We start from the raw sequence: 57,671 nt of genomic DNA on the forward strand, positions 1-57,671 counted from the left end.
CCCCCCGGTGGTTAAAAAATATTTTAAGAGGCCTTCTTAACACCTACTGTCCACCATAACGCATAATTCTTTCCCACATCAGCTTTTGAAAGGAGGTTTTGCTAAATGCCAACACCACCAAAACCATATATCGTATTAGCAAATGAAAAGAAATCACATAGAACAAAAAAAGAATTAAGTCAGCGAAAGCAAGGCGAAGATGCACTTACAACAGGCGTTGCTATGAAAGCAAGACCAGAAGTAAAAAGTAATCCTGTTGCAAATAAAGAATTCAAAAGAATTAATGATTTACTTAAAAAAATTAATAAAAACGACGCCATTTATGAGCCAGTTTTAAATAGATATTGTATGTTACAAGCAGAATGCAATGATCTTGAAGAAAAGCGGAATAAACTATTTGAAATAACATTAATGTTACAAGAGAAGTTTGATGAAACAATTGATAACGCACCAGAAGATAAGCAAGCTAATCTAGTTAGACAGTTTGGAAAAGATATGGCTTCGTTTATTGCAACCATGATAGAGTGCGATAAGCAAATACAAACGAAAAGGAAAATGCTCCTCGATATTGAAAAAGAGAATATAATGACAGTTGCATCTGCACTTAGAAGCATTTCAAAGAAAACGGAAAGCAAAACCAACGCTTTGTTAAAAGCTTTAGGCGGTGATTAGTTGATACAAGAAAGCAGAGCATATAAATACTGTGAATTTGCATTAATTCCTGATAATAGAAAAGTTCCAAAGTATGTAAAAAAGCAATGTGAATCATGGAAGAATATAGCTGATGGCACTGATGATGAAGCGTTTATTGATGAGAAATCTTATACTAAAGTAATTAACATATTAAAACTAATGATACATCCGGATTTAAATGTGCCAATGGATGCAGGCTTATCAAACCATGCTATGTTACTCATAATAGCAACATTTTGTACGAAGCTAAAGAATGATAAAGGATTAGATATACGTTATTACATAACCGTACTGGAAGAGATAGCAAGGAAAAATTTTAAAACATTTGATTCTGCAGTAATTTTTATTTTGTTAATGTTAACTGAACCTAGATTTTCCAGGTTCTTTTCAGTTGCACCAGATTTAAAATTATCCAAAGAGCTACAACTTGCAATTAGAAAGATAATAAAATCAAGTCCTCTTTTATGTGATGAATTAGAACCTGTATTTAAGACGCTAAGAAGCGAAATTCGTTGCTTACTTACAGAAAGCGAATACACACCCTTAGCATATTCAGAAGATAAAATGGACGGTAAACTTGCTAATGCATTTTTAGCAGATGAAGCTGGAGCGATGGATAGTTATCCTGTAGAGTCAATGCGATCATCACAGATAACGCTACTAAACAAGCTAGGTATCATTATCAGTACTCAGTATCCGAACGACAATAATGTAATGATTGATGAAATCGATAAGGCAAAGAAAACACTAGATGGATTAAGAGAAAACAAGCGAATGTTTTCTTTACTTTTTGAGCCTGACGATGATTTGCTTGCTAATGATCAGTGGCAAACAAATGACTTAGTAATCTATCAAAGCAATCCTGTTGCAGTAGAAAATGAGCATATCTTCGAAGCAATTAAGGACATGCGAGAAGATGCCATCCTATATGAGAATAAAAGAGAAAATTATCTTTGCAAGCATAATAATATTAAATATAAAGGCCTAGGAGTAGAAGGATATGTTGATGTTACAAAAGTAAGAGAATGCAAGAGGGGATCAGATGATAATTGGTGGAGAGGTCGGAGAGTATGGTTAGGATTGGACTTATCTATGTCAGATGATAATGTATGCGTTGATATGAAAACTTATGAAGGTGATACAGTAGAAGAATCTGAACTCTACTCTAAGACATTTGGTTTTATACCTGCGGATAAGATAGATTATAAATCTAAGAGAGAAGGCGTTGACTATAAGAAATTGATACGAGAAGGTAGTTGTTTTGCATGTGGTGATGAAGTTATATCATATACAGCTATAGAAGATTTCATACTTTCATTAGAAGATAAATATGGAGTTGTAATAGTTCAGTTAGGTTATGATAGATGGAATGCATTATCAACTATTCAAAAATTGGAGAATAGAGGTATTGAGTGTGTAGAAATAAAACAACATTCAAGTGTATTACATTCTCCTACTAAGTTACTAAAAGAGAAGATATTAAGTAAAAAATATCAATATGATGAGAATTTAATGCTAGAAATTAATTTTCAAAATGCAAGATGTACAGAGGATACAAATAAGAACAAATATGTTAACAAGAAGAAATCTGTAGGAAAAGTTGACCAGGTTGTTGGCAATATAAACTCTACATACTTAATAGAACAAGAATTATTAAATGGTCAAAATGACTTTGTATTTCAAACAGGCTAGGAGGTGAGAAGTTGAGATTTTTCAAGAAGAAAGAAAAAAGAGCAGAAGAAGTATCATTCGAAGATGCCTTATTGCGGTCATTATTGGCAAAGACGGAAATGACAAAGGACAAAGCAATTCAAATACCTACAGTATCAGGTGCTATTAGCCTGATAGGAGATATAATTGCATCTACGCCAATTAAACTATACCAAGAAAGTGTAGTTAATAGCGAGAAAGAAACTAAAGAAATAGATGACTATAGGGTTACATTGCTAAATGAATCAACAGGTGATACATTGAATGCTAGTGAGATGTGGAGGGCAGTAACTAGAGACTATTTTCTAGGAAAAGGTGCTTATATCTATATCAACAAAGAGCAAGGGAAAGTAAAAAGTATTCACTATGTTGATGAAAAAAATATTGCAATACAGGAAAATACAGACCCAATATTTAAAGATTTTAATATATCAGTGCAAGGAACATCTTACAATCCTTATAACTTTATAAAAATACTGAGAAATACCATAAATGGTGCAAGTGGAGAAAGTATTGTATCGGAAAACGACTTGATATTATCAGTAGCATATAACGCTTTGAGATTTGAAGATGCACTTGTGAGAAAAGGTGGAAACAAAAAAGGATATCTTACTAGCGAAAAGAAAGTAACAAAAGAAACAATTGATGATTTAAAAGATTCATTTAGAAACCAGTATTCGAATAATGCTGAAAATGTAATTATACTTAATGAAGGATTGCAGTTCAAGGAATCATCGAATACTGCAGTTGAAATGCAGTTAAACGAAGGGAAGACTTCAAATGCTGCTGAGATATGTAAGATATTTCACATGTCACCTAATCTACTTAACGGTTCAAGTGTAACAATAAAACCAGAGGAAGAAATACAAAAATTTGTTAAACTTGCAGTTCTTCCTTTCATGAAGATAATCGAATCGGCTTTAAATGAGGACTTACTCCTAGAAAAGGAGAAGAAGTCCTTTTATTATGCTTTTGATACGAAAGAACTGCTGAGAGGTAGTGCAAAAGACCGATTTGAAACTTATAAAACAGCTATTGATAGCAAAGTTATGACAATCGATGAAGCAAGGTATCAAGAGGATATGAAACCTCTAGGGCTTGATTTTATCAATTTGGGATTGGGTGCAGTACTCTATAACACTAAAACGCAAGAGGTATTTATTGCGAATACAGGTACATCGGTAGACATGCAGAATTTGAAAGGCGGTGATAATATTGAGAATAGAAATACGAAATGACAGCGTTGTTATTGACGGATATGTAAATGCTGTAGAGCGTCTTAGTAACCCTGTAATAACACCACATGGTAAAGTTGTTGAAGTAATCGAACAAAGAGCATTTGAGAGAGCTTTAGAAAGAGCAGAAAATGTTGATTTGTTACTCAATCATGATAAAAATAGAAACCTAGGTTCTACACAAAAAGGAAACATTGAATTATGGGAAGATAACATCGGATTGCGGGCAGTTTGCACGATTACAGATATTGACGTAATGCAAAATGCAAAGGATGGTAAGCTAAAAGGCTGGTCATTTGGAATGTATGTTAATGATGATGATATAGAAAATAGATCAGAAGGTTTGCCAATTAGGCGTATTAAGGACCTAGACTTATTTGAAGTATCAATCATTGATAATAGAATGAATCCTTGCTATACAGCGACTTCTATTGAAACAAGAGCAGATGGTGACAAGGTGATTGAGCAACGAGCTTATGAAAATAAGGCTGTTACTGAAAATTTAATCGAAGCAAACAAAGAACCTATTGATTATTCAGAATTCGAAAACAGAATCCAATGTTTAAAAAGCCGATAAAAAGTCGGCTTATTTTTATATAAAGAAAGGAAAAAATATATGAACAGAGTAAGAAAAATTGCGGAGTTTAGAGCAACACTTAAAGGCCTTGAGGAACAGAGGGCAGAACTAGAAGAAGAATTAAAGAGTATTTTAGACGGAGCAAAAGCTGAAACAAGAGCGATTTCAGATGATGAGCAGACAAAGTTTAATGAAATTGAAAGTAAAATTAATGCAATCGATGCCACAATTGCAGCAGAAGAGAGAGCGAGAAATATCGGAACTAAAAAAACAGTAAAAAACCAAGAAGAGACACAAGAAGATGCTGAAATTAGATCATTTGCTAACTATGTAAGAGGTCAAGCTGGAATAATTATGGAAAGTCGTGCAGGAGAGCAAAATCTTACCATGGGGAACAATGGAGCAATTATTCCTGTAACAATCGCAAACCGTATTATCAAAGCGGTAAAAGATATTTGTCCTATCTATGCAAAAGCTACCATCTATCATGTTAAAGGAACATTAAAAGTACCTGCTTGGGGTAAGGCAAACACTACGCATGATATTAATGTTGGATACCAACAAGAATTTGTTGATATTACAGCTGACTCAGGAGCATTTTCAAGTGTTGATTTAACAGGTTATTTAGCTGGTGCATTAACACTTATTGGTAAGTCTGTTATCAACAATGGAGATGTAGATGTTGTTAACTTTATTGTATCTCAAATGGCAGAAGAAATCGCAGCTTTCCTTGAAAAGGAATTATTAATCGGTACTTCTGGAAAAGCCACAGGAGCATTATCTACAACTACAAAATTAAGCACTATGGCTGCAACCGTTATTACAGCTGATGAATTAATCGAACTACAGGCGAAGATTAAGCAAGTCTACCAGAGCAATGCATGTTGGATCATGAACCCAACAACATTTACAGCTATCAAGAAGTTAAAGGATTCGAATGATAGATATTTATTACAGGATGACTACACAAGTGAGTTTCCGTATCGCTTGCTTGGTAAGCCTGTGTATTTATCTGATAATATGCCAACTATTTCAGCAGGAGCAAAATCAGTATTATATGGAGATCTTTCCGGTTTATCCGTGAACATGAGAGAAGATGTGCAGATTCAAATATTATTAGAAAAGTATGCTACACAACATGCAATTGGAGTAGTTTCTTGGTTCGAGTTTGATTCCAAGGTGACAGATAATCAAAAGCTTGCCGTTTTAGAGCAAAAAGCATCATAGGAGGCATTCTATGAAAATAAGAGCGTTGGTTAGTTTTTCCGGTGTTCTTAGCATGAGAAAAGGTCAAGAGATGGAGTACAATAACGAAATTGTACTCCAAGATCTTTTACAAGCCAGATACATCGATGAAGTTGAAACTCCAACAAAAGGAGTGAAAAAAAATGAAGGTAAGCGAGGTTCAAGTAAGTAATATTGCAGAGTATTTAAGGTTTGACGATGAAGATTACAACACATCGGATATTCAAGTATTTATTGACGCTGCCAAAGCTTATATTAGATCATATACCGGGCTTGATGACGAAAGTATTGATACACATGAGGATATTACTATTGCTTTATACGTGCTATGCCAAGACATGCACAACAATCGGTCAATGTATGTAGAGAAAAGCAACGTAAACAAGGTAGTTGATACCATACTTGGAATGTATTGTATTAATCTATTGTAGGTGATGATATGAATGTTAATCCAGGAGAGTTAAATAAGCGTATCGAAATAAGAACTTTCAATAAAAAAACAGAAGAAAGTATCCTTGTAAGAAAGTGCTGGGCGAAAATCACAAACATATCTGGGAAAGAGATTATAAGAAATAATATTGATATCGAAAATATAGAGACAAGATTCCTTGTAAGGTACTCTAAAACTCCAATTACCAAGGATATGGAAATACACTTTAGGAATATGATTTTTGATATTCAATATAGTAATGAGTATGGATACAGCAAAGAGTATATAGAGATTCTGGCAACGTTTAAGGATTGGAGTACAAAATGAAAGCAGAGTTAAATTATAATAATTGTTTTTTCGAAATCTCTGAACTGATAGGGAAGATTCCGGACAGTATTGCTGTTAACGAGGAAGAAGCTTTAATTGAAATGGCCGTAGTAGTAAAAAGAAATGTGGAAAGCAGATTGAACCGATCAAGTCTTGATGATAGCGCAAAAAATTACGATGGTTCAAAACCATACAAGCATATGAAAGATGATGTTAAATTCACCGTATCACGTGATAGAAATGGTGGTTTATATGCAAAAATACAAGGTGGCAAAAATACTGGATACAAGTGGAAGTTTTTGAATGATGGTACTGTCAGAAATGGTATGATTCATACTCGAGCGACACACTTCATTGATCATTCGTTAAGTGATTCAGAACATGATATTGGAAGCATTGTTGATCGTACTATTAGTAAATCGATCTAGGAGAGCATATGGAAGAAAAATTAATTAATCTGATAAAAAGTACATTAGAAATTGAATGTGACAGTGTATTTGATAAATTACCAGTACCATGTACTCTCGTAGATATTTATAGCATATCGCCAGGACTTAATGGTGATGGTTCAAGCGTAATTGATGAATTCAAAGTACAGGTTGATTTATATTACAAAGCTAAAAATCCACTTGATGAAGCATCTAAAAAATTGTACCAAGCACTCAAACATGAAAAATATTACTCGTTGCCATACATGGAGAAATATTTTGACAAAGAAGCGAAATTATATAGAGCTACTTTCAGTTTTCATATAATAGAAAGAGAGGAATAAATAATGAAAAAAGTTAACTTGCAATTCTTTGCAGGAACGCCAAGTAAAAGGGCATACAGGATAAACATTAAAAACCCAGTATTCACTTTATTAACTTCGGATGATGATACGGCTTGCGTTTATGGAAAAGTCGATAGCCTTGGCGAAGCTATGGAAATTCAGATAACACCGACATTAGCAACTGGAACTTTATATGGTAACGGGGCAAAGGTTGATGATAGTGCTAAAATAACCGGAATTGATATGCAATTTGGTGCCACTAAAATACCAATTGAGCATAGAGCAACAATGCTTGGGAATACATATGCCGATGGTATATTAGTAGAAAATAAGGCAGATCAATCGGTATACATTGCATTTGGGTATGAAGTAGAACAGACGAATGGGAAAAGGGAATGTGTTTGGCTGCTAAAAGGAAAGGCTCAACCAATTTCAAGTACATCTCAGCAATCGGAAAGTAATATCAATTATTCAACCGACAGTATTAAAATATCTTTTATACCTCGTGCATTCGATGGTGCTATCCGTGCATTTGGCGATACTGCAAATGAAGCATTTACAGAGGAAAAAGCCGATACTTTTTTTAGTGCTGCACCTACTACTTTTGTAGTAAAATAGGAGGTTTAAATGAAAAAAACATATGCAGTAAAACCGAAAACAGAAATCGAATTACAATTTGAAGATGGGAAAAGTATCAACGTAACATTTGATGCAGCCGCAATACAACATTTAGTAGCTGATTTTGATGGAGGTTTAAGCGAAGCTTTAGAATCTGAATATACAGAGTTGTGCGCACGGATTATTTATGCCGGTAGCATGGAACATGAGTCTGACATGAGTATTGAGAAAGCAAAACAGATTGTATCAAATCTGGATTTAGAAACGCTTACTTCAATAATTGAAGACTTCACTGATAGCCTAGGAAAAGAAAAGAAAGCAGAAATAAAAGAGTTTCAAAAAAAAAGTATGACGGAGTTTATGGTCAAGAAATCGACATAGACTTCGACATACTTTTTTATTTGTATTGTATTAAACTTGGGCGCTCATCAGATGAATTCTGGCATGCGCCCCTTTCACAAATATATACGATGATAGAAATTTATAATGATGAAAAGCAAATGGAAGCTGCAATTTATAACAATTATGAGTACAAGTCTAAGTATTTTAGCACTAATAACACTAATAGCTCTAGTGATAATCAAAGCATAACAAGCATGAAAGATATAGCGGGGTGGGTATAGTTGAGTAACAATTATAAAAAGGTAATAACATTACAATTCGACTACTCACAGATGTCGAATAGTGTTACTGAGATAGATCGAAAGATGAAACTCTTAGATAGTGAGTTTAAATTATCTCAGGAGCAAATGAAATCATATGCAGATGAGACAACAAAAGCTGAATTAGAAGTACAGAGATTAAGCGAAAAAATCGCTTTGCAGACACAAAAAGTTAATTTAAATAAAACAGCTCTTGATAATGCAGGAAAGAGCAATGAATTAACTGAAAAACAACTTGATAGTGTTCGAAAGAAGTATATAGATAGCGAAAAGTCACTTTCAGTAATGAATAATGCGCTTGAAGAAGCTAAAAAGAAATTAGAAAATTCAGCAAAAAGCACAGAAGGTTATTCCGATAAACTAAGTTTACTTGATAGTAACATGAAGCTAATTGATAGTGAACTAAAGTTAAACGCTGAAAGGCTAAACGGTAGTGACGATGAGAGTAAGAAACTCACAACAACTATTGATGCGCTAACAAAAAAGATAGAGTTACAAGCCCAGAAATTAGATATAACGAGAAATGCATATGAAAAAGCAAGCATTAGTGGAAGTGCTACCGAAAATCAGCTTAATGAATTAAAGCAACAATATCTTGAAAATGAAGTACAACTTGTTAAGCTAAATAATACTTTGTCAGACACAAAGAAAAGATTAGAAGATTTAAAAAGCCCATCAGGTGATCTGAATGACAAGTTGAAGAAAAGTGGTGAAAGTGCAGCCGATATGGCTGGTAAGCTTTACATTTTGAAAGAAGCTTTAAGCCGTGTAAAAGAGGGACTTAGTGCTTATATTGATTTTGATATTTCCATGGCAAAAGTTAAAACAATTGCAGATACAACGGTTGTATCTTTTAGAGATTTAAAGCAAGGTGTTTACGATATTGCGAAACAAACAGGTCAAAGCGCAGTAAGTATTGCTGAGGCATTAAATCAATGTATCTCGTCCAATGTCGAAACGAAAGATGCGTTAAATGTAACAAGTGCTGCCGCTAAACTGGCAAAAGCAGGTTTTACAGATACGGCTACTGCAGTAGATGTTTTAACAACAATTATGAACTCTTATGGTATATCTGCCGAACATGTTACTTTAATATCTGACAAACTTATTGAAACACAGGATAAAGGTAAAACAACAGTTGGTGCTCTAGGAGAGAGTTTTGGTAAAGTTGCCGGATTAGCACAACAGGCAGGTATATCGTTAGATGAAGTGCTTGCTTCCGTAGCTACACTAACACTTACTAATGGAAGTGCAAGCGAATCATTAACATCTTTAAAGGCTGCCATAAGTAATATAATTAAGCCAACTGCTGAGGCGAAAGAAGTTGCCGATAAATTGCACATACAATTCAATGCAACTGCTCTATCAAGTATGGGTCTTTCTAAGTTTTTAGAAATGGTTAATCAAAGATGTAGAGGTAATACCGAAACAATGGCCAAACTATTTGGATCCACACAAGCATTAAATTCAATGTTGCTACTAACTGGAAGTGGAGCTGAAAGTTTTGCAGAAAACTTGCAGAGTATAGGAGACTCTGGTGGAAAAACAGAAGCAAATTTAAAGAACCTTGATAGTACAGGAGATAGGTTTAAAAAAGGGTTAGAAAATATGAAAACCAAGTTGGTTGAATTAGGAGATACATTAAGCCCTTTTTTAGAAGTGCTTAGTAAGGTATTTACTGTATTATCAAATATACCTGGACCTGTATATGTGATAATAGCAGTTATAAGTATATTATCATTAGTAATTAGCAATATAACAAAGTTAAAATTAATTTGGTCGTCGGTTACTTCTGGGCTAAGTTTGGCTATGGGGTTATTCTCAACGACGTCAGCAGCAACAACAGCAAATCTTATACCATTTTTATTAGTACTTGCAGCAATTGTTGCTGTTATCGGACTAGTAATTAGCGGTATTAGATCAGTTAGTAGTGCCATGAAAGAAGCCTCTATGTCAACGCAAGGACTTGTTAATTCTGCAGGAAACGCAACAGAAGCGTTACAAGGTGCATCTCAAAAAAGTGGTTTAATTAAAAATAACGCATCTGGTACGCTGAATTATAGCGGTGGAAAAACGGTAGTCGGTGAAGAAGGTCCAGAGGTTGTTGAATTTCCTACTGGAAGTCGAATTTACAACGCTAGAGAAAGCAGATCCATGATGTCAGGAGATAGTTATTATATCAGTTTAGAAGTGAAAGCAAATGAAATCCAAGAGGTACAGGACATTATAAATTTAGTCAAGGGCCGGCGCATGGCTACAAGGAGGGTATAATGTATACTAAAACACTACGATGCTATGAGGATACATATATAAGTATAGCTGACAATTCAAATCATTCTACAGCTACTAAGCTTAAAACAGATAACTGGCCAGCCGACCAGAAGAACCCTACTCGATATGCTGCGGTATTACAATTTGCCATACCTAATGAAATAAGATTTAAGAAAATAAATAGCGTGAAACTAAGCGTAACAATTAAGTCAGATATAGGATCTGGTTTTGGTGCTGTGTACTATCGAGCATACGCAGCTAGTTCAAGTATTGCAGAATTAACATTTAATAACTATGCGAGCCGAGGAAGTGTAAGCTCACCTATTTTAGATAAGCAGACAGTTAGTTTAAATCCTGGAGAAAGTTATACGAAAGAAAGAGACATTACAGAATTATTTATGAATAACGTTGTTAACAACCTATTTTCTGTAATGGTAAATGTTCCAAATCCTAACATAGATGATTTATATATACTATCGAATGAAAATTCTAGTAGCTATCCGTTGCTTACTATCGAATATGAGGATGTATTACCAGTTACACCAACACTTCTATATCCGGTTGATGTTTATGCAGATTCTGATAGAGAGTTAACGTTTAGATGGTCATTTAATACTTTAACCCTATCAAAACAAAAGGGTTATGTTCTTCAATGGAGAAAATCAGGAGAAAGTAACTGGTATACATTAAGTAGCGAAACAACTAACAGAATGATATATGCTACACCAGCAAATACATTTCCTACAGGTCAGATTGAATGGAGATTACAGACAATTGATGAAATAGACCAAGTAAGTGGATTTTCCGTAGCTCAATTTGTTATCAAAGGAAAGCCTAGTTTACCTGTAATAACATCTATAAAAAATGACGCATTAACAGTTATTGAATGGACCGCATCGGATCAAGTTGGTTATGAAGCAGAAATTAAAAAAGATGGAGAAATCATCTATAAATCTGCTAAATCAACACAAGAAACAAACTTAAAACCTAACTTGTTTTTACTTGATGGAAGTTACGAACTACGCCTAAGAACCATCAATAGCTACAGCCTATGGAGTAACTTCGCTAGTAGAATATTTACGATTAATACTACAAAGCCAAATAAGCCAAGCATATCAGTTTCTATCAATGGTGACATAGTAAATATAAACACTGAATTTGATACTAATACAGCTTATCTATATCGCATTGATCCAGAAGAAATAATTCTAATTGCTAAATTAACAGATAAAAAGTATATCGACACAGCAATTAGATGTAATGAACATAGTAAATACTTTGTCAGATCATACAACGGTGGATTTACGGATTCGAATCAAGCAGTAGCCTTAGCATTAACAAGTGGATTTATCGTTAGTGATAAATATGATATCGTAAGAGTTGACTTATCCGAAGAAAGGTTTATTCCTTTTTCGGAAGAACTTTCGAAAGAATTTGATTTAGTAGAGTATAGTGGGCGTATTGATCCAGTCGTAGAGGATGGAGAGCATGAGAGACAAGTTATTACACGTAATGCATTTGTTAATGAAGAGCAGTATGCAAAGCTACGAAGAATGTTCTATAAATCTACAGTAGTTCTTTACCGAGACAACAGAGGCATTAAGTTATGGTGTAAGATTACAAGGCTAAACCGCACGAATGCTACGCTTGATATGGGCTACAACATAGACATTTCATTTACAAAAGTGTTTTATAATGAAGGAGTTGAGGTAAATGAATAGCCTTGCAACTGAGAAATACACTCATGAAGAAGTTAAAAGTATGCTACTTGGAAATCGTAAGATTAGTTTTAAATATGAGCTGATCGATAAGAATAATAACTACCTTGGGTTAGTATCTGCCCAAGGTAGTATTTCTTATGACACACGCATGAGCCTTATGCGAACTGGATCATTTATAATCAATGAAATATCAGATATCAATTCAATTGATGAGCGACTTAAGATTCATTTTAATTTACACCTAGAGAATGAAGTAATAACATTTCCTCTAGGAGTACTTTTAATTAGTTCTCCTGCTCGTGCACACAACGGAAGGTCCATAAGTAAAAAGTGTGATTTGTACGATCAATCTGTAATAGTGCGTGAAGATAAATTTGATGTACGACATTGTGTAAAAACCGGAAATACATATACCGGAGCTGTGGAAAATATTTTAACCTCTGCAGGAATAATCAGTTATGATATTGCCCCTTCAGATAAAGTACTTTTGTCGGATGTAGAATTCGAAATTGGAACCAGTAAGCTCGATGCAATTAATAGTTTGTTAATCAGCATTAATTATAGCAAATTGCATTTTAATGAAATTGGTATAGCCACAGCATTACCATATAAATTACCGGTTCTACGAGACATTGAAGATACTTATGAAACCGACCATAATAGCATAATTAAGACAGGAGTTGAACAAGGACTAGATGTTTTTAATGTACCAAATAAAATTGTTAGATATCTTGAAAATCCTGACAGAGGGTTGCTGATAAGTAATTATGAGAATAACGATCCTACAAGTATATTAAGCATACCAAACAGGGGAAGAAAGATTGTAGATATTGCGAGTGTATCTGATATAGCAGATCAAGCTTCTCTTGATGCTCTTGTTTATAAGTTGGCATCTAATTCAGTCGCATATGAAACTCTAAGATTTAAGACAGGATTAATGCCACACCACGGGCACGAAGCATGTCTACAAATTAAAAATAAAGATATAGACGTGCAAGCAAAGTATATTGAAGAAGCATGGAGTATGGACTTAAGTCCAGGTGGTGATATGATTCATTATTGCAAGAAGGTGGTGCCAATCTAATGTACGATACAGCTAATGATTATATTTTGGATGATGAGCAGAAAAAAGATAATGAAAAAGAACGGTGTTTTCGCCTAGCTACAGTCACCTCACTTTTTGAAGATGGATATTACAAGATAACATTCTACGGAGAGAGTACCGAAAGCGAGAAAAAATACAAGAGACTTGATATGTCTAACCCTTCAGTAAATGACACGATATTGCTCGCTCATATCAATGATAACTATATTATACTTGATAAAATTTCTGGTACGGTACCAATTGCAGGAGATGGATATTTAACTGAGGTTCAAGCAAACGAATTATTTGCTAATAAAGAACATAAGCATACGGAGTATGCGCCTACAACACATAGTCATTCTGCGTTAAAGCCGTCTGCGGCATCTAATTTAACTCTTTATTTAGACACAGGTGCACTAAGACCAAGCTCATCAGGAGCATTTGATATTGGTACACCTAACTATACATTTGGGTATGTTTATTCTAAAGATGTATACGCAAATGGAAACCATCTCAACCATGATAAAATCTATCTAGCTGGGAGAGAAAATTCTTCTTATGTGAAAATATATGGAAGTAATATTTTTGCTCCATCAGGTAATGGCTCAATGGATTCGGGTAGTATAAATAATAGATGGAATACAGTGTGGGCGCAAAACTCTACAATAAGCACATCTGATAAAAAAGAAAAGCATGATATAGAAATTTTAGATGATAGGTATATAAAATTCTTGACGTTACTTAAACCAAAGCGATATAAGTTCAACAATGGCGAAAGCGATAGATACCATACTGGACTTATTGCACAAGACGTTGAACGTGAATTAAAAAAGTGTGGAATATCATCACAAGAGTTTGCTGGATTTATTAAGTTTGAGCAGAAGAATGGATATGGGTATGGGTTAAGATACGAGGAGTTTATAGGTCTATTAATCGAGGATAGAAATCGTAATGTTAAAATTATTGATAAGCTAGTGAAAAAAGATAAAAGCAATAAAAAGTTAATAACTGACATGAAAAAGACTTTAGATATGTTAGTTAAAAAAGTAGAAAAGTTAGAATGGAGGAAGGCGAGTGAATAAACCTTATAACATAGAACTAAGTACTGAACGAAATCAGCCGGTCGAGACTAATATAAAATTATGTCAAGGTGATAACAATATCACTTTTAATATTAATATCAGAGATTTTGATTTAACTGGGAATACGGTAAGAATAGTATTTTCACAATCAAGTGGTTTAAGCGTAGAAAATAATGCGATAGTAAACAGTGATAAAAAATCATGCACATATAATATAATTGGTAACGAGCTTCAATCTCCCGGCAAAGTAATAGCAGACTTAAAAATATATGATGCTAACAACAAGCGTTTATCCTCAGCTTGTTTTATTTTTTATGTTGATATAGATTCATTAAATGATGGATCTTTTCCTCCAAGTAACTATTCAGGAAGCCTAGAAAAAGCATTGGCAGAGTGTGACTCCGCTACACAAGCAGCACTTGATGCGGTTCAGAAGGTTGTCAACATTGCGAATAATGATGCTGTTACGGTAGAGGGGTTTGCGTGGGATGCAAGACGTGGTAAAGCAATAAGGGATGATGTTAATACGTTAAATGAATCTTTAGTTACCAAAAATATCACAATAACTGCTACAAACAACTTTACGCATGCCGGACTGTGTATTAAGAAATTAGGTAGATGTGTGTATTATTATGTAATAACTGTAGGTAATACAGTACCTATCGAAACACTAGTTACGGTTGGTACATTTGATACTGCTCATGCTCCTATATCTTTTGCATCGAGCTTGGGCGCAAAAGATAGTACAAGTCAATTAATACATGTGTTAGCATATTCAGACGGAACTATTAAAATAGGTAATTATTCAGGAGCTTCTTTAGTGGCTGGATCAACTATTTTTGGTACTCTCATATGGGATACTAATTAAATCATTATTTAACAAACTAAGAAGGGAGTTTATATGTGGATATCAAGAAAGAAATTTAAACAACTAGAAAAGAAAGTTGCCGACCTTGAAAAGAAAGTTCAAAGTCAGCAACAAACTATAGCAATAAAGCTTGATGGAAAAGAAATAGCTAAGAGTTTAGCCACTCATCGTAGAGCCCTGTAAGTAGATTCTACCATAATATAACAAAATAAACCATGAAGGGAGAAAAAACATGGAACAAATCAGACTAAAAGATGGTACCGTCCATAATATCTTGACTGCAGCACCAAATTTTATCAGTATGGAAATATCGCCTGATGAATTTGCAAGTACATACAGTACTTTGACAGAAGATAATTTATCAATGTATCAAATTCTAACGGAAGATGGCAGTGTATGTGGAATTTACACAAACAAATATGTATTTGAAGCAACTATTCGAGATGGAATCGCTACATTTGTGCTTAGTGATGTGGATACTACATCTAAAAGAATTAAAGATCTAGAGGAAAGTAACGCTATGCTTACAGAGTGTATCCTCGAAATGAGCCAGGTAGTATATGCGGATTAGAGCATTTATACTTAGTTTACTATTAGGGAAAGGAGGTCTTGATATGATGGCAATGTTATGGGCACAACAGATTATGCTAAGCAAGAAAACCTATGAGCTTGTACCAGCATTACTAAAAGCATCTGTAAAAGAAATTTTAGTTGATAGCGGTTGCGAAGAATTAGTAACAGATTAATAATTAATGTATACATAGAGCACTCACAGTAGTGCTCTTTTTGTATGCAGAAAGAGGGATGATGGAAGTATTAAATAAAATAAAAGCAATAATTGTTTCAATTGCGAGTGGTTTCATGAGCCTACTTGGAATCTTAGCCATTCCTGTATTAATCATGGTTGGTTGTAATGTTATTGATTATGCTACAGGAGTTATAGCAGCAAAATATCGCAATCAAAAAGTAGATAGCTACAAGGGATTTAGAGGAATTTTAAAGAAAGTATGCATGTGGCTTTTAGTCGTGGTTGGTGCAATCGTTGACTGGTTATTACAGTACGCAAGCTCAACTATTGGGATTACATTACCATTTACATTTTTAATTGCATGCATTGTGGCGATATGGATTATATGCAACGAGTTACTAAGTATTTTAGAGAATATTACTGATATTGGAACACCTTTACCATTATTTTTAAAGAATGTTGTTAAGTACATCAAAAAACAAACAGAAGGTAAAGCCAACTTCGATATGGATAAGGAAGGTGATACAAATGAGTAGTTACAGAAAGTTAATGACAGATCAACAGGTAAAAGAAAAAGTTTTAGATATCGTAAATAATTTTAATACTTGCTACCTCTACGGTGGAGCTGGACAACTTATCACCGATGCAGTAATCGACCAAAAGGCTAAACAGTTTCCTTCGTGGTACACGCAAGCACGTATTAGTGAGCGTAAAAAGTTAGTAGGCAAGCAATACTATGGCTTTGACTGTTCAAACCTCTTAAAATCTATTTTATGGGGTTGGAGTAATGGGAAACAAGGAGTTTACAACTCCAACACTGTACCAGACACTAATGCCAATGGGCTTATTAACTTATGTGAAAATGTCAGCACTGATATGACTGATATCAAGCCAATGGAGTTAATTTGGTTTTCTGGCCATGTCGGACTTTACCTCGGCAATGGTGAATGTATTGAATGCGCTCCAACTCTAAATGCAGTAAAAATCACAAAGTTATCATATCAGGGTAAGTGGTGTAAGCATGGTAAACTCCCATGGATTACATACACAGAGCAAGAAAAACGTCAACTTAAGCTTATTACTCCTTATATGCGCGGAACAGACGTGAAGCAGTTACAAGCTCTTATCGATGTTACTACAGATGGTATATATGGACCTGCAACGGATAAGAAAGTAAAAGAGATACTTTCGGCATTAGGAATGTAATAAAATAGCCCCTATGCTATATGCTAGGGGCTATTACTAAATGGTTATTACTTTATCTTTAGTTATATTAAACATTGATATTGCTTTTTCTTCTGAAAGAATATTTGCTGTATCAAATATTAATTGTTTATGTTCATCTTTATCTATAAAATTAAATATTAATAATTGTTTCTTCGTTGTTACATCAACAGTTTTAGAATTTTTAGCCATTAAAGCTCCGGCAGTACCAAATACTGAAGTACTTGCGATAACACCTTTAGTATTTGGTATAGCTTGCTTCTGGATATCTATATCTTTTTTTAACTCTATCTTAGTCAACTTACTTTTGTCTAATACATACTCTGTATGATCAGCAACAAATATGTATTTATCATCCGAAATAAAACATTTACATTCCATATGATTTGAAATAGGTAAACCACTAACATGTATTAAATTAGTTCTCAATTTACAATTATATTTCTTTATAAGACTTTCTAAGTATTTCTTATTTTCTGCACTTTGCTCAGCTAGTCGAATTATCAAAACAACAAAAATTAATCCTAAAAATATCGATAGTATAGTCATTGATATAATTTCTAAATTATCCATAAATCAATCTCCTTATGTAATCTATATAGTATAATATTACCATTATAGACAATATTAAGCAATAATTATTAAAACAAAAAATCCCGGCTATATTAACCAGGACTAAAATTATTTATGTTTCTGACTTAGCAAAAACATTTTATATTCTTCTATTTTCAATAAATCAGATTCAGAGAATTGATAGCTTGTATTGTCTAATCCAAGCAGATAATTAACCGAAACATCTAATGCATCAGCTATAGTAAATAGCTGGGTTAGATTAATTTCTCTTTTTCCGCTTTCTATCTCCGAATAAGATGACTGAGCAAGGCTTAAGGCTTTGGCAACCTCATGTTGCTTCATATTTTTTCGCATCCGCGCAATAAACATTCGGTTTCCAAACTCAACATAGTCAAACATATTTTACACCTCAAATGTATATTAACATTCAAACTAAATATGGACAATATTGTTAGAGAAAGTATCTGTATAACAGAATAAATATCGATATAACAAATAATATGATATTATTAACGAAACAATTCACTGAATTATTTTAAAATATGTACAAAATATAGTAGATAATGAAAATAATACCACAAGACAATAATTTCCGAATATGGTAAAATTTTTATATTCCATACTATTTCATTTATAAGAAAACACAAATTAAAATTAGACGAAAGGAGTTGAAAAATACGAACAAGTGTTCTATAATATTAACAAGATGATCATAGTAAATCAAAATACGAATGAGAGGGGCATAACGTTGGGAATTGAAGCTGTTGATATATTAGACATACAATGCGAAAAAGCAGTTACATGCGAAGAATATTTTTTATTGCAAAGAGAATGTGCAGAAGCTATAAAAGAAAAAAATATTAACAAGTATAGTGATTTAGTTGGTAGACAACTTGTTTTAACAGAAAGAAAATGTTACATACAGGGGTTTTTGGATGCTCTTAAGAAGATTAACCAGAAAGATAATTAAAGAACATTGTACACAAAGTGTTCACTATATGGTGAAAAGTATTGAAAAATAATGATGAATAATTCATGATAACAATACGCAATACAAATTACAATATCCATTGGTATTACAACGATTTTCAAGATACATTATATATCTAAAAGATAACCTATAATAATAGGAAGTAACTGATTTATTAAACCGCAGGTCGTGGGTTCAAATCCTACTGCCCCTGTTACAAAGCTAGAAAAATCAAGGGTTTCAGTAATCTGATTCCCTTGATTTTTTCTATTTTCCCACGGATTTCCCACCGAACAAAATCTCTTCAAATTTCTACAGTTTGCTTCCTTGATTCCTTTGCGGTGTGAGTATAGACTTCCATTGTAGTAGCAAACAATGCCCAACCTTTACTGAACTTCCTTCATGGCAACACCTGCTTGAAGGAGCATTGTTGCATGAGTATGCCTTAACATATGCATATGAAAATTATACTACATACAACATTGGATTGAGAGCTTTTGTTATATTTTTGTAGCACAGGGGCTGTATTTTCTATTTAATTATACTTTCTGTTCTTAAATCAGTAACATTATAAAGAATCTCATTTTTTGATTTATATTTAAAACGAATATTTTTGCTTTTATACTCTTTTCCTATTTCTATTTCTTGGGGTGGCGTCAAATTTATCGACTTAGCTGAATACAGTCCTTTTTCATACATAATTTCTAAGTATTCACCCTCAATTACGTAGATATCAAAAACCTCATTGAGCGTTTTTTTTGATATCCATTCATCCATAACACTTATACCAACACATATTGTTATTTCTAATGGATTGGACAATGTATACGATAAATTGCTTTCTGAGGATACTATATTAAAAGTTATGGTTGTTGTACCTTTGCTAAGAGGACTGATATAAACGGTTGTAGTATTATCTCTATTTTCTCCTAATTCGATTTCAACATGACTCGAAGAATTAATAGAATAGCTTAGAAATTCATTTTTTTTTGGATTTTTCATAGTAATTTGTATTTCTTGAAATTCATCCATAGGGCAGTATATTAATGTTGAACTTGCATTAAGTCTACTTTTTACGTATATTTTGCATTGTAACTTAATGCTGCCACTCCCAGAGCCAACTGTTGCGGTTATAGTACAACTTCCTTGATCCTTAGCTGTGACTTTACCGTTTTTGGTAACAGAAGCAACATTCGAATCACTGGATCTCCACATCACTTTTTTCGTAGATCCAATTACTTTTAGTTGATATGTAGAATCGATGTATAACGTCTTTTTATTTACATTAAGCTTAACTTGTTCAGCTCCCTGAACGTATACATTATTAGTCATGAAAATTGAAATTAACATTATGGTTAGTAAAATAGATATTGTTTTTTTCATGCTCACCCTCCTAATATAATAATAAGGATATTATCACACAAAATATTCCATAATTCAACTTCAGTTTTATTAGTGATTAATCATAACCAAGTATTTTAGAATAAATGACTTAGCGTTGACAATCCGTATACCATGTGATACACTAAGCCCAAAATTGAATCAGTAATTGACTTATTCTTTACTGCCGAGTAAAGAACTTAAGCGTCAGGTTTTATATCGTTAGGCCATAGAAGATATAAAACTCTGGCGCTTTTTATTTTTGTATGGAGGTAAATATGAAAAATACGGAATGTTTGAAGAATTTTTTTAAATACTCATCGTTAAACGTCCTTGGTATGATAGGGCTGTCCTGTTATATCTTAGCGGACACTTTCTTTGTTTCGAAAGGGCTTGGGGCGAATGGTCTGGCTGCACTCAATCTTGCAATTCCAATCTATAGCTTCATTCATGGAAGTGGCTTAATGCTTGGTATGGGAGGCGCTACGGGGTATTCTATTAAGAGTATCCAAAATGAAACGGATAGCGCAAATCGTATATTTACGAATACTGTTTTTTTGGCACTTGGTTTTGCTGTTATTTTCTTTGTACTTGGACTTTTTTACTCCGATAGGATAGTAATGCTATTGGGTGCGGAGGGAGAAGTTTTACATATGAGTAAAACCTATTTACAAGTAATACTATTGTTTGCTCCCATGTTTTTATTGAATAATGTTCTTTTATGTTTTGTACGAAATGATGGTTCTCCGCAACTCTCCATGATTGCAATGTTAGGTGGGAGCTTATCAAACATAGTACTTGATTATGTTTTTATGTTTCCACTTGAAATGGGGATCTTCGGTGCTGTTCTCGCTACTGGTCTTGCGCCGGTAATTAGTATACTGATTCTCTCTCCATTCTTTTTTCGAAAGAAGAATTGTTTTCATTTAACGAAGTGTAACCTCTCAATAAAGCTTATTAGAAGCATTGTTTCAAGTGGAATCCCATCGCTTATTACAGAGGTATCCTCCGGTATTGTTATGATTGTTTTTAATATAATTATACTGAGATTGCAAGGGAATGTAGGAATTGCTGCCTATGGCATTATTGCCAATCTTTCACTAGTGGTAATTTCGATATATACAGGTATCGCTCAAGGTATCCAGCCGATAATAAGTAGTAACTATGGAGCTCGTAATCGTGAAAATGTACAGGCAATTTTACGATATGCTCTGATTTCCATGTTGATTGTTTCAGGAATTGTTTATGTAACTGTATTTTTAAGAGCCCCGCAAATTGCAAGTATTTTTAATAGTGAGAAGAATGAGCTTTTGCAAAGCATTGCTATAAAAGGTTTGAAAATTTACTTCACTGCATGTGTTTTTGCTGGATTTAACATCATTATTTCTGTATATTTTACATCGACTGATTATGCACGCCCGGCACATATCATATCAATTTTGCGTGGGTTTTTAATTATCATTCCAATGGCCTTTTTGCTATCCTCGCTTGGCGGAATACTGGGTGTTTGGTTCGTGTTCCCAACAACTGAACTGATTGTAGCGAGCATCGGAATTATGCTGTATCACGTTACCAGAAAGAAAACGATCCCCAAGGGTTTATCAACAGAATAATGAATTGTTATCATTCAATTCATTATTATTTATCGCGATAAACAACTTATAATTATACATAATATTGATAAATGTTAAAATATATTTATTGACTAACTATTCATGTAAGGATATGATAGAGAAAGCTAGATTTTTTAGGAGGTAGAGGAATGCTAGAATTATTACTACCCAAAGACTACCACTCCGCTCTAGATATTAAGGATACGCAGGGAGCAATCAAGCATGTCAAGGACCATTTTGAAAGACAGCTTGCAAAACAGTTAAATCTAACACGTGTCTCTGCACCTTTATTTGTTCGTCCGGAAACTGGATTGAATGATAATCTAAATGGAGTAGAAAGACCGGTAAGTTTTGGAGTTAAAGAGCAGGATGATGCAATAGTGGAGATCGTTCACTCTTTGGCAAAATGGAAGAGGATGGCGTTAAAGAAGTACGGCTTTGCTTATGGAGAAGGCCTTTATACGGATATGAATGCAATTCGTCGTGACGAGGATACAGATAATATACATTCTATTTTTGTTGATCAGTGGGATTGGGAAAAAATACTTCTACATGACGAAAGAAATGTAGAAACCTTAAAATCGGTTGTCCGTAGTGTATATCAGGCATTAAGAGATACAGAACATTATATCTCTGATAAATATGAATACATTGGAAAGATTCTGCCGAAAGAAATTGCATTTGTTACAACGCAGGAATTAGAGAATATGTATCCAAATGATACACCAAAAGAAAGAGAGTACAAGATTGCAAAGCTAAAAGGTGCGGTATTTATTATGCAGATTGGCGGCGCTCTTGCAAGCGGTGAAAGACACGATGGAAGAGCACCTGACTATGATGATTGGTCTTTAAACGGCGATATTATTGTATATTATCCTGTTCTTGATATAGCACTTGAATTGTCATCGATGGGTATTCGTGTAGATGAGGTGTCATTAGCAAACCAATTAAAAATTGCTGACTGTATGGACCGTTCCGAACTCCCATTTCAAAAGGCTGTTTTAAATCGTGAACTTCCATATACCGTAGGTGGTGGTATTGGACAAAGTAGAATATGTATGTTCTTCTTACGTAAGGCCCACATAGGGGAAGTCCAATCCTCGTTCTGGAAGGAAGAGGATATAGAGAAATTAAGTAATAATGGAATAACATTACTGTAATGCCACGTAGTGGAAAAGAGGTTATGAGCAAGTAGCGTAAGCGGTTGCGAATATCTGCTTTAAATAAGAAGGTAGTGTGAAACATGGTGGTAGGAAAAGGTATCTTGATTTGGTTTGTAAAAGCCATTTCAAGGTACCTTTTTATGTCACTAATACTATTTTATGTCACAAATACTATTTTATTTTGCAAGTTGTTAAAGAAGAATCTTTTTGCTACAGCCATTTTTTTCTCTTGATCCATAGCAATAAGTCATTTCCGTAAAGACAGAATATGTAAAGAATGTTCTTATTTTCTCTCATCTTAGAAAAATTGTTATAACCTGAAGGAATATGAATAAAAAGGGGTTAAATACCATTAAATGTGAAATTCTAACCAATATATGTAATTTATCAATAAATAAAATACTAAAATACCGAAAACATAGGATTAATTTAACCTCTTCCTAAAAAGAGTAGATAGTTTGTATTATTTCCTATATAATATAAATAAAAGTTATATCTAACAGGTAAATAAAGTCTCAAACTAATACATATGATTAGGTTTGATGCTGAATTTACTGTTTTTTATTGATAGATATTTGCTATGTGTCTACTTTATTAAGTAGTCTTTATAGCATATGTGGTTACAACTTATTTGGTGGAAATGAATCATAATGGATAACATAGTAGGGAATCAAAATATAAGAATAAATCGATATGATTCATTTTTTATGTTGGTACCTGATTGGGCTTGCAGTTACTAAAGAAATAAAGAATCTATCAAATTATTAATAATTAAGGAGCATTTGTGGGAAAATTATAAGGTCAACGTAATTTATCTATCTATGCTCCCTTAAGAGCAAACAATAACTTCCAAATAAATATTATTTTAATCCAAGTAATGTTGTGATTCTTTTTGTACCTTAATTCAATGAGGATGAGGGGACAAGTCTCTAGGAGAAAAATCATGGTATAAAACATTCAAGAAATTAAGAAGATTTCAGAACTAAAATTCCCGAGTGATACCTTGATTATTCAATAAAAATGAAGATAGGAGTCGGTTGTTCCGTGTGGAAAAAACGATTTTGAAGGAGGTCGATATTCTAGTAATTAATATCTAAACTGACATAAAATATGGTCAAGTAAGCTGTTAAGTTTTCGTTAAGGAAAGAAAAAAGGATTGATTTTGTAGTAGAAAAGAGTATTATGAATACGGTTTTCTTACTTTCCAGTATATACCTAGGAATTGGTTAAGCTTCCATAAAAAGGATAATGAATTATAAAAAATAATTTTGTCCTATTGTGGTGGGTGTTATGGAAGTGTGTGAAAGTTGAAATAAATTGAGATTTAGGAGGTGTGGCATGGAGCAGATACTTAGTTTAATGGTAGAAGTTGAAGAAAAAGCATCGAACATTTTAAAACTAGCTGAAGACGAAAAGCAACGAATCTATCAAAAGAGCAGAGTAGACCTTGAACAGTATGATAATGAGCTGAATAAAGAAGTAGAGGAAAAGGTAGAACATCTGCGAAAGAAAAATGAAAGTGAAGTGGAAGCCGCCAGAGCAAACATGATGCAGGAGTATGAACAAAATCTCGAAAAACTTAATCAGGAATTTAGTGACAAACAAGATGATTTAGTGAAGCAAATTATGAAACAATTGATAGGAGAGTGATCGCGTGTCAGGTAAATTACTATCGTACAGTGGTATCACTACAAAATCAAAGGCAATGGAGAGTAAACTCATCAAAGGCGATGATTATAGAAAACTTTCCGAGATGACTTCAGTCAATGAATTTGTCCTATATTTTAAATCTCATGATGCATATCAGCCATTCTTTGCGGCACTAAGTGAAAATGCTGTGCACAGAGGGCAGATAGAGATGGTATTAAAAAACTCGTTGTATGACAGTTTTGCAAAATTATATCGGTTTGCCGATAAAAAACAAAGAGAAATATTAAAGCTAGTATTTTTCCATTACGAAGTGTCAATGCTAAAAAGTTGTTTGCAAAAGCTGTATAGTCCAGAAATTAAATTAAATCTAGGAGTATATCGAGAGATTTTTAAAGAACATTCCTCTTTACGGTTGGTAGAATTAGAAAATGCAAAAAATTTGGAAGAGTTTACAAACATTCTTCGGGGTACAGAATACTTCCCCCTATTTATGCGAATGTTGAATTCCAACCATAAAACCTTGTTTGATCTAGAGATGCAGTTGGATGTTTACTATTATAAGGCATTATGGAAGCGTAAGAATAAAGTATTAAAAGGGAAAGAACAAGAAACCCTCACTAGGGCTATCGGTACAAGAATCGACGTTGCGAATATCATGATGATCTACCGTAGTAAAAAATACTACGCGGTAGAACCAGCAGATATCTTAGCGGTTATCATTCCGATTTCCTATAAGTTAAATCAGCATGATTTAATGAATATGATTAATGCTAGTTCAATTACGGAATTTACGAATCTTTTACAAGCTTCAAAATATCGAATTGATAAGGAAAATCTAACTCAGGATGATATGGAGAGAGCTTATTTTGAAGCTATTTTGTATGCATATCAATTTAGTAAGGTTAAGTATCCAGTTAGCATTGCGCCAATCTTAAATTATCTATACCTAAAAGAATTAGAGATTGATAATTTGACCACTGTACTCGAGTGTATCCGTTACGGATTGGAATCTGATCATATTTTAGAATTGATTATTAAACTTTAGTTTTATGTAGTGTGAAAATAAAAGCAATTTTCACACTAAATTAACCACATGGAGGTGAATTACGGTGATTGAGAAAATGAAGTTTTTACGCATTACGGGTCCTAAGGAGGACATTAACCGTGTAATTACTCAGTATTTAAGTAAATATGAGTTACACGTTGAAAATGCTCTATCAGAACTGAGCGATATACACAATCTTACTCCTTACGTGGACACGAATACGTATAGAGAAAGCTTATTAAAAGCTGAAGATACCATGAAACAACTTCGTCCTGAAATAAAGCCTTCGGGACGCGAAATCACCTATAAAGAGGCTGAGGATTTATTAGAAAAAATGCATCTGATGCTAGATGATCTAGACGTGCAAAAGAAAGAAATCAAAGAGAAGTTAGAAACCATTGCTGAAAGACAGGATGAAATCAAACCTTATCTTTCCTTCGATCTTGAGCTTTCTAAAGTAAATAGTTTTCAATTTATACGATGTCAATTTGGCCGTATTGCAATTGATTACTATGAGAAGTTAACAAAATATATCTATGAAGATATGAACACAATCTTTATAGAATGTAAATCCGATAAAAATTATGTTTATGGTGCTTATTTTGTACCAACGATTCATGCAACAAAGGTAGACGCTATTTTATCTTCCCTGCATTTTGAAGATATGGATTTCCCAGAAGGGTATTCCGATACCTTAAATGACATCAACCAGGGCTTAAAGCAAGAACGCCGTTCTTTGTTAAAACAACAGGATGAATTATTACTCACGATGAAGGACGTACTTAAAAAGCATGCAGCAGATTTTGTTGCAGCCTATGAGAAGTTAAAAGAATATTGTGATAACCAACAAATTAGAAAACTTGCTGCTTGTACTAGGCAGAAAGAAGAGGTTTATTATATTCTTTGCGGATGGATGTCTGAAAAGGATACGGAATTATTCCTTAGGGAGATAGGAGGGGATCATGAGGTGACTTGTTTCGTGGATGACCATGCCAGTAGTACTACCTCAAAACCCCCCACGAAACTCAAAAATCCAAGAATTTTTAAGCCATTTGAAACATTCATAAAGATGTATGGCTTACCATCATACAAAGAAATTGACCCTACCATATTTGTAGCATTAACTTACTCTATTATGTTTGGTATGATGTTCGGTGATGTTGGTCAAGGCTTATGTCTTGTAGTTGGTGGCTTTATATTATATAAAGTTAAAAAGTTAAATCTTGCAGCAATATTATCCTGTGCCGGAATATTTTCCACTATATTTGGTTTCTTATATGGTAGTGTATTTGGATTTGAAGAATGGATTGAACCTATTTGGACGAATCCAATGAAAGATCCAATGACTGTATTAATTACAGCAGTTGGATTTGGAGTATTCCTTATTTTCATAGCAATGATATTTAATATAATAAATGGTATTCGAGAAAAAAATATTGAAAAGATATTTTTTGATACCAATGGTATTGCAGGATTCGTATTCTATGGTTCTGTGGTAGGAATCGTTGTATTACTATTTACAGGCCACACTTTACCAGGAGTTTTTCTATTGTTTATAACAATTGTAATTCCTTTAATGCTTATTTTTATAAAAGAGCCACTTACAAGACTTATTGAAAAGAAGACTGATTTGATTCCTGGTAGTAAAGGTATGTTTTTCCTTGAGACCTTCTTTGAGATGTTTGAAGTTATACTTAGCTATATAACCAATACAGTATCCTTCGTGCGTGTTGGTGCTTTTGCACTAAGTCATGCAGGTATGATGTCAGTTGTATTAATGCTTGCACATGCGGAAGGATCACATCCAAATATATTAGTTATTATTCTGGGTAATTTATTGGTTGCTGGCCTAGAAGGATTGATTGTAGGTATTCAGGTATTGCGACTGGAATATTATGAAATGTTCAGCCGCTTCTATTCAGGAACAGGAAAAGAGTTCAAAGCAAGACGTGGTGGCGAATAAGCCAATAAACTCGTAAAAAAAGGAGTGTTAGTGTATGTATACAAATTATATTATAGCAGGTGTTTTAGTATTAAATTTCTTTTTACCAATTGGATATATGTTGTTTAAAAAACAGAAACAGCAAAAAACAACAAAATGGGTTTTAGGTTCTCAAATTTTTGTATTTTTTGCAACAGTAGTTGTAGGTTCTTTACTTATGTTTCATAGCGCTTCCAGTACAGTTGCAATGGCAGCAGCAACAGAAGCGGCAGCAGGTGCTGCTCCAGTAGCTAATGATGGCTTACGTTTTATTGCAGCAGCATTATCAACAGGTATGTCAACAATCGGTGCTGGTATTGCCGTAGCTAGTGCAGCTAGTGCAGCTCTTGGTGCATTAAGTGAAGATTCCAAGATTATGGGTAAAGCATTAATCTTCGTTGCTCTTGCAGAAGGTGTTGCTCTTTATGGTATGTTAATTTCCTTCATGATTTTAAATGCTTAGACTTGGTAACAGCAAGGCCCAATAAAGAGGTGGAATAAATGAAAATGTTTCTTATCAGTGATAATGTGGATACCTATACTGGTATGCGTTTGGCTGGGGTAGAAGGCGTTGTAATTCACTCGAAAGACCATCTGGAGGAGCAGTTAAAAGCGGCAGTTGCAGATAAGTCTATTGGAATCATTTTAATAACAGAGAAACTTGAACAAGAATTTCCTGATATTATAAATGATGTTAAGCTACATCGCCGTTTGCCATTAATTGTCGAGATCCCAGACCGCCATGGTACAGGTAGAAATCCTAACTTTATCACGGACTATGTAAGTCAGGCAATTGGATTAAAATTATAAGGAGGTTAGTCTGTTATGAACATCAAAGAAAAAGCAGAACACTTCTATAACATGGCAGTTGACAATGCTACTGCTCAGAATACAGCTATGGTAGAAGATTATAGGCTACTCCTTGAAAAGGAATTGGAGCAGCATAAAAAAGATGTGAGAAGAAAGGCAGATAATTATCTTAAAGAAGAGATGGAACGCTTAGTGCGTGAAAAAAATACTGCCCTTGCTTTAAAAACATTAGAGATTCGTCATTTATTTAAAGACAGAAGCACAGTAATAACAGAAGACCTATTTTCAAAGGTAAAAATAAGTCTTTTCGAGTTTATGAAAACAAAAGAATATGTGGAACTGTTGAAAAAACAAATCAAGGAAGCGAAGGACTTTGCCAAAGATCATTCCGTTACAGTATATCTAAACAGTACGGATGCAGATAAGGCTGCCATGTTAAGAGAGGAATCTAATATCACGATTGAAATCAGTACAACAGACTTCTGGGGTGGAACCAGAGCTGTAATACCAGATAAAAACGTGGTAATTAATGAATCCTTCTTAAGTAAGTGGGAAGAGGCGAAGGAGAGCTTTGCTCTGAAGGGAGGCAGCTTCCATGAGTGAAATAGCAAAAATTACAGGAATTAATGGTCCTGTTGTTTATGTAAAAGGGAAACAGCCATTTCGTATTGCTGAAATGGTGTTAGTAGGAAAACAAAATCTAGTTGGTGAAGTTATCAGTCTAGAAAAAGGAATGACAACGATTCAGGTTTTCGAAGAGACTACGGGATTACGTCCGGGAGATGAGGTTACTTCAACAGGAAGCGCAATTTCCGTAACGTTAGCCCCAGGTATCATTAGTAATATCTTTGATGGTATTGAGCGTCCTTTAAGCGAGGTTGCAAAGCAGTCTGGAGCGTTTATTTCGAGAGGTGTTAATATTCCTTCCCTTGATGAAAAGAGATTGTTTAAGACACATATTACAGTAGCTCCTGGGGAGCTTGTGTATGGGGGAAAAATAATCGCTGAAGTACCAGAAACTCCTGCGATTACTCATAAAGTAATGGTGCCTCCGAACGTGGAAGGTAAAGTAATCTCTGTTGTATCCGATGGCGAATACACCATAAAAGATACTATCGTTGTAATTAAGGATAGAGATGGAAAAGAAATAAATCTTACGATGACACAGAAGTGGCCAATTCGTATTCCAAGACCAATTGGAAAGAGATTTCCAGCTAGTATGCCTTTAGTAACGGGTCAAAGAATTCTAGATTCCTTGTTCCCATTAGCAAAAGGTGGTACAGCAGCAATTCCTGGAGGATTTGGTACTGGTAAAACAATGACTCAGCATCAGCTAGCTAAATGGTCTGATGCGGATATTATCGTATACATCGGTTGTGGTGAACGTGGTAACGAGATGACAGAGGTACTAGAGGACTTCTCTAAGTTAGTGGACCCTAGATCAGGAAAACTTCTTTTAGACCGTACGGTACTGATTGCCAATACTTCGAACATGCCAGTTGCAGCACGTGAGGCTAGTATTTATACTGGTATAACATTAGCGGAGTATTACCGTGATATGGGTTATCATGTAGCGATTATGGCTGACTCAACTTCACGTTGGGCAGAGGCTCTTCGTGAGTTATCAGGTCGTTTGGAAGAAATGCCTGCTGAGGAAGGTTTCCCTGCTTATTTGGCATCCAGATTATCTTCTTTCTATGAAAGAGCTGGTTATGTAGAAAACTTAAATGGTTCAGAAGGTAGTGTATCCATTATAGGTGCTGTATCTCCTCAGGGTGGTGATTTCTCGGAGCCAGTAACTCAGAATACAAAACGATTTGTTCGTTGCTTCTTTGCTCTTGATAAATCTCTTGCTTATGCAAGACATTTCCCAGCAATTCAATGGTTAACGAGTTATAGTGAGTATTTGACAGATCTAACACCATGGTATGCGAAAAATGTCGGAAGTAATTTCATGGATTACCGTAATGAAGTCTTACGTATCTTAACAGAGGAAAGTAAGTTAAATGAAATCGTTAAGTTAATTGGTAGTGATGTACTTCCGGATGATCAGAAATTAACCTTAGAAATCGCTAGAGTTATCCGACTTGGATTTATCCAGCAAAATGCATATCATGCGTCCGATACGTATGTACCTTTGGCGAAACAGATGAAGATGATGGAAGTAATCCTTTACCTTTATGAAAAGGCTAAGTCATTGGTTGAGATGAATATGCCGATGTCATTGTTAAGAGAGAATCCAATCTTTGACCATGTCATCTCAATGAAATACGATGTAGGAAATGAAGAACTCGCAAAATTTGACACTTATAAAACTGAGATTGATAAATTCTATCAGCATTTTATAGAGACAAACGCATAAAGGAGGGGTAGAGATGTCAGTTGAATATATTGGCTTAAGTGAGATCAATGGACCATTGGTTGTACTTGAAGGAGTAAATGACGCCTCCTATGAAGAAATTGTAGAAATTACGATAGATGAGCGTACAAAAAAAATTGGACGTATTGTTGAGAGTTATGAAGATAAAGCTGTAATTCAGGTTTTCGAAGGTACAGAAGATATGGCTCTTAATAATACAAGAACCAAACTTACCGGTCGTCCAATGGAGCTTGCTTTGTCAGAGGATATTCTCGGTCGTGTATTTAACGGAGTAGGAGAACCGATAGACGGACTTGGCAGCATCATTCCAGAGATGAGACGTAATGTAAATGGAGAGCCCCTAAATCCATGTCAGAGAGAATATCCAAGAAACTACATTCGTACTGGTATTTCCGCTATCGATGGATTAACCACCTTAATTCGTGGTCAGAAACTTCCGATATTTTCTGGAAATGGTTTACCACACGATGAGCTAGCAGCTCAGATTGTTACACAGGCTTCTCTTGGTGATGATAGTGACGAACAATTCGTTATTGTTTTTGCAGCAATGGGTGTAAAATATGACGTTGCTGATTTCTTCCGCCGTACCTTTGAGGAAAGCGGTGCTAATTCCCATGTTGTTATGTACTTAAACTTAGCAAGTGATCCAGTTATTGAACGTTTGATTACTCCAAAGGTTGCATTAACAGCAGCAGAATATTTAGCTTATGAAAAGGGAATGCATGTACTTGTAATTTTAACCGACATGACCTCATTTGCAGAGGCACTTCGTGAAGTATCTTCTGCAAAAGGCGAAATTCCAAGCCGTAAAGGATATCCAGGTTATTTATATAGTGAATTTGCAACCATTTATGAAAGAGCGGGTATTGTTAAGGGGTGTAAGGGTTCTGTAACCCAGGTACCAATTTTAACAATGCCAAATGACGATATTACACATCCTATACCAGACTTAACTGGATATATTACAGAAGGTCAGATTGTTCTTGAGCGTTCTTTATACCAAAAGAACATCTATCCTCCGATTAATGTACTACCGTCGCTTTCTCGTCTGATGAAGGATGGTATTGGTGAAGGTTTTACAAGAGAAGACCATCAGGATGTAGCAAATCAGTTGTTCTCTTGTTATGCTCATGTTGGAGAAGCAAGAGCGCTTGCAAGCGTTATTGGTGAGGATGAATTATCAGATCTCGATAAAAAATATCTTGCCTTTGGTAAAGCGTTTGAACAAGAGTTTGTTACTCAGACAAAAGAAGATAACCGTTCCATTGAAGATACATTAAACATTGGATGGAGATTGCTTGCAATTCTGCCAAAAGAGGAGTTAGACCGTATTGATACGAAGATATTAGCAAAGTATTACGGAAAGAAAGCAAGGGAGTGAGCATATGGATCAAAATTCATTTCCAACCAAGGGTAATTATATTCTTGCAAAAAACTCCTTAGCATTGTCAAAACAAGGCTATGAGCTAATGGATAAGAAACGTAATATTCTTATCCGTGAGCTGTTGGAGCTTATCAATTCCTCGAAGAATATTCAAAAGGAACTGGATGCAACGTTTTCCGCTGCATATTTGGCCCTACAAGAAGCCAACATAGAGATGGGAATCCATCATGTGGATGCGTTAAGCCATGCAATTCCAATCGAGGATTCGATTAAAATTAAAACTAGAAGTATTATGGGAACTGAGATACCGTTAGTCGATTATGATAGAAATAAGGATAATGTACCTAGTTATGCATTTTATGATACTAGACTTTCTCTGGATGAGGCGTGTAGGCACTTTAACGAAGTGAAAGAACTAACGCTCCGTCTTTCTATGGTGGAGAATGCTGCCTATCGATTGGCAACGAGTATTAAGAAGACCCAGAAAAGAGCGAACGCTTTAAAGAATATTACGATTCCTTATTACACCGGACTTACGAGGGAAATTGCAAATGCCCTCGAGGAGAAGGAAAGAGAGGAATTTACAAGATTAAAGGTAATAAAACGAGCAAAGCTTACAAAGAAACAAAAGGCTTCATAAAAATAAGTCTAGTCAAGATTTTCTTAAGAAAAACTTGATTAGACTTATTTTTCATGAAAAAGGTTAAATTCCTGAAGTATACTGAAGTAAAGGTTCGCGATGCGTTTACTTACTTAGTGAAATGCTGTATAAGGAAACGTACTATTAGGTAAAATGATATACATAGATCGAATATTATTTGTGGAATGAATATATTTTTCCTTTATTAAGGGGAAGAAAATCAGGGATTCCTATTTTAGGTATTGAATTCTCGGTATGAATGTACGATAATTTAGAGAGGCTTTGTATAAGTGCTGTGAATATAATAATAAGTGAGAAAAAACTTCATATAGTTTGATAAATAAGTTTAAAAAACACGGATGAATTTTCTTCTCTCTCAATATATAAGAAGTTCTTCGTAGGAGGTAGAATATGAAAATAGGCAGAAACGATATGTGCTGGTGTAATAGTGGCAAAAAGTATAAAGGTTGTCATATGGAAATGGATGAGCGAATTGCAGAATATGCTAGAAGAGGAGCGATGGTTCCATCCAGAGATATGATTAAGACTCCAGAACAAATAGAAGGTATGAGAAAGGCAGGACATATTAATACTCTTGTACTTGATTATGTAGAACCTTTTGTAAAGGCAGGAGTGTCTACGGAGGAATTAAATAGACTGGTAGAAGAAGAAACTAGAAGATTAGGTGGAATTCCAGCATGCTTAAATTATCATGGTTATCCAAAAAGTGTATGCACTTCAATTAATGAAGTTGTGTGTCATGGTATTCCAGATCCAAATAGAATCCTGATAGAAGGCGATATTATCAATGTGGATTGTACAACAATCGTAGATGGATACTATGGTGACGCTTCCCGTATGTACTGTATTGGAAATGTCGGAGAAGAGAAGGAGAGACTTGTTAAGGTTACAAAAGAATGTTTGGAACTAGGCCTTTCCGAAGCAAAACCATGGGGATTTCTCGGGAATATCGGGTATGTAATTCATCAATATGCAAAAAAGAACGGTTATACAGTGGTTAGAAATATTGGTGGTCATGGTATTGGAACAGAATTTCATGAAGAGCCATGGGTAAGTCATATTGGAAAAAGAAATACAGATATATTGCTAGTTCCAGGAATGACCTTTACGATTGAACCTATGATAAATATGGGGAAGGAAGGGGTAACAGAAGATCAATTCGATGGCTGGACCATTCGTACGGAAGACGGGAAACCTTCCGCTCAGTTTGAGTATACCATCTTAATTACTGAACAGGGAGCAGAGATATTGTCCAGATAAATGAAAGAGTTGCCATGGGATACATGTAGTATCCCATGGCAACTCTTTCATCTATCTTCATTCTAAAAAACAAAGATGTATATTTAGGTACAATAATAATTGATTAACCAAAGAAAGAGAATGCAAGGAATATTGAAGCAGTTAAGGAAGCTATTAATGATACAACAGTAATCTGTGTATTAATGGATGGTCCGGCAGTATCCTTAAATGGATCACCAACAGTATCACCCACGACAGCTGCTTTATGGGCTATAGAATTCTTACCGCCATGATTTCCTGCTTCCACATATTTCTTTGTGTTATCCCACAACCCACCGGAGTTTGACATAAACAATGCAAAGATCAGACCACTGACAATATTTCCTGTGATAAATCCGCCGATAGCATAGACACCGCCAATAAGGCCTACCAACAGTGTTGCTATGATTGTCATAAGGCCGGCAGGAATCAGTTCTCTAATAGCACCTTTGGTTGCAATTTCAATACACTTATCATATTCTGGGGTAACACCCTCACGGCCTTCCTTTAGACCATCAATTTCTTCAAATTGACGATGTATTTCAGATACCATGCGCTGAGCATTACGATTAACTCCAAGCATCAACATAGAAGAGAATAGCGCCGGAATAGCAGCACCAACTAACAATCCAAAGAAAACAAGAGGGTTAATAACATCGAATCCTTCGATTAGCGGTTTTCCAAGTTTGACAGCAGCTACATTCACTTCACTGATAAAAGCTCCAAGAAGCGAGATAACGGTAAGACCTGCAGCACCGATTGCAAAACCTTTTGTTACTGCTTTTACAGTATTGCCTGCACTATCTAAGGAATCCGTAATTTCTAATGCTTCTTCTCCTAAATCTCCCATTTCAACTAAACCACGGGCATTATCAACGATTGGTCCATAGGCATCGTTTGAAATAATCATACCGACAATTGATAACATACCAACGGCAGCCATAGAGATACCAAACATCGCATATCCGTCTCCTAAAGGTTCACATATCTTATAGGCAGCTACTGCCGAGATACCAATACCAACCATAGACGGAAGTGTACTCATAAGGCCATAGGAGATACCGGATAAAATAGTGAAGGCAGGACCGGATTCACTTGCCTTTGCAACTTGATGGACTGGTTTTCTTCGATCATCTGTAAAGTAGTCACTTGCGATACCGATAACAACTCCGACAATAAGGCCTATGGTACTTGCAAACCAAATTTCCCATTTAAAATTAAAAATATAGGTTGCAAGTGCAGTAAGAACTCCGAATATTACAGTTGTAACATATGTATTACTATTAAGGGCTCTTGTAGGGTTACCCTTTTTGTCCATCTTTGCTGTGAGTACACCGATGATGGAAGCGAATAAACCGATGGAAGCATAACAAAAGACCATGCTGGCATTTAAATGTCCGCCGGATGCTTTATCAAGAGCGGAAGCCATAACTAGAGCAGCGGCCATTGAGGCAACATTGGAATCAAATAGATCCGCGCCCATTCCAGCTACATCGCCGACATTATCACCGACATTGTCAGCGATAACTGCTGGATTTCTAGGATCATCTTCTGGAATTCCAAGTTCAACTTTCCCTACTAAATCTGCACTTATGTCTGCGGTTTTAGTAAAGATGCCACCACCTGCTTTGGCAAACAAGGCCAAGGAACTGGCACCAAAGGAAAATCCCAGCAAAGCTGTGGTATTGTCCGTCAATAACAATACTAAAGTAACGCCAAGAAGACTTGCACCAACAACCGCCATGCCCATTACGGCACCGCCACGAAAGCCGGACATAAAGGAGGGCTTAATTCCTTTGGTGCTTGCTTCGGCAGATTTTATATTAGCAATTGTTGCGATACTAATACCAACGTAACCGGCGATTCCTGAAAAAACAGTACCGAATACATAAGAGACAGCCATTAACAAATTGGATAACACATTTCCTTCCCAAATTGGCGATGGCAGAAAAAGAAAGATAATAATTGCAGCAACTGCGCAAAAACGAGATAAGGTTTTATACTCCTTACGTAAAAATGTAAAAGCCCCTTTTCGTATCAATTGACCAATAGCAGCTATTTTTTGATTGGAGGAGGGCTGCCCCTTTACCCAACGGTAAAGAAAAAAAGCAGCTCCGAAAGCTATTGCCGCAGTAATAATTGATACGATTTGAAAAAACAGTACATCAAAATCCACTAGACACATCTCCTTTTTCGTAATATTTTATACTTCATTTGCGAATCTTTTTGCATTACCGATAAGATATTGACAATGCATTACTTCATTCGTGTTTTTATAAAATATGTGGAACGGAAGTGATTCGAGCAGGACTTGGCAAGGGTTCTACATATCTATTCCATCCTAATGTATATAAGTCCAATATACTACAAAAATCGCTAGCACAATGCACAAAAAAGGAGGATTGTATTATTGGGTTTTACCTAGTATACCTCGGTAATATGCATAAATATTTATTCTAAATTGGTATAAAATGTCAATATACAAGGAAAAATATTTTTATGACTATAAATGGAATTAATGTTAACAATATGAAAGAAGCTACGAAAACCGTTTAGAAAAAATTTAGTTGAAAAACAATTGCAATGAAGGTATACTTGTACTACAGTACGTAGTACGGAAAAATTAAGATAAAATGTTGAATGTGAAGTCATTTCAATATTTAAAGTAAAAACATGTGCAGAATAGAGAGTGAAAGATAAATCTTTCGCTTATGAAGTCTGTGCCTGCGTAGCCTTAGCAAAAACTTCGGATGCGCAAAAAGATTCACAGGAATGAGGAGAAAAATGTACAAATTAATCTGTAAGGATGGAAATGCGAAGCGTGGTGAGTTTTCAACGGTACATGGGAAGATACAAACCCCAGTATTTATGAATGTCGGTACGGCAGCAGCCATTAAAGGTGCAGTATCCACAATGGATTTGCAGGAAATTAAAACACAAGTTGAACTAAGTAACACCTACCATCTTCATGTAAGACCAGGAGATGAAGTTATAAAGAAATTAGGTGGTCTTCATAAATTTATGGTATGGGATAAACCTATATTAACAGACTCAGGTGGATTCCAGGTATTTTCCTTGTCTGGCCTTAGAAAGATAAAAGAAGAAGGAGTATACTTTAACTCTCATGTGGATGGCCGTAAGATTTTTATGGGACCTGAAGAGAGTATGAGAATACAGTCTAATCTGGCATCTACTATTGCCATGGCGTTTGACGAATGCCCACCGCATCCAGCAACTAGAGAATATATGGAGGATTCGGTTGCTAGAACCACACGTTGGTTATTAAGATGTAAGAATGAGATGAATCGATTGAATACTCTTGAGGATACGATTAACAAACATCAGATGTTATTTGGTATCAATCAAGGTGGGACCTATACAGATATTCGTATTGAGCATGCGAAGAGAATTTCAGAGCTTGATTTGGATGGCTATGCTTTAGGTGGACTTGCCGTTGGTGAATCTCATAGTGAGATGTACCGGATTATTGAAGAAACAGTACCTTATCTTCCAGAGGCTAAACCTACTTACTTGATGGGTGTAGGAACTCCTGCGAATATATTAGAAGCGGTAGAGCGTGGAGTAGATTTCTTTGACTGTGTATATCCGGCACGAAATGGTAGACATGGTCATGCGTATACAAACCATGGGAAAATGAATCTTCTCAATGCAAAGTATGAGCTAGACGATCGTCCAATTGAAGAAGGATGTGCTTGTCCAGTTTGTAAGACTTATAGCCGTGGTTATATCCGCCATTTATTAAAGGCAAAAGAAATGCTTGGGTTACGCTTTTTAGTAACACATAACCTATACTTTTATAACAAGATGATGGAAGAGATTAGGGAAGCAATAGAAAATCAAAATTTCGCAAGCTATAAAAAGAAAAAATTAGAAGGATTTGCTGCAGAACAGGGAAATTAGTAAAATCAGCAGCATTGAATTATAACGAGAATCTATAGGAGGATTACTATGAATCAATTAGTATTTTTAGCAGACGCTGGAGCAACGGGAGGAGCTATGTCATGGACTTGGATGATAGGATATATTATTATCATCGGTGGCTTGTTTTACTTTATGGCAATTCGTCCACAAAAGAAACAGCAGAAGCAGATGAATGCATTAATTTCTTCTCTTGAAATTGGTGACAGTGTGTTAACAACCAGTGGTTTCTACGGCGTTGTTATTGATGTTATGGATGATGTTATTATTGTAGAATTCGGTAACAACAAGAACTGTAGAATACCTATGAAGAAATCAGCAGTTGTTGAAGTTGAGAAACCAGGTTCAGAAGAGAATAAATAATTCATACAAAATCGCAGTTGAGTAAGAATATCAATTGTAGGAATAAAAAAGGCTCTGCATCAAGTGTTTGGGCGAGGTTCCATTGAAACTCGTCAAGATACTAGGTGCAGAGCTTTATTCATTACTAGAAATGTTTGAGGAGTGTACTTTTTCTTGTTTGTTCTATAATGTTAAGGTATGTGAATAAAGCAGTTCATAGTCGCAATAGTTATTATCGGAAAATTGGTTACTTTTTATTTAGATAACTCTTTAGCTTCGTTACAAGCTGATAAGGAATTTTCAAATTGCCCATACCACTACCAAGCTCAATACGAGGTTTATTGCTACCATGAAAATCACTTCCACCAGTCATCAAAAGTTCATATTTATTTACATAACGTCTTATAATTCCTTCATCGAAACCTGTATTCGTGGAATATATAGTTTCTAGCCCAACAAGTCCATAGCTTTTTAGTTCCGAAATAAGAACATCCAATTCCTCTAACGATAGATGATATAACAAAGGATGTGCTAAGACAGGAATTCCACCTGCTTGCAATACTAATGAAATAGCATCTTTTGGAGTAAGGTAGTTTCTTGGAACATAGTACTTCGTATCATATCCCAGATATTTTAAGAAGGCTTCGTTATTGTCTTTTGCATATCCATGCTCGATTAAAAAACGCGCAAAATGCGCTCTTGTTATAACAGTATTCGGTTCATCGAATAATAAAGCATCAAGTGTAATATCGATATCATCCGCTCTTAGGTTATCTATCATTTTTTGATTGCGCTGCTCTCGCTCTTTTAATGCATTTGAGAGGATTTCTTGTAAGTGTGTATCTTTTTCATTGATAAATAAACCAAGGATGTGGATGTCTTTTTTCTTGTATTCAGCAGAAATTTCAACACCAGGTATTAGTTCCAGTTCATAACCATTTTCTCTTTGTGCCCTGGTAGCAAGCTTTGCTTCTTCTATTCCATAAATGGTATCATGGTCTGTGATTGCAATGGCAGCTAATTTCTTTTGTACTGCTAAATTAACAACTTCCGTTGGGGTAAGGGTTCCATCTGATACATTCGTATGTACATGGAGGTCAACATACTTCATGATTCATCATCCTTTCTTTTGCCTATTTGTAGTATAGCATGAGTGAAGTGTCTATGCAAACTAAGGTTATAATAGCCTGTTTTGGCTCATATAATACACTAGAAATTTGTACATGTAGAAAGGAAAAAAAAATGGAGAGGATGTCTGCAACTAAATCTCGTGCGGTTTATTTATTAAAGGCCTTGGTTATTTCTTATGTTATAACCTTATTTTTACTGCTTATTGTTTCTTTTGCGATGCATCTAACGGGTATGGGAGGAACAGCGGTTAGTGTAGCAGTAGTTGCGATTACTGTATTGTCAGTATTTATTGGAAGTTTTTATCTTGGAAAGCATGTAGAACAAAAGAGATTTATATGGGGACTGACTGCAGCTATAGTTTACTTTATTGTGTACATATTAATATCCCTTTTAGTGAAAGGTGATAGTCCAGTTGATTTTCTAGAGTATGGGAAAAAACTTTTAATCATTGCAGCAAGTGGAATGTTAGGTGGAATGTTAAGTTAAATGTTAAATAGTATGTTTGAATATTTTTTCAATGTTTACTATAGGTATCCCCTAATTTATATGCGCGTCCTGACGCGCGGATGGAAGCCAAAAAGTGTACACTCTGCGAAAAAAATATGCAGAGAAATAAGATAAAGTCTGAGAAGAAGTTCTAAAACTCCAAAATACGGAGTCAAAGAACTTCTTAATCTTTTGTCCAAAATTGTTCATAACCGTCATGAATTGTTTAATCTTTTGACTTATATTTGCCTTAAATTTTCCATAACATTAAAACGATTAGTATAAGGATAGCAATCGTTAACGAAAGGCAAAAGGTGGTTGATTAAATGGCATATAGAACAATGAAGAAGTACTTAAAGAAAACAATAACAGCCTTGCTGGCTGTTGCTATGACAGCAGGATGTGTGGCTGCAGGGGTTCCAGGTAAACAAGCTTTGGCTGCCACTACAGATAAGGTAAAACAGGAAAAAAGTTCGACGGTATCTCAGGAAGACACCAAAGAAAATACAACGGGTACGTCTAACAAAGATAATGCTGATACAAAGAAAAATGAAAAAGATAAGTTAAAATTTAGATTTATTTTAACAACAGACTTACACGGTACAGTTAGTAGCGTCGATTATATCGGTGGTACTAATTTTCCGAATAGTGGGTTATCCCGTGCTTATCAATTGATTGAAAAAGCAAGGGAAGAGGTTGGAAAATCGAATACTATAACGTTAGATGCTGGAGATGTACTATTTGATGCTAGCATGGAATATATTATGGATCAGGATTCGGATGTTGTCCAGCCAATCTACCAAGCTATGTCTTTGGTTGGCTACGATGCAATAACATTGGGAAACCATGATTTTGATTATGGTAAAGATTATTTATTACAGCAACTTGCAGGATCTGGTTTGATGGATAAGGTAGTTGTTTCGAACTTAAAAGACTCAAAAGACAATTCGTATCCATTTTTGCAAAATATGATAATTACCCGAGATGCAGTAACGGAATCAGGAAAAAAGGTTAGCATTAATATTGGTATCATCGGTGAAACAATACCAACATTATCGACAAAGACAGACGACTATACTGGGATATGGAAAACAGAAGACATTGTTGAAAATGTTCGTAAGGAATCAAAGTTACTAAAAGAGCAAGGGGCCGATATAGTGGTAGCTTTAGTACACTCTGGCTTTGGTGAGGAAGAACCGGAAGCTATGGCTACGAATGCAGCTTATGCGTTGACTAAGATTGACGAGGTAGATGTTGTATTTTGCGGTCATGAGCACAATGCTTTCCCAAATCCAAAAGCAAATCTTTCCTATAATTCAATGTCTGGGGTTGACCCTGTAAATGGTATTGTAAATGGAAAAGTTATGGTTATGGCTCAGAATTTAGGACGCTCCATCGGTGTCGCAGATTTAACGCTTGAGTATGATCAGACTGCGGATCAGTTTGAAATTGTTTCACAAAAAGGTTCAAATCGTCTAGTATCTGATTATAAAACCACGGAAAATAAAGCGATTGTTGATTGCCTCTCTGAATGGAAAGAGGAGATGGAGAGTTATCGTTCACAGGAAGTTGCAACTTTAAAAGATGGGGTAACCATTCAAAACTTTTATAGTTTATTAGAGGATAGTAGTGCGCTTCAATTACAAAATGATGCCAGAATTGCGTATGCCAGAAGGTATATCGAGCGGTTTGATAAAACGTATGCAAATTACCCAGTAATTGCTGCTGCATCCAATTATAGCTATGGTGCAAATTCAGCGAATGATTATGTTAATATTAGTGGAAAAGTAAAACAATCAGATTTATTTACGCTTCAATCGTATCGTCAATATACTTGTATTTATACAATAACCGGTGCACAGTTACGTGAGTGGATGGAATGGTGTGCGGGTATGTATAATACATTGGATCCAAATGACAAAGAAGGTTCTATGTTAATATCGGATGAATGGGCAGACCAATGGCAGAACTATTCTGTATTTGACGGAATCTATTATACGATTGATCCATATGTAGCACCTAGATATAATGTTAATGGTATTAAGATAAATAATACGAAAAGAATCACGGAACTTACCCTTAATGGAAAACCGGTAACAGATGATATGGAATTTATTATTGCATCAAATTCCCTTTCCTCCCTAGCGAATACAAATCCATTATTCAAGTGGGCAAAGACACAAATGGTACGTAATTTATATCGTACTCAGGTTTTAGTTACAGAATTTTTACAAAATGAAATGAAAGCTGGTGCTTACGAGCCAGTAATAGATAACAATTGGAAATTGAACTTAAAGAAGGATCAAAAATTTATTTTAAGACTTCCAGCAATGGCTGATGATTTAACCAAGTCAAAGAATTGGTATGAAAAAACGTTAGTGAAAACAGACGAATACAATTATTATCTTTGCAGTAAGAAAGAGGATTACAAAGTAAATGAACCTCATATTGTTGTGGCACCTGGAATTTTAGATCCGGTTGCTTCCGGTTATGAGATTTATGTCGATGCATTTTCCAGTGCAGGTATTAAGAGTGTGAAGTATATGTTGGGAGAGCAAACGCTAGATAATGGCGAATGGAGAATTGCACGTACGGTTGATAACCATAAGTTTAAGGTATTTAATAATTCAAAATGTTCTATTTTGGTGGAAGATAATAATGGTGCCAAGAAGTTATATATACTAGTTATTGATAATATTGGTGTTAAGGAAATAGCAGCACCTAAGGTATGGTCCTATAGTAATAAGAAGGCATCAGTGACAGGTAGGGCAGAAGGTAGCGTAACTGTAATTGTGGAGACACCAGATGGTAAAAGCTATCAAAGCAAATCACTGATGGATGGTTCCTATAGTGTATCAGTTCCAGCTCAGAAGGCAGGTTCCTATCTTCATGTTTATCAAAAAGACGAAGTTAATAACAGAGTAAGCGCGAAGGTAAAAGTAAAAGTTAAAAGAAGTGGTCCTGATGTATTATCGGTCGATAAATATTACAATAATGCAGAAGCAATAACGGGTAAGACCAACGAAGATGGAGCATTGGTAATTGCTGTAGTCGATACTATTAGAAGAGTATATGTTCCAAAGTTTGGTGGAAAAGAAAGACTTGAATTATGTGCTGATTTAGATTTAGAGAATTTTAGCATTATTGAAGTTGATGAAACAATAGATCAGAATGGAAACTTTAAAATGGCTCTCCCTGATATTGATATTGGCTTTAGCATCAAGCTTTATAATATCGATCATGTTGGTAGAATAAGTAGGGCTGCTACAACGACAGTATTAAAAGGTGGTCCTTATACTCCAGAAGTGGTAGCATTAACTAACATCGATTCTGTAGTATACGGTAATGTTTTATCGGCTTCTAAAAATAAAGAATTATTGATTACTATATTATATGACGATGTAGTAATTAAGGATATGACAGATGAAAGTGGATACTTTGCGATTGACCTTGGTACAACACTACCTCAAGGTAAAAATATTACCATTTATGCAGAAGATACGAAAGACAAGGATTACCGTTATAGTAAGCGTACTTCTGTTATAGTAGAAGATGTATCAAGCAATGAGAAGTTCGGTAATCTTACAATTGGCGAAATAAAATATGGCACGAATGAAATAAAAGTTAGCTATTTACCAGAGAGAGAGATTACACTTGTAATACCAACCCAAAATGGTAAGGTCATCGTAAATGGTGAGTGTAATGAAAACGGTAATTTTACTTACAAATTAAAAGAAAAACCGATAGCTGGAGAATTAGTTTATGCATATCAAAGGAACAATCTTGGTAAATTAATGGCTCTTGATTCCAGTATTGCAAAGTATGAGAAGCCAGCTGTACCTAAACTGATATCCAAACTTACCAATACGAATAAGACGATACAAGTTGTTACGAATCAAGACTGCACGCTCAATGTTTTGGTAGGAAATACTCTTTACGAATCAAAGAAAGGTAAATACAGTGAAAAACAGAAAGGGTATGTTCATAAAATATCAGTCGACAAAGTTAATTCAGGAACAGTAGTTTCAATGAATGCAATTAATTTAACTACGGTGAGTGATCCTCTAGTAGTAAAAGTTGAAAAGTACGCTCCTGATATCCCAAGTGTAAAATCACTATCAAGTGGCAATGAAATGATTAATGGTAAAATTGAGGTATTTTCACAAGAAACCATTGAAAATGTAACTGTGAAAAACACAAAAACAAAAGTATTTGCAAAAGTCAATAACGTAAATTATCAGGGTATTATTTCAGAAGATGGTTCTTTCTCAATTAAAGTACCAAAACTTGTATCAGGTGATACTGTTAAAATCTATGGTTATAATAAAAATGGTTATGGACCAATTCAAACTGTAGTAATTCCATAATCTATAATAGTGAAGCAATGTCATAAATAAAATGAAAATGCTTGGATAGTGAAAGTTTTTTTCACATACCCTAACATTTATAGAACAAATAAAAAAAGCGGGACAGATTAATATTCTGATGAAACTATCATCAAAAGGATATTAATCTGTTTCCGTTTTTTAAGGTTCTGTGTTTAATGTTTTGGCGTAGTTGCAGTTGTATAGAAATTTTTTCTCTGCGTCAAGTGTTATGGTGAGGCTTATTAGAAACCTGCCTAGTCACTTGTTGAAGACATTTTCGTATGATTTTAAACTATTTTCATCTGCTATTCATAATCATAAAATCGAAATTGTCTATAATAAGTGGACCTTTTTAATGCAGAAGGATTATATAAAATTACTACATAGTCATAAGGTGTGGTTTCCCTCTTAATGAAATCCATTAAATAACTCTCAGTAAAATAACGTAAATCAATAATGTCGACTTCATGAAAGTTTAAAGCCATAAAGGAAGCAATTGGTTTGCCATAAGAATCTTGAACAAATAATATTTTACCCTTTTGGACTTTATGGTTAATGATTCGACCTAAATCAGGATTACCACCAAGGTAGCAGTTATCACGATAAGCAAGTGGCGTATCCGGGTTATCCATACGCTCAGGATAGAAGACGGACTCTTCAAAGGTTCCATTTCGAACCAGATAGAGGGAAGCATTTGCATCATATTTCATATAAGTGAGTTTTGTTTTAAATTTTGGGTAGATAAAAGTAAAATCATCAATACCTGCATACCATTTACCTACTCGATTCGCTAAGGAACCTATAAAGGATTGTTTTAAAGTAACCTGATTATAATTTGCTTTATTATAGGTTTGTTTGTTATATTGAAATCCATAATTTCTTTCCATATAGTCTAGCATATACTGGTAAGCAAAAAATGCGCTTTCTGTTGTCCAATGATGATCAGTGTTATAAAAGAGACTAGGATAATTTAAAAAGTTGTAGGCAAATACTTCCCGAAAATCGATATAATCAATATTAAGTTTATCAAGACCCTCCAGCAATTTATCTGCGTTCTTATTCGGGTAATCTTCTAGACCATAAGGTAACTCATTTTTGTCTCGATTGACCTTATATGGTGCTTGCACATATAACAGTTTTGTTCCGATGGATTCTAGATATTTATTTAGTACAGTAAAATTCTTATGAGCAATTCGAACCCCGATGTCTGGATAAGTGTAGGTTAATTGACCATTATCCATTTTATATACCGTATTATTATCATTGGATTCCGGTATCATTCTTTTCTGTAAAATTCTTTGAGCCAATCCATTCCAGTCAATCAAGGATAGTCTACCTGGAATTGAATCATTGATAACTGATTCTGTCTTGGAAAAAGCAATTCCAAGTTTAGCCGAAAGAGAAGTGGTGGAAGAGATAGGTTTTTGATCGATATTTTCATCAAGAATTTCTTCCTCTTCAGATTGATCTACATTGACAGAAAAAGTATTATTTAGGGATTTTTTAATATCCATAATCATGGTAGGAGAGTTAATACATAAACCAATAAAATAAGTCATAATAATGAGAACAAATAAAATTCCAGTTATTAGACTTCCGATATGCAAAGAGTTTTTTTCATTATTCATATTAAAAACCATGCCTTTCCATAGCTAAAACTTCCTGGTTTTTGTTATTCATGTGTTAACAATAGTTGTTAAGTGATAATAGCTGTATAGATTCAGATAACTAATAAATTAAAGTAGACAAAAGGCTTGTATACATTCACATAAAAATAAAATTAGACAAAAGGCCTGTATACATTCACAAAAAATAAAATTAGACAAAAGGCTTGTGTACATTTACATAAATCCTAAAAATTAAAGTAGATAAAAGGATTGTAAGCACCTTTCACGATATAGGTAATTGATACTAATAAAAGCAAGATATAATACATAGGGGTGAGGATATTACTAATTGCTAATTCATGATAATTGATACGTTTCTTTAGAATGGCTAAAAGTGGTGTAGAGCAGATAATAGCAAAAATTATAAAGATAATATTATCTAGAAAATAAAATCTAGCAAAGGTATCTGTGTAATTTCCTCCAACTCCAAACATTGTACCAAGGTAAGAGAAAGCTTCCGGCAAATCAATAGAACGGAATAAGACCCAACCAATGCATACAAAGAATAAGGTATAAATATGCCTTACGATACGTAGTCCAGAAGTTCTTTCAAAGCGAGTTAACTTTTCAGTCGTGATTAAAACAAAATATAAAAATCCCCATGCTATAAAGGTCCAATTTGCACCATGCCATAATCCAGTTAATATCCAGACGATAAACAGATTACGGACTAGCTTAAGTTTTGTGTCTACTCTACTACCACCTAGCGGGAAATATACATAGTCACGGAACCAACTTCCTAAAGAAATATGCCATCTTCTCCAAAATTCCGAAATAGAGGCAGAAATATAAGGATAATTAAAGTTCTCATCAAAATGAAAGCCGAACATTTTTCCAAGCCCAATCGCCATATCTGAATATCCAGAAAAATCAAAAAGGATTTGAAATGAGTACGAAATTGCACCTAGCCATGCAAATGCTGTAGATAATTGATCATTTGGTAAATTAAAAGCTTTATCAGCTACAATAGCAAAGTTGTTAGATAATAGTACTTTTTTAGAGAGTCCGATGATGAAACGTTCACAGCCATCAGAAAAATCTTTGATGTTTTCTCTCCTATGATCGATTTGATCTGCGATCGTTTCATAGCGAACGATAGGACCTGCAACTAATTGTGGGAATAAGGCTATATACAGACCGACATTTAAAGGATTCTTTTGAACTATCCCTTGGCCTCGATAAACATCAATGACATAGGAGATAGCTTGAAACGTAAAGAACGAAATCCCAATTGGTAGTATGATATTTGGTACTGGGAACTTTAAAGAAAAAAGTCTGTTAATATTGGTCACAGTAAATGCTAGGTATTTATAAATGAATATAATACTGAGGTTATATAATACTGTTATGATAAGCAAGATTTTGCTGATTATCTTATTATCTCGATGTAGATCAATATTAAGGCCGATGACATAATTAACTAAGATAGAAAGAAGCATAATTAACACAAACCAAGGCTCTCCCCATGCATAGAAAAGAAGACTGGCTAAAAATAAAAATATATTTTGAGCCAATCGCTGCGAATAAAGTGTATAGTATATAATTAATACGAGTGGTAGAAATACAAAAAGAAATATACTTGAGGAAAATATCATAAAGACCTCCGAAATTTAAAAAGTTCTTTCTGATAGTATTCTCAAAATAATCAAAATTATTGGAAAAAAAATAGACCATCGAATTGATGGTCTATCTATGCTATTTTGATGAACCAGATGACGTAGTAGAGGTTGTTTTTGCTGTTGGGGTTATCGCTGGTTCGAATTCATCCCCATCCTCTATTTGAATTGTGTCATCTTTTTCTACCACTGTAATGGTACATTTTGTTACTGCATTATCAACAATTGCATAAACTGTAGTAACTCCAACACCTTTTGCGGTAGCTCTGCCACCAGAACTAATGGAAACGATGGAAGAATCGGTGGAGGAGAATTTTGCTGTTTCTACTGTATTATACGGTGCTATGATATACTTCAATGTAGTTTTTTGTCCAAGAGCCATCTTAAGCTCTGTTTTAGTAAAACGGATACTAATCGCCGGTACACCAACATTGATATCACATTGTAATGTTCCAATTGTCTTATTGCCTTCTTTTACAGTAACGGTTACTGCCGCAGTTCCAATTTCAACACCAGCAATCTCGCCCTTATCATCTACAGTAACTATATTGGTATCACTGGATTTATAAGTAACGGTTTGAGTTTCTGTAACATTGTATACTTTTAGTGAATAAGTTTTACCTTTCACTAAATCTTTGCTTTTCACATTCAATTTAATTTCAGCTTGGGTTTCCTTTGAGGCTGAAGAAGCGTCTTCTGTAATTGTTTTTGCATAAGCTTCTAAACCCTTGCCGGTAAAAGGCAAAAACAATACAAAGATAAGCAGGAAACTAAGGACAAATATGCACTTTTTAAATTTGCTATAGGTCATAGTATAGTCCTCCTTACTATTTTTCTTTATGTCACATCCAAGTTCAGTATAAACGGATATTTTGTCAGAATAATGGCAAAACGTTAAAAAATCTTAAGAATCTGTGCTAAAATATTAAGATTTTATTTCGAAAAAGCTCTTGTCTTATGTGACTTTATTCAATATAATGTAGGTATACTTGGGTTATTATGTAATAAAATACAATATGGGGGATACTCTTCTATAATTTTTTATTTTGCCCTTAGTATTTGTATCATTTAATACAATTATTCATAAGATAAAGTTGATGAAGAGATGGAGGTGGCTTGAGTGCAACATATTCTAATTGCAGATGATAATCCAGATATTACAGATGTACTGGCAGCTTATGCGAGAAAGGAAGATCTGGTACCAGTCATCGCTGCTGATGGGGAAGAAGCAATCCGGATGTTTAGACAATACAACCCTGCCGTTGTATTATTAGATGTCATGATGCCGAAGGAAGATGGCTATGAGGTTTGCCGAAAGATCAGAGCAAAATCCGATGTACCAGTTATATTAATTACGGCACGCGGAGAAGATTTTGAAAGGATTATGGGTCTAGACATTGGTGCTGATGATTATATTGTAAAACCTTTTAGCCCTAGTGAAGTAATGGCTCGTATACGAGCAGTATTACGGCGAATGACTAAAAAGGAAAAAGAACAAACTTCTGAGAATGTATTATCCATCGCAAACTTAGAGATTAATTTGGAGGAATATACGTTACATATCGGTGGTACCAAGATTTCCTTAACAAAAAAGGAAATCGAAACCATGTGGACTTTAGCTAGTAATCCGAATAAAGTTTTTACGAGAGATAACCTGCTTGATAGTCTATGGGGCTTTGATTATTTTGGCGACAGTCGAACTGTAGATTCCCATATAAAGCGCTTACGAGCTAAACTTGATATGTTAGATCATCCAAACTGGTCCATCAAAACAATTTGGGGTGTTGGATACAAATTTGAGGTTGATGAAGATGTGCAATGAACGAGAAAAATTTAGATTTGATAGGTAAAGAAATGGAAGTAACATCAGTAGATGTTCAAGATAAAATAAAAAAAAAGAGTAGAGTATATAATCGTCTGTTTTTTAAAGTGTATGTGAATTATGCCCTTGTGGTTTTACTTTTTGCTCTCGTGCTTGGGGCTGTTTTTCTACAGCTTAGTGAAAAAGCAGCAAAAAATAATATAAAGCAGCAATTATTTAGTCAAGCAAAGGCTATTGCAAAGAGGTATAATGAATTTATACTTGACGAAGACTATGAAAAAAGTTTGCCTTATATAGAAGTACTTAGTGAAGTTGGTATTGTCGCAGATGATGTCTGGGTTCTATCAAATCCGAATGCCAGTATTCCTATGAATAGCGATTTTACCACAGGGATAGATTTAAAAGATATATCAAGGGAGTATCAAGAAGTCTACCTTGGTGCGTTTGCAGGTGAAGATACCTATCGTTCTAGGTATAGTAAGATTTATGGATTTGATATCATTTCTGTCGGAGTTCCAGTTAGAGGTGCTAATGGTGAAGTATGTGGTGCTATTTTATTAAATGCGAAAGTAGAACGCCAAACGGAAGCCATTCGGGATACCAAATCCATGATTTTCTTAAGTATGGTAGTTGCTTTAATTGTATCTTTTATCTTTGCAATTCTTTTTGCAAGGCAGCTTGTAAGACCAATATCAAAAATGCGCCAAACAGCACTATTGTTAGCAGAGAAAAAATACGAATCAAAAACGGGAATTAACCGGAAAGATGAAATTGGTGATTTGGCTAGAACCATTGATTTCTTGACTGATAAGTTAATGGAGAATGAGGTCATACGAAAGAATCTAGATCAAATGCGAATGGACTTTTTTGCAAATGTATCACATGAGCTTAGAACGCCAATCACTGTAGTGCGTGCATATACAGAGAGCTTAGTTGATGGTGTAGTTGAGGAGGAATCTACAAAGCAGCAATATTATGAAAAGATGCTGTTAGAATGCAAAAGTATGGAGCGTTTAGTTGGAGATCTCTTAATACTAGCGAAGATGCAAAATCCTGATTTTGTGATTGATAAAGAACCTGTTAATTTAACTCAAGTTTTTGATGATATCTTAAAGACAGTTAGAACCATGGGTATGAAAAAGCGTATCAGCGTATGCCTTGAGAATGATCATACCGTACAATTGATGTATGGGGACTATGACCGTTTGCGCCAAATGTTTTTAGTAATTTGCGATAATGCAATTAAATTTTCAAAAGAAGATTCAACCATATATATTTCCGTTACCAGGGGAGAAAAACTTCGTATTTCGATTCGAGATGAAGGGATTGGTATTGACGGAGATGAGTTGTCTAGCATATTTGATAAATTTTACAAGTCAAAGTTACGTCAAAATGCGAAAGGTTCTGGTCTTGGGCTTGCTATCGCGCGTCAAATTGCTTTGAAACATGGAGGAACAATTGAAGTATTCAGTACCATTTCGGTTGGGACAGAATTTGTATTTTCATTTGATTATATAACAGAAGAAGAATTGGAACAAAGGTGAAAATTCGACATATAATGTAATAAATATTGGAAACCAATATTTACATTCTTATAATACTTGAAAAAATAAAAAAATCGGGATATAATAATACCAAGTTAACTACCTGGGGTGCTCGATACTCTTGCTATTTTGAACCTACAATACTTTAAACGGGATTCCTATATTGGTAAGCCGATGTCAAGCCTCCGTTTGCAGTGGAAGACAGAAACTTACTTGCGGTTACCCACCTAGCTAGCGCTAGGAGTCAAAATACAGGAACCGGCATTTTGGGAGTTACAAAAAAGTGATTTTTTAGACAGCGTATGCTGTCTTTTTTTTAATCTATAGGTAATTGCTCTACGATTACCTATAGATTAAAGACTCTCTGAGGAATTGCATTTGTTTCTATATCCCTTCAAAAGAAAACTCTGGAATAAAGCTTTCATTCGCTGTTTGGCCTTCTTGAATAAAAGCATTCGTAATTCCGAGTTCGATGGCAAAATCGATGACGTCATTGTATTCTCTTTTTGTTACTTTACGATTAATCTCCGGATAATTAGATAATCCATCAAGAGGGGTAAATTGATTCATAATACTAAGATAGATGGTATCATGGTAAGTTTCAGAAAGATAACGTAGAATTTTTTTGGAATCTGTTCGATGACCAGGTAGAACTAAGTGGCGAACGATGACACCACGCTTAATCCTATCATTCTCAAAGACAGGCGTGCCAACTTGACGTACCATTTCTTTTATTGCTTCCTTTGCAATGCTAGGATAATCTTTTGCATTCGAGTAGCGAAGTGCAAGGTTTTCGTCCATATACTTAAAATCTGGGAGATAGACATCGACGTATCCGTCTAATAATTTAAGAGTAGAAATCTTTTCGTATCCGCTAGTATTGTAAACAATAGGTATGGTTAGCCCATTTTGCTTTGCAATTATTAAAGCTTTTACAATCTGTGGAACATAATGAGTTGGAGTGACAAGATTAATGTTTGTAGCTCCTTTATCTTGAAGTGATAAAAATATTGTTGAAAGATGTTCAATAGTAATTTCTTTTCCAACAGAACCATTAGCAATAGGATGGTTTTGACAGAAGACACAACGAAGAGTACAGCCAGTAAAAAAGACAGTACCAGAGCCATCCTTTCCGGTGATACAAGGCTCTTCCCATAGATGAAGAGCAGCTCTTGCTCCAAATACATTTGCTGGCATACCACAATAGCCAGTTTTCTTAAAACGATTGACTTTACATTCTCTTGGACATAAAGTACAAGCAAATAAAATTTCTGTTGATATCGTTTTTATATTACTATAATTATCTTTTTCTATTGATTGTAACATTGGAAATCCTCTCTGGAAAGTAAAATGTATCCTAAAACGTACAGGCATATACTGATATTATAATAGCGATTTATTTTTTTGTAAATCTAAGTTCTATGTATATATGCGTTTGGAACAAAACCACAAGTAAAATTAGCATACTGCATTTTATTCATGAGAAGCTAAAGTTGGAAAAGCAGACTTTTCTTTTGTCTTTCAAACAAAGAGCAGCACAGATTGATGTTATTGATAGCAATAATTAACGTATCAAAGAGACAGGGGATAAATGGATTACGACTTTAAATTACATAGATAAACAAATAGGTTTGTGGTATAATAACACATAATGATTCATAACAAGGAAAAATAGAATACGTGCTTTTTCTTGTCTATGTAACACCAGTGGTGAAACGTACTGATAAGCTTCGGAATAAGAAAGGACAGAGATAATGAGACACGGTTTCGTAAAAGTAGCGGCTATTACACCGAATATAAAGGTAGCTGATTGTGAATATAACGTAAATGAAATAATCCATCAGATTGAAGAAGCAAAACAAAAAGGAGCAAAGGTAATAGTATGTCCAGAACTTTGTATTACTGGCTATACTTGTGAGGATTTGTTTTTACAAAATACCTTACTAACTGGAGCACTAGAAGGACTTAATAAACTAATCGATTTTAGTAAGGATATAGATGCACTAATCGCTGTTGGTATGCCTTTTTTAAAGGATGGCAAGTTATTTAATGTTGCAGCAGTACTTTATCAGGGAGAATTACTTGGTGTGGTACCAAAGAGATATATTCCAAACTATTCTGAATTCTATGAAGCACGTTATTTTGGTAATGGAAATGATATTGTCGAGTATGTTACTATAAATCATAAAAAAGTACCATTTGGCTGTAAATTAATCTTTTCTCATAAAGAAATCCCTAATTTAAAAGTTGGAATAGAAATCTGTGAAGATTTATGGGTGCCACAGCCACCGAGCGGTGGATTATGTCAGGCAGGTGCAACTGTAATTTTAAATTTGTCAGCAAGTAATGAGACTACCGGGAAAGATATTTATCGAAAAACTTTGGTGAGTAATCAATCTGCACGTTTGGTCTGTGGTTATCTTTATTCTAGCGCTGGAGAAGGGGAATCTACTACAGATTTGGTATTCTCAGGGCATAATATGATAGCGGAAAATGGAACAGTAATCGCTGAGTCAGAACGTTTTGTGAATGGAGTACTCGTTTCTGAGATTGACCTTGAAAAATTAATTTCGGAACGTAGAAGAATTTCAACTTATCTTGTAGAAGAGAAGAAAGAGTATACTTATTTAGAGTATGGAGAATATGCCACAGAAAATAAATCTACTTATGATTCCACGCTTAGTTTAACACGTTTTATTGATAAATCCCCATTCGTACCGACAAAGAGGGAAGAACGAGAAAAACGTTGTAATGAAATTATTCATATACAGGCGTTAGGACTAAAAAAACGTTTACAGCATACTGGATGTAACTCTGTTGTACTTGGTATCTCTGGAGGGCTTGATTCTACCTTGGCACTTTTGGTGACTAGAAGAGCTTTTGATATGTTAGAGCTTGATCCTAAGGGAATTGTAGCAGTAACAATGCCTTGTTTTGGAACAACAGATCGTACTTACCAAAATGCTATCCTATTAGTGCAGGAATTATCCGCTACGTTACGTGAGATCAGAATCAATGAGGCGGTAGAGCTTCATTTTAGGGATATTAATCATGATATTAATAAGCATGATGTCACTTTTGAGAATGGACAAGCAAGAGAACGTACTCAAGTTCTAATGGACATCGCAAATCAAGTGAATGGTTTTGTTGTTGGTACTGGAGATATGTCAGAGCTTGCCTTAGGGTGGGCAACTTATAATGGGGATCATATGTCGATGTATGGTGTCAATGCTTCCGTTCCTAAGACATTGGTTCGTTATCTGGTTGCATATTTTGCAGAAGATGCTAAGAGTAATACACTTAGAAATGTATTGAAGGATGTTTTAGATACCCCTGTCAGTCCAGAGCTTCTTCCTCCAAAAGACGGAGAAATAGTACAAAAAACAGAAGATGTAGTAGGTCCATATGAGTTACATGATTTCTTCTTGTATTATGTATTAAGATTTGGATTTACTCCATCAAAAATATATCGTCTGGCCGTATATGCATTTCATGGAGACTATACAAAGGAAACAATTTACCGCTGGTTAACGACATTTTATCGTAGATTTTTTCAACAACAATATAAACGCTCTTGTCTACCAGACGGACCTAAAGTTGGTTCCGTAGCAGTTTCTCCTCGCGGGGATCTTCGTATGCCAAGTGATGCTTCGGTTTCTTTGTGGATGAGAGACTTAGAAAGTATTTTAAGATAATCACATGCCCATTTAACAGGCATCTTGGCTAGTGCGAAATAAACCTGCTATTTATAATTATAACAAAAATCGGGTTGCTGCAATTACTTGCAACAACCCGATTTTAGGGAAAGAAAGTCAGGATAAGTACTCACATATGTATGAAAGCAAGATTAGGTAATCATTTTTTCGTATCCGCTTGCTTATCCACGGAGTGATCTACTGGTGTAATAAGCGCCTTTTCAAGAGTTTGCTCTACAGCATCTAATAGGAGAGTCTGTGTGTATTTGCTATCCTCTTCGATTTGAATAGAGGCAATATCGACATCATTACATAGCTGATCTGCAATGGATTTGATGGACGGTGCAACTAGTGGATACATCGTTGTTATGGCTTCATCGAGGTTAATCAACTGAACCGAATTAATGTGATTTTTATCAACAATAACTTCCAGATTTAGTGTACTGTCATTTAGGGCAACTACTGAGGTATAAACACCTGGTATGTACTTTGCAGTATCTTCGTTTGCTCCAGAATCCTTCTTGCCGGATCGAAACAAAGCCAGAAGTAATATTAGTAGTACAATGCCTAATACTGCAAAAATTGCTCCATATATTATCTGTTTAAGTTTAATTACAACTATTTTTGTATTTGACATCTGTTTTTCCTCCCAATTATGCTTTATACAGTTTATTAATCGATGATTAAAAATATGATAAGATTAAATAGAGAAACCATAGGTATCATGTTATGCATTATTTTAGTGTTATATTCTTTACTTTAGATATACTTTAATGTCATTTACTAAATGATAAAAATAGGTAGGAAAATTATAAGAAAATTATGTTAGACCAGAGGCAACGTTCATTCAGCAACTAAAACAGTGAAATGATTTTTTAAGAGTACTATTTCGTACGATGTACCAAAATATTAAATTGGAAAGGAGGATGAAGAATGTCACTTCAATTTGTAATAGGGGGTTCCGGTGCAGGAAAGTCCTATCAACTATACAAACAAGTAATTGAGAGTTCGCAAAAGGAGCCAAATGGGAAATTTCTAATACTAGTGCCGGAACAATTTACGCTCCAAACTCAAAAAGACTTGGTAACGATGCACCCAAGGAAGGGTATTCATAACATTGATATTCTTAGCTTCCTTCGTTTGGCGTATCGCATTTTTGAGGAAACTGGCGGGAATGATCGCTTGGTTCTTGAAGATACCGGGAAAAGTATGATTGTTAAGAAAGTGATGATGGAGAAGCGTAATGACCTGATTTTATTTGGTGCGAATGTAAAAAAGCAGGGATTTATAGAAGAGATGAAATCCATTATCTCCGAATTAGCCCAATATAGCATTCATACGGAAGAACTGGAAAAAATGAAGGATGTAGCCAAAGGAAAACCACTTCTTAATCATAAATTAACGGATATCATGACCATCTATCAAGCTTATGAAGAGTTCCTTCGGGATAAATATATTAACTCAGAGGAAATCTTAGATCTTCTCTGTGATGTTATTGATGATTCCTCTTTTGTAAATGACTGTGATATATGTTTGGATGGGTTTACAGGCTTTACACCATCGCAATATAAACTTCTTTCCCACTTAATGAAAAAGGCTAAGTCAGTTACAGTAACAATAACAATGGATGAAAGTCAAATTCATAGGAATCAGGAGGAACATCAATTATTTTACCTTAGTGGTAAGATGGTGGAAAAGCTTACGGACCTTGCAATTACGCAACGGATAGAGATAAAACCTCCGATTCTTGTTGCATCAGAAAATGGTGGGTTCTCTTATCGTTTTCATAATAGCAGGGCACTTTCAGCATTGGAAAAAAATATCTTTCGATATCCTTATAGATCGTTTACTGAGGAGCAAGATGATATATCAATTACGGTAGCAAAAGATCCAATGGCAGAGGCACGTCATGCAGTAATAGAGATTACAAAATTACTTCGTGAAGAACATTACCGTTATAAAGATATCGCTATCGTTTCTGGTGCTATGGAGGTTTATGGTGATATTGTAAAAAGAGAGTTAGAGCTAGCTGGTATACCTTGTTTTGTGGATCATAAGAAGAATATATTAACAAACCCCGTGGTGGAGTTTCTGCGTTCAGCACTTGATGTAGTGACTCGCAATTTTGATTATGAAGCAATTTTTCGTTTCTTAAAGTGTGGATTAACAGATTTTACGTTGGAAGAGATAGACCTATTTGAAAACTATGTCATAGCGTTTGGAATTCGAGGAAAATACCGCTATGAGCATGAATGGCAGAGGATGTACCGAACCAATTATGAGGTTGACTTAGAGAAAGTCAATTATGTGAGAGAGCGTATATTAAAAGAGTTTACACCACTTTATGAAACTTTAAAAGATAAGAATTCCTCGGTAAGGGAATGCATAACCGCTCTTTATGACTTATTGTGTACTTATCATATCGAAGAAAAGATTCATATATTTGTTGAAAAGTTTAAGGCGCATGGGGAGGAAGAAGATAAACTAAGAGCCAAAGAGTATGAGCAAATCTATCGGATGGTTCTTGAAATTTTTGACCGAATGGTAGAACTACTTGGAGAGGATGTATTACCATTAAAGGAATTTAAAGATATTCTTGATACGGGTTTTCGCGAAGCGAAAGTTGGTTTGATTCCTCCAAGTATTGATCAGATTCTGGTTGGTGATATCGAACGTACCAGACTAAAAGATATCAAAGCATTATTTTTCTTAGGGGTTAATGATGGTATTGTACCAAAAGCAAATCCTGGCGGTGGTATCTTATCCGATGCAGAGCGTCAATTATTTGCGGATAACGAAATTGAATTATCTCCTACGAAACGTCAAACTGCTTATCTTACCGAGTTTTATCTCTATCTTAATTTAACAAAGCCACAGAATAAGCTGTATCTTTATTACAGTAAATTA

The 57,671-nt window shown here is 34.9% G+C and carries 54 protein-coding genes and 1 other RNA gene (1 of these 55 running past the window's edge); 44 read left to right on the forward strand and 11 right to left on the reverse strand.

Annotated features, from left to right (window positions below; genetic code table 11):
• Window positions 1-105 precede the first annotated feature (105 nt).
• The 22 genes from RTP52_RS13710 (at window position 106) to RTP52_RS13815 (ending at window position 17,249) form a co-directional block, all read left to right on the forward strand.
• Window positions 106-672 (forward strand): hypothetical protein, encoded by a 567-nt coding sequence (locus RTP52_RS13710; RefSeq protein WP_312372034.1) that lies wholly within the window; start codon window positions 106-108, stop codon window positions 670-672.
• Entirely contained in the window at window positions 673-2,385 is a 1,713-nt protein-coding gene (locus RTP52_RS13715) for a terminase TerL endonuclease subunit (RefSeq protein ID WP_312372035.1), read from the forward strand.
• An 11-nt stretch (window positions 2,386-2,396) separates the two neighbouring features.
• Window positions 2,397-3,641 carry a phage portal protein gene (locus RTP52_RS13720; protein ID WP_312372036.1) on the forward strand — a complete coding sequence of 415 codons (1,245 nt, stop codon included), beginning with the start codon at window positions 2,397-2,399 and terminating at the stop codon, window positions 3,639-3,641.
• Window positions 3,610-4,215, forward strand: coding sequence for an HK97 family phage prohead protease (locus RTP52_RS13725; RefSeq protein WP_312372037.1), 606 nt, complete (start codon window positions 3,610-3,612; stop codon window positions 4,213-4,215). Before RTP52_RS13720 ends, RTP52_RS13725 begins: the two co-directional genes overlap by 32 nt.
• Window positions 4,216-4,254: 39 nt before the next feature.
• Window positions 4,255-5,442, forward strand: a complete 1,188-nt coding sequence (locus RTP52_RS13730) for a phage major capsid protein (protein ID WP_312372039.1) — start codon at window positions 4,255-4,257, stop codon at window positions 5,440-5,442.
• A gap of 10 nt (window positions 5,443-5,452) precedes the next feature.
• The gene (locus RTP52_RS13735; protein WP_312372040.1) at window positions 5,453-5,632 is read left to right on the forward strand and encodes a hypothetical protein; all 180 of its coding nucleotides are present in this window, start codon (window positions 5,453-5,455) and stop codon (window positions 5,630-5,632) included.
• The gene (locus tag RTP52_RS13740) at window positions 5,604-5,891 is read left to right on the forward strand and encodes a head-tail connector protein (RefSeq protein ID WP_312372042.1); all 288 of its coding nucleotides are present in this window, start codon (window positions 5,604-5,606) and stop codon (window positions 5,889-5,891) included. The genes RTP52_RS13735 and RTP52_RS13740 overlap by 29 nt, the downstream gene beginning before the upstream one ends.
• Before the next feature lie 8 nt (window positions 5,892-5,899).
• On the forward strand, window positions 5,900-6,217 hold the full coding sequence (locus tag RTP52_RS13745; protein WP_312372043.1) for a phage head closure protein: 318 nt from the start codon (window positions 5,900-5,902) through the stop codon (window positions 6,215-6,217).
• Window positions 6,214-6,645, forward strand: coding sequence for a hypothetical protein (locus RTP52_RS13750; RefSeq protein WP_312372044.1), 432 nt, complete (start codon window positions 6,214-6,216; stop codon window positions 6,643-6,645). Before RTP52_RS13745 ends, RTP52_RS13750 begins: the two co-directional genes overlap by 4 nt.
• An 8-nt stretch (window positions 6,646-6,653) precedes the next feature.
• A complete protein-coding gene (locus RTP52_RS13755; protein ID WP_312372045.1) occupies window positions 6,654-6,989 on the forward strand; it encodes a hypothetical protein in 336 nt (111 codons plus the stop codon).
• 3 nt (window positions 6,990-6,992) lie between these two features.
• Window positions 6,993-7,607 carry a major tail protein gene (locus RTP52_RS13760; RefSeq protein WP_312372046.1) on the forward strand — a complete coding sequence of 205 codons (615 nt, stop codon included), beginning with the start codon at window positions 6,993-6,995 and terminating at the stop codon, window positions 7,605-7,607.
• 9 nt (window positions 7,608-7,616) lie between these two features.
• Window positions 7,617-7,988: a hypothetical protein gene (locus RTP52_RS13765; RefSeq protein ID WP_312372047.1), complete on the forward strand. Its 372-nt coding sequence runs from the start codon at window positions 7,617-7,619 to the stop codon at window positions 7,986-7,988.
• Between the two features lie 242 nt (window positions 7,989-8,230).
• Window positions 8,231-10,540 (forward strand): phage tail tape measure protein, encoded by a 2,310-nt coding sequence (locus RTP52_RS13770; RefSeq protein ID WP_312372048.1) that lies wholly within the window; start codon window positions 8,231-8,233, stop codon window positions 10,538-10,540.
• Entirely contained in the window at window positions 10,540-12,261 is a 1,722-nt protein-coding gene (locus RTP52_RS13775) for a hypothetical protein (protein ID WP_312372049.1), read from the forward strand. The genes RTP52_RS13770 and RTP52_RS13775 overlap by 1 nt, the downstream gene beginning before the upstream one ends.
• On the forward strand, window positions 12,254-13,345 hold the full coding sequence (locus RTP52_RS13780) for a hypothetical protein (RefSeq protein WP_312372050.1): 1,092 nt from the start codon (window positions 12,254-12,256) through the stop codon (window positions 13,343-13,345). Before RTP52_RS13775 ends, RTP52_RS13780 begins: the two co-directional genes overlap by 8 nt.
• Window positions 13,345-14,427, forward strand: a complete 1,083-nt coding sequence (locus RTP52_RS13785) for a tail fiber domain-containing protein (RefSeq protein ID WP_312372052.1) — start codon at window positions 13,345-13,347, stop codon at window positions 14,425-14,427. The genes RTP52_RS13780 and RTP52_RS13785 overlap by 1 nt, the downstream gene beginning before the upstream one ends.
• Window positions 14,420-15,295, forward strand: a complete 876-nt coding sequence (locus tag RTP52_RS13790) for a BppU family phage baseplate upper protein (protein ID WP_312372053.1) — start codon at window positions 14,420-14,422, stop codon at window positions 15,293-15,295. The genes RTP52_RS13785 and RTP52_RS13790 overlap by 8 nt, the downstream gene beginning before the upstream one ends.
• 33 nt (window positions 15,296-15,328) lie before the next feature.
• Window positions 15,329-15,478: a hypothetical protein gene (locus tag RTP52_RS13795; protein WP_312372055.1), complete on the forward strand. Its 150-nt coding sequence runs from the start codon at window positions 15,329-15,331 to the stop codon at window positions 15,476-15,478.
• 49 nt (window positions 15,479-15,527) lie between these two features.
• Window positions 15,528-15,866: a hypothetical protein gene (locus RTP52_RS13800; RefSeq protein WP_312372056.1), complete on the forward strand. Its 339-nt coding sequence runs from the start codon at window positions 15,528-15,530 to the stop codon at window positions 15,864-15,866.
• A 43-nt stretch (window positions 15,867-15,909) separates the two neighbouring features.
• Window positions 15,910-16,041: a hypothetical protein gene (locus tag RTP52_RS13805; protein WP_312372057.1), complete on the forward strand. Its 132-nt coding sequence runs from the start codon at window positions 15,910-15,912 to the stop codon at window positions 16,039-16,041.
• A 61-nt stretch (window positions 16,042-16,102) separates the two neighbouring features.
• Complete coding sequence (locus tag RTP52_RS13810; RefSeq protein WP_312372059.1) at window positions 16,103-16,579, forward strand: phage holin family protein; 477 nt, start codon at window positions 16,103-16,105, stop codon at window positions 16,577-16,579.
• On the forward strand, window positions 16,572-17,249 hold the full coding sequence (locus RTP52_RS13815; protein WP_312372060.1) for a C40 family peptidase: 678 nt from the start codon (window positions 16,572-16,574) through the stop codon (window positions 17,247-17,249). Before RTP52_RS13810 ends, RTP52_RS13815 begins: the two co-directional genes overlap by 8 nt.
• 36 nt (window positions 17,250-17,285) lie before the next feature.
• On the opposite strand, the gene RTP52_RS13820 is transcribed toward RTP52_RS13815, so the two are convergent.
• Window positions 17,286-17,840, reverse strand: coding sequence for a hypothetical protein (locus RTP52_RS13820; protein ID WP_312372061.1), 555 nt, complete (start codon window positions 17,838-17,840; stop codon window positions 17,286-17,288).
• Between the two features lie 108 nt (window positions 17,841-17,948).
• Window positions 17,949-18,239 (reverse strand): helix-turn-helix domain-containing protein, encoded by a 291-nt coding sequence (locus RTP52_RS13825; RefSeq protein WP_312372062.1) that lies wholly within the window; start codon window positions 18,237-18,239, stop codon window positions 17,949-17,951.
• A gap of 349 nt (window positions 18,240-18,588) precedes the next feature.
• Here RTP52_RS13825 and RTP52_RS13830 point away from each other — a divergent pair, with 349 nt between their 5' ends.
• Entirely contained in the window at window positions 18,589-18,810 is a 222-nt protein-coding gene (locus tag RTP52_RS13830; RefSeq protein ID WP_312372064.1) for a hypothetical protein, read from the forward strand.
• A gap of 128 nt (window positions 18,811-18,938) precedes the next feature.
• On the opposite strand, the gene RTP52_RS13835 is transcribed toward RTP52_RS13830, so the two are convergent.
• Window positions 18,939-19,100 carry a hypothetical protein gene (locus RTP52_RS13835; RefSeq protein ID WP_312372065.1) on the reverse strand — a complete coding sequence of 54 codons (162 nt, stop codon included), beginning with the start codon at window positions 19,098-19,100 and terminating at the stop codon, window positions 18,939-18,941.
• Between the two features lie 241 nt (window positions 19,101-19,341).
• The gene (locus RTP52_RS13840; RefSeq protein WP_312100486.1) at window positions 19,342-20,193 is read right to left on the reverse strand and encodes an Ig-like domain-containing protein; all 852 of its coding nucleotides are present in this window, start codon (window positions 20,191-20,193) and stop codon (window positions 19,342-19,344) included.
• Window positions 20,194-20,468: 275 nt separating this feature from the next.
• Between RTP52_RS13840 and RTP52_RS13845 the strand changes: the two genes are divergently transcribed.
• The 12 genes from RTP52_RS13845 to RTP52_RS13900 all read left to right on the forward strand — a co-directional run bounded on the left by RTP52_RS13845 (window position 20,469) and on the right by RTP52_RS13900 (window position 34,137).
• The gene (locus tag RTP52_RS13845; protein ID WP_312100485.1) at window positions 20,469-21,803 is read left to right on the forward strand and encodes an MATE family efflux transporter; all 1,335 of its coding nucleotides are present in this window, start codon (window positions 20,469-20,471) and stop codon (window positions 21,801-21,803) included.
• Between the two features lie 149 nt (window positions 21,804-21,952).
• A complete protein-coding gene (asnA, locus tag RTP52_RS13850; RefSeq protein ID WP_312100484.1) occupies window positions 21,953-22,963 on the forward strand; it encodes an aspartate--ammonia ligase in 1,011 nt (336 codons plus the stop codon).
• A gap of 1,341 nt (window positions 22,964-24,304) precedes the next feature.
• On the forward strand, window positions 24,305-24,616 hold the full coding sequence (locus tag RTP52_RS13855; protein ID WP_312100483.1) for a hypothetical protein: 312 nt from the start codon (window positions 24,305-24,307) through the stop codon (window positions 24,614-24,616).
• Window positions 24,617-24,620: 4 nt separating this feature from the next.
• Window positions 24,621-25,661, forward strand: a complete 1,041-nt coding sequence (locus tag RTP52_RS13860) for a V-type ATPase subunit (protein ID WP_312100481.1) — start codon at window positions 24,621-24,623, stop codon at window positions 25,659-25,661.
• A gap of 64 nt (window positions 25,662-25,725) precedes the next feature.
• The gene (locus tag RTP52_RS13865; RefSeq protein ID WP_312100479.1) at window positions 25,726-27,624 is read left to right on the forward strand and encodes a V-type ATP synthase subunit I; all 1,899 of its coding nucleotides are present in this window, start codon (window positions 25,726-25,728) and stop codon (window positions 27,622-27,624) included.
• A gap of 34 nt (window positions 27,625-27,658) precedes the next feature.
• Window positions 27,659-28,105 carry an ATP synthase subunit C gene (locus RTP52_RS13870; RefSeq protein WP_312100477.1) on the forward strand — a complete coding sequence of 149 codons (447 nt, stop codon included), beginning with the start codon at window positions 27,659-27,661 and terminating at the stop codon, window positions 28,103-28,105.
• Between the two features lie 38 nt (window positions 28,106-28,143).
• Window positions 28,144-28,452, forward strand: coding sequence for a V-type ATP synthase subunit F (locus tag RTP52_RS13875; protein WP_312100475.1), 309 nt, complete (start codon window positions 28,144-28,146; stop codon window positions 28,450-28,452).
• Between the two features lie 15 nt (window positions 28,453-28,467).
• Window positions 28,468-29,055, forward strand: a complete 588-nt coding sequence (locus RTP52_RS13880; protein ID WP_312100474.1) for a V-type ATP synthase subunit E — start codon at window positions 28,468-28,470, stop codon at window positions 29,053-29,055.
• Window positions 29,048-30,814: a V-type ATP synthase subunit A gene (locus tag RTP52_RS13885; RefSeq protein ID WP_312100472.1), complete on the forward strand. Its 1,767-nt coding sequence runs from the start codon at window positions 29,048-29,050 to the stop codon at window positions 30,812-30,814. Before RTP52_RS13880 ends, RTP52_RS13885 begins: the two co-directional genes overlap by 8 nt.
• Window positions 30,815-30,827: 13 nt before the next feature.
• Window positions 30,828-32,213 (forward strand): V-type ATP synthase subunit B, encoded by a 1,386-nt coding sequence (locus tag RTP52_RS13890; RefSeq protein WP_312100471.1) that lies wholly within the window; start codon window positions 30,828-30,830, stop codon window positions 32,211-32,213.
• Window positions 32,214-32,217: 4 nt separating this feature from the next.
• On the forward strand, window positions 32,218-32,856 hold the full coding sequence (locus RTP52_RS13895) for a V-type ATP synthase subunit D (protein ID WP_312100470.1): 639 nt from the start codon (window positions 32,218-32,220) through the stop codon (window positions 32,854-32,856).
• Between the two features lie 411 nt (window positions 32,857-33,267).
• On the forward strand, window positions 33,268-34,137 hold the full coding sequence (locus RTP52_RS13900) for a methionyl aminopeptidase (RefSeq protein ID WP_312100468.1): 870 nt from the start codon (window positions 33,268-33,270) through the stop codon (window positions 34,135-34,137).
• Window positions 34,138-34,240: 103 nt separating this feature from the next.
• On the opposite strand, the gene RTP52_RS13905 is transcribed toward RTP52_RS13900, so the two are convergent.
• On the reverse strand, window positions 34,241-36,331 hold the full coding sequence (locus RTP52_RS13905; RefSeq protein ID WP_312100467.1) for a sodium-translocating pyrophosphatase: 2,091 nt from the start codon (window positions 36,329-36,331) through the stop codon (window positions 34,241-34,243).
• A 608-nt stretch (window positions 36,332-36,939) separates the two neighbouring features.
• Between RTP52_RS13905 and tgt the strand changes: the two genes are divergently transcribed.
• Window positions 36,940-38,076 (forward strand): tRNA guanosine(34) transglycosylase Tgt, encoded by a 1,137-nt coding sequence (gene tgt, locus RTP52_RS13910; protein ID WP_312100465.1) that lies wholly within the window; start codon window positions 36,940-36,942, stop codon window positions 38,074-38,076.
• 48 nt (window positions 38,077-38,124) lie between these two features.
• Window positions 38,125-38,457 carry a preprotein translocase subunit YajC gene (gene yajC / locus RTP52_RS13915; RefSeq protein ID WP_312100463.1) on the forward strand — a complete coding sequence of 111 codons (333 nt, stop codon included), beginning with the start codon at window positions 38,125-38,127 and terminating at the stop codon, window positions 38,455-38,457.
• Between the two features lie 226 nt (window positions 38,458-38,683).
• Here yajC and RTP52_RS13920 read toward each other — a convergent pair whose 3' ends face one another.
• The gene (locus tag RTP52_RS13920) at window positions 38,684-39,547 is read right to left on the reverse strand and encodes a PHP domain-containing protein (protein ID WP_312100461.1); all 864 of its coding nucleotides are present in this window, start codon (window positions 39,545-39,547) and stop codon (window positions 38,684-38,686) included.
• A 131-nt stretch (window positions 39,548-39,678) separates the two neighbouring features.
• On the opposite strand from RTP52_RS13920, the gene RTP52_RS13925 reads away from it, so the two are divergent.
• Both RTP52_RS13925 and RTP52_RS13930 read left to right on the forward strand, forming a co-directional pair.
• Entirely contained in the window at window positions 39,679-40,053 is a 375-nt protein-coding gene (locus RTP52_RS13925) for a TIGR04086 family membrane protein (protein ID WP_312372066.1), read from the forward strand.
• 326 nt (window positions 40,054-40,379) lie between these two features.
• Window positions 40,380-44,420 (forward strand): Ig-like domain-containing protein, encoded by a 4,041-nt coding sequence (locus tag RTP52_RS13930; protein WP_312372067.1) that lies wholly within the window; start codon window positions 40,380-40,382, stop codon window positions 44,418-44,420.
• 305 nt (window positions 44,421-44,725) lie between these two features.
• Here the strand turns inward: RTP52_RS13930 and RTP52_RS13935 are convergent, their stop codons facing one another.
• The 3 genes from RTP52_RS13935 to RTP52_RS13945 all read right to left on the reverse strand — a co-directional run bounded on the left by RTP52_RS13935 (window position 44,726) and on the right by RTP52_RS13945 (window position 48,514).
• The gene (locus RTP52_RS13935) at window positions 44,726-46,048 is read right to left on the reverse strand and encodes a DHHW family protein (RefSeq protein WP_312100456.1); all 1,323 of its coding nucleotides are present in this window, start codon (window positions 46,046-46,048) and stop codon (window positions 44,726-44,728) included.
• A 224-nt stretch (window positions 46,049-46,272) separates the two neighbouring features.
• The gene (locus RTP52_RS13940) at window positions 46,273-47,682 is read right to left on the reverse strand and encodes an MBOAT family O-acyltransferase (RefSeq protein WP_312372069.1); all 1,410 of its coding nucleotides are present in this window, start codon (window positions 47,680-47,682) and stop codon (window positions 46,273-46,275) included.
• A 100-nt stretch (window positions 47,683-47,782) separates the two neighbouring features.
• Window positions 47,783-48,514, reverse strand: coding sequence for an Ig-like domain-containing protein (locus RTP52_RS13945; protein ID WP_312102779.1), 732 nt, complete (start codon window positions 48,512-48,514; stop codon window positions 47,783-47,785).
• A gap of 309 nt (window positions 48,515-48,823) precedes the next feature.
• Here RTP52_RS13945 and RTP52_RS13950 point away from each other — a divergent pair, with 309 nt between their 5' ends.
• The 3 genes from RTP52_RS13950 to ssrS all read left to right on the forward strand — a co-directional run bounded on the left by RTP52_RS13950 (window position 48,824) and on the right by ssrS (window position 51,346).
• A complete protein-coding gene (locus tag RTP52_RS13950; protein WP_312102777.1) occupies window positions 48,824-49,525 on the forward strand; it encodes a response regulator transcription factor in 702 nt (233 codons plus the stop codon).
• A complete protein-coding gene (locus tag RTP52_RS13955; RefSeq protein WP_312102775.1) occupies window positions 49,522-51,069 on the forward strand; it encodes a sensor histidine kinase in 1,548 nt (515 codons plus the stop codon). The genes RTP52_RS13950 and RTP52_RS13955 overlap by 4 nt, the downstream gene beginning before the upstream one ends.
• 97 nt (window positions 51,070-51,166) lie before the next feature.
• A non-coding RNA gene (gene ssrS / locus RTP52_RS13960) (6S RNA) lies at window positions 51,167-51,346 on the forward strand.
• A 107-nt stretch (window positions 51,347-51,453) separates the two neighbouring features.
• Here the strand turns inward: ssrS and RTP52_RS13965 are convergent.
• Complete coding sequence (locus RTP52_RS13965; RefSeq protein ID WP_312102773.1) at window positions 51,454-52,395, reverse strand: radical SAM protein; 942 nt, start codon at window positions 52,393-52,395, stop codon at window positions 51,454-51,456.
• A 428-nt stretch (window positions 52,396-52,823) separates the two neighbouring features.
• Between RTP52_RS13965 and RTP52_RS13970 the strand changes: the two genes are divergently transcribed.
• The gene (locus RTP52_RS13970) at window positions 52,824-54,764 is read left to right on the forward strand and encodes an NAD(+) synthase (protein ID WP_312102770.1); all 1,941 of its coding nucleotides are present in this window, start codon (window positions 52,824-52,826) and stop codon (window positions 54,762-54,764) included.
• Between the two features lie 160 nt (window positions 54,765-54,924).
• Here RTP52_RS13970 and RTP52_RS13975 read toward each other — a convergent pair whose 3' ends face one another.
• Window positions 54,925-55,401, reverse strand: a complete 477-nt coding sequence (locus RTP52_RS13975) for a hypothetical protein (RefSeq protein WP_312102767.1) — start codon at window positions 55,399-55,401, stop codon at window positions 54,925-54,927.
• Between the two features lie 296 nt (window positions 55,402-55,697).
• On the opposite strand from RTP52_RS13975, the gene addB reads away from it, so the two are divergent.
• A protein-coding gene (gene addB, locus RTP52_RS13980; RefSeq protein ID WP_312102764.1) for a helicase-exonuclease AddAB subunit AddB crosses the window boundary here: on the forward strand, window positions 55,698-57,671 show its 5' portion. Its footprint extends 1,470 nt past the window's final position; 1,974 of the gene's 3,444 nt are visible here — the first part of the coding sequence; it begins with the start codon at window positions 55,698-55,700; the stop codon falls past the right edge of the window.

The sequence above is a fragment of the Lachnoclostridium sp. genome (genome assembly GCF_031997925.1).
In the GTDB taxonomy this organism is placed as follows: Bacteria; Bacillota; Clostridia; order Lachnospirales; family Lachnospiraceae; genus Lachnoclostridium.

Bases quoted from the DNA above. Each gene is read 5' to 3' on its own strand.
- RTP52_RS13710 (WP_312372034.1), top strand. From the start codon at position 106: ATGCCAACACCACCAAAACCATATATCGTATTAGCAAATGAAAAGAAA.
- RTP52_RS13730 (WP_312372039.1), top strand. From the start codon at position 4,255: ATGAACAGAGTAAGAAAAATTGCGGAGTTTAGAGCAACACTTAAAGGC.
- RTP52_RS13735 (WP_312372040.1), top strand. From the start codon at position 5,453: ATGAAAATAAGAGCGTTGGTTAGTTTTTCCGGTGTTCTTAGCATGAGA.
- RTP52_RS13740 (WP_312372042.1), top strand. From the start codon at position 5,604: ATGAAGGTAAGCGAGGTTCAAGTAAGTAATATTGCAGAGTATTTAAGG.
- RTP52_RS13745 (WP_312372043.1), top strand. From the start codon at position 5,900: ATGAATGTTAATCCAGGAGAGTTAAATAAGCGTATCGAAATAAGAACT.
- RTP52_RS13750 (WP_312372044.1), top strand. From the start codon at position 6,214: ATGAAAGCAGAGTTAAATTATAATAATTGTTTTTTCGAAATCTCTGAA.
- RTP52_RS13755 (WP_312372045.1), top strand. From the start codon at position 6,654: ATGGAAGAAAAATTAATTAATCTGATAAAAAGTACATTAGAAATTGAA.
- RTP52_RS13760 (WP_312372046.1), top strand. From the start codon at position 6,993: ATGAAAAAAGTTAACTTGCAATTCTTTGCAGGAACGCCAAGTAAAAGG.
- RTP52_RS13765 (WP_312372047.1), top strand. From the start codon at position 7,617: ATGAAAAAAACATATGCAGTAAAACCGAAAACAGAAATCGAATTACAA.
- RTP52_RS13775 (WP_312372049.1), top strand. From the start codon at position 10,540: ATGTATACTAAAACACTACGATGCTATGAGGATACATATATAAGTATA.
- RTP52_RS13780 (WP_312372050.1), top strand. From the start codon at position 12,254: ATGAATAGCCTTGCAACTGAGAAATACACTCATGAAGAAGTTAAAAGT.
- RTP52_RS13785 (WP_312372052.1), top strand. From the start codon at position 13,345: ATGTACGATACAGCTAATGATTATATTTTGGATGATGAGCAGAAAAAA.
- RTP52_RS13795 (WP_312372055.1), top strand. From the start codon at position 15,329: ATGTGGATATCAAGAAAGAAATTTAAACAACTAGAAAAGAAAGTTGCC.
- RTP52_RS13800 (WP_312372056.1), top strand. From the start codon at position 15,528: ATGGAACAAATCAGACTAAAAGATGGTACCGTCCATAATATCTTGACT.
- RTP52_RS13805 (WP_312372057.1), top strand. From the start codon at position 15,910: ATGATGGCAATGTTATGGGCACAACAGATTATGCTAAGCAAGAAAACC.
- RTP52_RS13810 (WP_312372059.1), top strand. From the start codon at position 16,103: ATGGAAGTATTAAATAAAATAAAAGCAATAATTGTTTCAATTGCGAGT.
- RTP52_RS13815 (WP_312372060.1), top strand. From the start codon at position 16,572: ATGAGTAGTTACAGAAAGTTAATGACAGATCAACAGGTAAAAGAAAAA.
- RTP52_RS13820 (WP_312372061.1), bottom strand. From the start codon at position 17,840: ATGGATAATTTAGAAATTATATCAATGACTATACTATCGATATTTTTA.
- RTP52_RS13825 (WP_312372062.1), bottom strand. From the start codon at position 18,239: ATGTTTGACTATGTTGAGTTTGGAAACCGAATGTTTATTGCGCGGATG.
- RTP52_RS13840 (WP_312100486.1), bottom strand. From the start codon at position 20,193: ATGAAAAAAACAATATCTATTTTACTAACCATAATGTTAATTTCAATT.
- RTP52_RS13845 (WP_312100485.1), top strand. From the start codon at position 20,469: ATGAAAAATACGGAATGTTTGAAGAATTTTTTTAAATACTCATCGTTA.
- asnA (WP_312100484.1), top strand. From the start codon at position 21,953: ATGCTAGAATTATTACTACCCAAAGACTACCACTCCGCTCTAGATATT.
- RTP52_RS13855 (WP_312100483.1), top strand. From the start codon at position 24,305: ATGGAGCAGATACTTAGTTTAATGGTAGAAGTTGAAGAAAAAGCATCG.
- RTP52_RS13870 (WP_312100477.1), top strand. From the start codon at position 27,659: ATGTATACAAATTATATTATAGCAGGTGTTTTAGTATTAAATTTCTTT.
- RTP52_RS13875 (WP_312100475.1), top strand. From the start codon at position 28,144: ATGAAAATGTTTCTTATCAGTGATAATGTGGATACCTATACTGGTATG.
- RTP52_RS13880 (WP_312100474.1), top strand. From the start codon at position 28,468: ATGAACATCAAAGAAAAAGCAGAACACTTCTATAACATGGCAGTTGAC.
- RTP52_RS13885 (WP_312100472.1), top strand. From the start codon at position 29,048: ATGAGTGAAATAGCAAAAATTACAGGAATTAATGGTCCTGTTGTTTAT.
- RTP52_RS13890 (WP_312100471.1), top strand. From the start codon at position 30,828: ATGTCAGTTGAATATATTGGCTTAAGTGAGATCAATGGACCATTGGTT.
- RTP52_RS13895 (WP_312100470.1), top strand. From the start codon at position 32,218: ATGGATCAAAATTCATTTCCAACCAAGGGTAATTATATTCTTGCAAAA.
- RTP52_RS13900 (WP_312100468.1), top strand. From the start codon at position 33,268: ATGAAAATAGGCAGAAACGATATGTGCTGGTGTAATAGTGGCAAAAAG.
- tgt (WP_312100465.1), top strand. From the start codon at position 36,940: ATGTACAAATTAATCTGTAAGGATGGAAATGCGAAGCGTGGTGAGTTT.
- yajC (WP_312100463.1), top strand. From the start codon at position 38,125: ATGAATCAATTAGTATTTTTAGCAGACGCTGGAGCAACGGGAGGAGCT.
- RTP52_RS13920 (WP_312100461.1), bottom strand. From the start codon at position 39,547: ATGAAGTATGTTGACCTCCATGTACATACGAATGTATCAGATGGAACC.
- RTP52_RS13925 (WP_312372066.1), top strand. From the start codon at position 39,679: ATGGAGAGGATGTCTGCAACTAAATCTCGTGCGGTTTATTTATTAAAG.
- RTP52_RS13930 (WP_312372067.1), top strand. From the start codon at position 40,380: ATGGCATATAGAACAATGAAGAAGTACTTAAAGAAAACAATAACAGCC.
- RTP52_RS13935 (WP_312100456.1), bottom strand. From the start codon at position 46,048: ATGAATAATGAAAAAAACTCTTTGCATATCGGAAGTCTAATAACTGGA.
- RTP52_RS13940 (WP_312372069.1), bottom strand. From the start codon at position 47,682: ATGATATTTTCCTCAAGTATATTTCTTTTTGTATTTCTACCACTCGTA.
- RTP52_RS13945 (WP_312102779.1), bottom strand. From the start codon at position 48,514: ATGACCTATAGCAAATTTAAAAAGTGCATATTTGTCCTTAGTTTCCTG.
- RTP52_RS13955 (WP_312102775.1), top strand. From the start codon at position 49,522: ATGAACGAGAAAAATTTAGATTTGATAGGTAAAGAAATGGAAGTAACA.
- RTP52_RS13965 (WP_312102773.1), bottom strand. From the start codon at position 52,395: ATGTTACAATCAATAGAAAAAGATAATTATAGTAATATAAAAACGATA.
- RTP52_RS13970 (WP_312102770.1), top strand. From the start codon at position 52,824: ATGAGACACGGTTTCGTAAAAGTAGCGGCTATTACACCGAATATAAAG.
- RTP52_RS13975 (WP_312102767.1), bottom strand. From the start codon at position 55,401: ATGTCAAATACAAAAATAGTTGTAATTAAACTTAAACAGATAATATAT.